54 protein-coding genes (2 of these 54 only partly in view) are annotated in these 57,671 nt (G+C 56.3%); 21 read left to right on the top strand and 33 right to left on the bottom strand.

Features of this window, described 5'->3' with window-relative positions; translation table 11 throughout:
- The 7 genes from CUJ86_RS03590 to CUJ86_RS03560 all read left to right on the top strand — a co-directional run.
- A protein-coding gene (locus tag CUJ86_RS03590; RefSeq protein WP_130646170.1) for a hypothetical protein crosses the window boundary here: on the top strand, positions 1-461 show its final stretch. The gene continues 703 nt to the left of window position 1, outside the view; 461 of the gene's 1,164 nt are visible here — the last part of the coding sequence; its start codon lies beyond the left edge, outside the window; its stop codon occupies positions 459-461.
- A gap of 259 nt (positions 462-720) precedes the next feature.
- Positions 721-2,874, top strand: coding sequence for a PKD domain-containing protein (locus tag CUJ86_RS12045; protein ID WP_207231377.1), 2,154 nt, complete (start codon positions 721-723; stop codon positions 2,872-2,874).
- A gap of 8 nt (positions 2,875-2,882) precedes the next feature.
- The gene (locus tag CUJ86_RS03580; RefSeq protein WP_130646169.1) at positions 2,883-3,647 is read left to right on the top strand and encodes a hypothetical protein; all 765 of its coding nucleotides are present in this window, start codon (positions 2,883-2,885) and stop codon (positions 3,645-3,647) included.
- A 154-nt stretch (positions 3,648-3,801) separates the two neighbouring features.
- The gene (locus CUJ86_RS03575; RefSeq protein WP_130646168.1) at positions 3,802-4,533 is read left to right on the top strand and encodes a hypothetical protein; all 732 of its coding nucleotides are present in this window, start codon (positions 3,802-3,804) and stop codon (positions 4,531-4,533) included.
- Between the two features lie 332 nt (positions 4,534-4,865).
- On the top strand, positions 4,866-5,192 hold the full coding sequence (locus tag CUJ86_RS12360; protein WP_130646167.1) for an NAD(P)/FAD-dependent oxidoreductase: 327 nt from the start codon (positions 4,866-4,868) through the stop codon (positions 5,190-5,192).
- A complete protein-coding gene (locus CUJ86_RS03565; protein ID WP_165394757.1) occupies positions 5,140-6,084 on the top strand; it encodes an NAD(P)/FAD-dependent oxidoreductase in 945 nt (314 codons plus the stop codon). Before CUJ86_RS12360 ends, CUJ86_RS03565 begins: the two co-directional genes overlap by 53 nt.
- Positions 6,065-7,129: a hypothetical protein gene (locus CUJ86_RS03560; RefSeq protein WP_130646165.1), complete on the top strand. Its 1,065-nt coding sequence runs from the start codon at positions 6,065-6,067 to the stop codon at positions 7,127-7,129. The genes CUJ86_RS03565 and CUJ86_RS03560 overlap by 20 nt, the downstream gene beginning before the upstream one ends.
- 201 nt (positions 7,130-7,330) lie before the next feature.
- Here the strand turns inward: CUJ86_RS03560 and CUJ86_RS03555 are convergent, their stop codons facing one another.
- The 6 genes from CUJ86_RS03555 to CUJ86_RS03530 all read right to left on the bottom strand — a co-directional run bounded on the left by CUJ86_RS03555 (position 7,331) and on the right by CUJ86_RS03530 (position 19,717).
- The gene (locus CUJ86_RS03555) at positions 7,331-10,606 is read right to left on the bottom strand and encodes a tubulin-like doman-containing protein (RefSeq protein ID WP_130646164.1); all 3,276 of its coding nucleotides are present in this window, start codon (positions 10,604-10,606) and stop codon (positions 7,331-7,333) included.
- Between the two features lie 234 nt (positions 10,607-10,840).
- Positions 10,841-12,292 carry a PEGA domain-containing protein gene (locus CUJ86_RS03550; RefSeq protein ID WP_165394755.1) on the bottom strand — a complete coding sequence of 484 codons (1,452 nt, stop codon included), beginning with the start codon at positions 12,290-12,292 and terminating at the stop codon, positions 10,841-10,843.
- A gap of 92 nt (positions 12,293-12,384) precedes the next feature.
- On the bottom strand, positions 12,385-14,091 hold the full coding sequence (locus CUJ86_RS03545; RefSeq protein ID WP_130646162.1) for a hypothetical protein: 1,707 nt from the start codon (positions 14,089-14,091) through the stop codon (positions 12,385-12,387).
- A gap of 28 nt (positions 14,092-14,119) precedes the next feature.
- Positions 14,120-15,664, bottom strand: a complete 1,545-nt coding sequence (locus CUJ86_RS03540; RefSeq protein WP_130646161.1) for a hypothetical protein — start codon at positions 15,662-15,664, stop codon at positions 14,120-14,122.
- Positions 15,664-18,921: a tubulin-like doman-containing protein gene (locus CUJ86_RS03535; protein WP_130646160.1), complete on the bottom strand. Its 3,258-nt coding sequence runs from the start codon at positions 18,919-18,921 to the stop codon at positions 15,664-15,666. The genes CUJ86_RS03540 and CUJ86_RS03535 overlap by 1 nt, the downstream gene beginning before the upstream one ends.
- 19 nt (positions 18,922-18,940) lie before the next feature.
- A complete protein-coding gene (locus CUJ86_RS03530; protein ID WP_130646159.1) occupies positions 18,941-19,717 on the bottom strand; it encodes a hypothetical protein in 777 nt (258 codons plus the stop codon).
- Positions 19,718-20,357: 640 nt separating this feature from the next.
- On the opposite strand from CUJ86_RS03530, the gene CUJ86_RS03525 reads away from it, so the two are divergent.
- Entirely contained in the window at positions 20,358-21,215 is an 858-nt protein-coding gene (locus tag CUJ86_RS03525; protein ID WP_130646158.1) for a tetratricopeptide repeat protein, read from the top strand.
- Between the two features lie 150 nt (positions 21,216-21,365).
- On the opposite strand, the gene CUJ86_RS03520 is transcribed toward CUJ86_RS03525, so the two are convergent.
- Genes CUJ86_RS03520 through CUJ86_RS03465 form a run of 13 tightly spaced genes read right to left on the bottom strand, consistent with a single transcriptional unit; the run spans position 21,366 to position 33,933 of the window.
- A complete protein-coding gene (locus CUJ86_RS03520; RefSeq protein WP_130646157.1) occupies positions 21,366-22,001 on the bottom strand; it encodes a V-type ATP synthase subunit D in 636 nt (211 codons plus the stop codon).
- Positions 22,002-22,007: 6 nt separating this feature from the next.
- A complete protein-coding gene (locus CUJ86_RS03515; protein WP_130646156.1) occupies positions 22,008-23,402 on the bottom strand; it encodes a V-type ATP synthase subunit B in 1,395 nt (464 codons plus the stop codon).
- A complete protein-coding gene (locus tag CUJ86_RS03510) occupies positions 23,399-25,171 on the bottom strand; it encodes an ATP synthase subunit A (RefSeq protein WP_235855565.1) in 1,773 nt (590 codons plus the stop codon). The genes CUJ86_RS03515 and CUJ86_RS03510 overlap by 4 nt, the downstream gene beginning before the upstream one ends.
- Positions 25,162-25,464: a V-type ATP synthase subunit F gene (locus CUJ86_RS03505; protein WP_130646229.1), complete on the bottom strand. Its 303-nt coding sequence runs from the start codon at positions 25,462-25,464 to the stop codon at positions 25,162-25,164. The genes CUJ86_RS03510 and CUJ86_RS03505 overlap by 10 nt, the downstream gene beginning before the upstream one ends.
- A gap of 3 nt (positions 25,465-25,467) precedes the next feature.
- Positions 25,468-26,523 (bottom strand): V-type ATP synthase subunit C, encoded by a 1,056-nt coding sequence (locus CUJ86_RS03500; RefSeq protein ID WP_130646155.1) that lies wholly within the window; start codon positions 26,521-26,523, stop codon positions 25,468-25,470.
- Between the two features lie 12 nt (positions 26,524-26,535).
- Positions 26,536-27,114 carry a V-type ATP synthase subunit E family protein gene (locus CUJ86_RS03495; protein ID WP_130646154.1) on the bottom strand — a complete coding sequence of 193 codons (579 nt, stop codon included), beginning with the start codon at positions 27,112-27,114 and terminating at the stop codon, positions 26,536-26,538.
- 14 nt (positions 27,115-27,128) lie between these two features.
- Positions 27,129-27,362 (bottom strand): ATPase, encoded by a 234-nt coding sequence (locus CUJ86_RS03490; RefSeq protein WP_048104217.1) that lies wholly within the window; start codon positions 27,360-27,362, stop codon positions 27,129-27,131.
- Positions 27,363-27,388: 26 nt separating this feature from the next.
- Positions 27,389-29,365: a V-type ATP synthase subunit I gene (locus CUJ86_RS03485; protein WP_130646153.1), complete on the bottom strand. Its 1,977-nt coding sequence runs from the start codon at positions 29,363-29,365 to the stop codon at positions 27,389-27,391.
- Positions 29,352-29,681 (bottom strand): ATP synthase archaeal subunit H, encoded by a 330-nt coding sequence (ahaH, locus tag CUJ86_RS03480; protein WP_130646152.1) that lies wholly within the window; start codon positions 29,679-29,681, stop codon positions 29,352-29,354. The genes CUJ86_RS03485 and ahaH overlap by 14 nt, the downstream gene beginning before the upstream one ends.
- Positions 29,682-29,737: 56 nt before the next feature.
- Entirely contained in the window at positions 29,738-30,214 is a 477-nt protein-coding gene (locus CUJ86_RS03475) for an alpha/beta hydrolase (protein WP_130646151.1), read from the bottom strand.
- Positions 30,211-30,372 (bottom strand): hypothetical protein, encoded by a 162-nt coding sequence (locus tag CUJ86_RS11780; RefSeq protein WP_165394754.1) that lies wholly within the window; start codon positions 30,370-30,372, stop codon positions 30,211-30,213. Before CUJ86_RS11780 ends, CUJ86_RS03475 begins: the two co-directional genes overlap by 4 nt.
- A 43-nt stretch (positions 30,373-30,415) precedes the next feature.
- A complete protein-coding gene (locus CUJ86_RS03470; protein WP_130646150.1) occupies positions 30,416-32,359 on the bottom strand; it encodes a type II secretion system F family protein in 1,944 nt (647 codons plus the stop codon).
- The gene (locus CUJ86_RS03465) at positions 32,356-33,933 is read right to left on the bottom strand and encodes a type II/IV secretion system ATPase subunit (RefSeq protein ID WP_130646149.1); all 1,578 of its coding nucleotides are present in this window, start codon (positions 33,931-33,933) and stop codon (positions 32,356-32,358) included. Before CUJ86_RS03465 ends, CUJ86_RS03470 begins: the two co-directional genes overlap by 4 nt.
- 203 nt (positions 33,934-34,136) lie before the next feature.
- On the opposite strand from CUJ86_RS03465, the gene CUJ86_RS03460 reads away from it, so the two are divergent.
- Positions 34,137-34,955, top strand: coding sequence for an RAD55 family ATPase (locus tag CUJ86_RS03460; RefSeq protein ID WP_130646148.1), 819 nt, complete (start codon positions 34,137-34,139; stop codon positions 34,953-34,955).
- The gene (locus tag CUJ86_RS03455) at positions 34,952-35,659 is read left to right on the top strand and encodes a KaiC domain-containing protein (protein WP_130646147.1); all 708 of its coding nucleotides are present in this window, start codon (positions 34,952-34,954) and stop codon (positions 35,657-35,659) included. The genes CUJ86_RS03460 and CUJ86_RS03455 overlap by 4 nt, the downstream gene beginning before the upstream one ends.
- A gap of 8 nt (positions 35,660-35,667) precedes the next feature.
- Here CUJ86_RS03455 and CUJ86_RS03450 read toward each other — a convergent pair whose 3' ends face one another.
- From CUJ86_RS03450 to lonB, 4 genes are read right to left on the bottom strand one after another with little or no spacing between them, the layout of a single operon-like run.
- Entirely contained in the window at positions 35,668-35,931 is a 264-nt protein-coding gene (locus tag CUJ86_RS03450; RefSeq protein ID WP_130646146.1) for a pro-sigmaK processing inhibitor BofA family protein, read from the bottom strand.
- 1 nt (position 35,932) lies between these two features.
- Complete coding sequence (locus CUJ86_RS03445) at positions 35,933-37,213, bottom strand: TldD/PmbA family protein (RefSeq protein WP_235855564.1); 1,281 nt, start codon at positions 37,211-37,213, stop codon at positions 35,933-35,935.
- Complete coding sequence (locus tag CUJ86_RS03440) at positions 37,200-38,525, bottom strand: TldD/PmbA family protein (protein ID WP_130646144.1); 1,326 nt, start codon at positions 38,523-38,525, stop codon at positions 37,200-37,202. The genes CUJ86_RS03445 and CUJ86_RS03440 overlap by 14 nt, the downstream gene beginning before the upstream one ends.
- Positions 38,526-38,528: 3 nt before the next feature.
- Positions 38,529-40,460, bottom strand: coding sequence for an ATP-dependent protease LonB (gene lonB, locus CUJ86_RS03435; protein ID WP_130646143.1), 1,932 nt, complete (start codon positions 40,458-40,460; stop codon positions 38,529-38,531).
- Positions 40,461-40,546: 86 nt separating this feature from the next.
- On the opposite strand from lonB, the gene CUJ86_RS03430 reads away from it, so the two are divergent.
- The 4 genes from CUJ86_RS03430 to CUJ86_RS03415 all read left to right on the top strand — a co-directional run bounded on the left by CUJ86_RS03430 (position 40,547) and on the right by CUJ86_RS03415 (position 43,642).
- Complete coding sequence (locus tag CUJ86_RS03430; protein ID WP_130646142.1) at positions 40,547-41,401, top strand: ribose-phosphate diphosphokinase; 855 nt, start codon at positions 40,547-40,549, stop codon at positions 41,399-41,401.
- Positions 41,344-42,357, top strand: coding sequence for an RNA 3'-terminal phosphate cyclase (rtcA, locus tag CUJ86_RS03425; protein WP_235855563.1), 1,014 nt, complete (start codon positions 41,344-41,346; stop codon positions 42,355-42,357). The genes CUJ86_RS03430 and rtcA overlap by 58 nt, the downstream gene beginning before the upstream one ends.
- Positions 42,354-42,809: an NOB1 family endonuclease gene (locus CUJ86_RS03420; RefSeq protein WP_130646140.1), complete on the top strand. Its 456-nt coding sequence runs from the start codon at positions 42,354-42,356 to the stop codon at positions 42,807-42,809. Before rtcA ends, CUJ86_RS03420 begins: the two co-directional genes overlap by 4 nt.
- A 212-nt stretch (positions 42,810-43,021) precedes the next feature.
- Positions 43,022-43,642: an orotate phosphoribosyltransferase-like protein gene (locus CUJ86_RS03415; RefSeq protein ID WP_130646139.1), complete on the top strand. Its 621-nt coding sequence runs from the start codon at positions 43,022-43,024 to the stop codon at positions 43,640-43,642.
- Between the two features lie 3 nt (positions 43,643-43,645).
- Here CUJ86_RS03415 and CUJ86_RS03410 read toward each other — a convergent pair whose 3' ends face one another.
- Together CUJ86_RS03410 and CUJ86_RS03405 are read right to left on the bottom strand one after the other, a co-directional pair.
- On the bottom strand, positions 43,646-44,278 hold the full coding sequence (locus tag CUJ86_RS03410; protein ID WP_130646138.1) for an NAD(P)-binding protein: 633 nt from the start codon (positions 44,276-44,278) through the stop codon (positions 43,646-43,648).
- Positions 44,275-44,841, bottom strand: a complete 567-nt coding sequence (locus CUJ86_RS03405; RefSeq protein ID WP_130646137.1) for a hypothetical protein — start codon at positions 44,839-44,841, stop codon at positions 44,275-44,277. The genes CUJ86_RS03410 and CUJ86_RS03405 overlap by 4 nt, the downstream gene beginning before the upstream one ends.
- Before the next feature lie 152 nt (positions 44,842-44,993).
- Between CUJ86_RS03405 and thsA the strand changes: the two genes are divergently transcribed.
- Complete coding sequence (thsA, locus tag CUJ86_RS03400) at positions 44,994-46,589, top strand: thermosome subunit alpha (RefSeq protein WP_130646136.1); 1,596 nt, start codon at positions 44,994-44,996, stop codon at positions 46,587-46,589.
- Between the two features lie 39 nt (positions 46,590-46,628).
- On the opposite strand, the gene CUJ86_RS03395 is transcribed toward thsA, so the two are convergent.
- On the bottom strand, positions 46,629-46,844 hold the full coding sequence (locus CUJ86_RS03395; RefSeq protein WP_130646135.1) for a thiamine S protein: 216 nt from the start codon (positions 46,842-46,844) through the stop codon (positions 46,629-46,631).
- Between the two features lie 43 nt (positions 46,845-46,887).
- Positions 46,888-47,940 (bottom strand): RMD1 family protein, encoded by a 1,053-nt coding sequence (locus CUJ86_RS03390; protein ID WP_130646134.1) that lies wholly within the window; start codon positions 47,938-47,940, stop codon positions 46,888-46,890.
- A gap of 183 nt (positions 47,941-48,123) precedes the next feature.
- On the opposite strand from CUJ86_RS03390, the gene CUJ86_RS03385 reads away from it, so the two are divergent.
- The 3 genes from CUJ86_RS03385 (at position 48,124) to CUJ86_RS03375 (ending at position 50,605) form a co-directional block, all read left to right on the top strand.
- Positions 48,124-49,149, top strand: coding sequence for an inorganic phosphate transporter (locus tag CUJ86_RS03385; RefSeq protein WP_130646133.1), 1,026 nt, complete (start codon positions 48,124-48,126; stop codon positions 49,147-49,149).
- A gap of 4 nt (positions 49,150-49,153) precedes the next feature.
- Positions 49,154-49,807, top strand: a complete 654-nt coding sequence (locus CUJ86_RS03380; protein WP_130646132.1) for a DUF47 domain-containing protein — start codon at positions 49,154-49,156, stop codon at positions 49,805-49,807.
- Between the two features lie 519 nt (positions 49,808-50,326).
- Positions 50,327-50,605, top strand: coding sequence for a peptidylprolyl isomerase (locus CUJ86_RS03375; protein ID WP_130646131.1), 279 nt, complete (start codon positions 50,327-50,329; stop codon positions 50,603-50,605).
- Between the two features lie 26 nt (positions 50,606-50,631).
- Here the strand turns inward: CUJ86_RS03375 and CUJ86_RS03370 are convergent, their stop codons facing one another.
- Entirely contained in the window at positions 50,632-51,351 is a 720-nt protein-coding gene (locus CUJ86_RS03370; RefSeq protein WP_235855562.1) for a DNA-methyltransferase, read from the bottom strand.
- Positions 51,352-51,778: 427 nt separating this feature from the next.
- Here CUJ86_RS03370 and CUJ86_RS03365 point away from each other — a divergent pair, with 427 nt between their 5' ends.
- A complete protein-coding gene (locus tag CUJ86_RS03365) occupies positions 51,779-51,964 on the top strand; it encodes a YegP family protein (RefSeq protein WP_130646129.1) in 186 nt (61 codons plus the stop codon).
- Positions 51,965-52,168: 204 nt separating this feature from the next.
- Entirely contained in the window at positions 52,169-52,675 is a 507-nt protein-coding gene (locus CUJ86_RS03360) for a HEAT repeat domain-containing protein (RefSeq protein ID WP_130646128.1), read from the top strand.
- Between the two features lie 62 nt (positions 52,676-52,737).
- Here the strand turns inward: CUJ86_RS03360 and CUJ86_RS03355 are convergent, their stop codons facing one another.
- On the bottom strand, positions 52,738-53,406 hold the full coding sequence (locus tag CUJ86_RS03355) for a mechanosensitive ion channel family protein (protein WP_130646127.1): 669 nt from the start codon (positions 53,404-53,406) through the stop codon (positions 52,738-52,740).
- A 137-nt stretch (positions 53,407-53,543) separates the two neighbouring features.
- Positions 53,544-53,975: a DUF61 family protein gene (locus CUJ86_RS03350; protein ID WP_130646126.1), complete on the bottom strand. Its 432-nt coding sequence runs from the start codon at positions 53,973-53,975 to the stop codon at positions 53,544-53,546.
- 457 nt (positions 53,976-54,432) lie between these two features.
- On the opposite strand from CUJ86_RS03350, the gene CUJ86_RS03345 reads away from it, so the two are divergent.
- Positions 54,433-55,029 (top strand): GNAT family N-acetyltransferase, encoded by a 597-nt coding sequence (locus CUJ86_RS03345; RefSeq protein WP_130646125.1) that lies wholly within the window; start codon positions 54,433-54,435, stop codon positions 55,027-55,029.
- A 19-nt stretch (positions 55,030-55,048) separates the two neighbouring features.
- On the opposite strand, the gene CUJ86_RS03340 is transcribed toward CUJ86_RS03345, so the two are convergent.
- The 3 genes in view from CUJ86_RS03340 to CUJ86_RS03330 are tightly spaced (at most 1 nt apart) and all read right to left on the bottom strand, a layout consistent with a single transcriptional unit that may run on beyond the window.
- Entirely contained in the window at positions 55,049-56,557 is a 1,509-nt protein-coding gene (locus CUJ86_RS03340; RefSeq protein WP_130646124.1) for a hypothetical protein, read from the bottom strand.
- Entirely contained in the window at positions 56,554-57,504 is a 951-nt protein-coding gene (locus tag CUJ86_RS03335) for a vWA domain-containing protein (protein ID WP_130646123.1), read from the bottom strand. The genes CUJ86_RS03340 and CUJ86_RS03335 overlap by 4 nt, the downstream gene beginning before the upstream one ends.
- A 1-nt stretch (position 57,505) precedes the next feature.
- Positions 57,506-57,671, bottom strand: partial view of a DUF58 domain-containing protein gene (locus CUJ86_RS03330; RefSeq protein ID WP_235855561.1) — the 3' portion only. It continues 722 nt past the right edge of the window; only the last 166 of its 888 coding nucleotides appear in the window; the start codon falls outside the window, past its right edge; its stop codon occupies positions 57,506-57,508.

The following is a 57,671-nucleotide window of genomic DNA, read 5'->3' as shown; positions in this document are numbered from 1 at the left end:
TCTCCACACCGAAATACCTCGCCGACGGATCCGACACCGCCGCCATCTTCTCAGGGGTTGACACCGACGGGCACTCAATCTATTCCTATGATCCTGCCGGAGGATTCGTCCCGCTTGAGGAAACCGATCTGATCAGACCTCTCGACGGCATCTGGGTGTACTCGAGTGATTCGGCAGAGGTGCCGCTGACCTACGATTCCGATCCCATGCAGGCACCGCCGGCCAAATTACTTTCTACGGGCTGGAACGCCATCGGATGCACCGGTTCAGAGGACATCAAGGCATCTGCCGGGCTGATCTCGATCCGGAACTGCTGGTCGCACCTCATCGGGTTCGACGCCGCCGGACAGACCTACGAGACGGCGATCTTCAACGACGAGGGTGACGGTACGATCCACCCGACCCGGGGTTACTGGGTGTTCATGACCGAGGACGGCACACTTGCCGCCACCAGCGCCTGAATCTAAGACTATTACCCACCGGAGAGCACCGACAGATCGGTGCTTTCCGGACACCCGGAGATGCTGGACGCCGGGATAGATCCCGGCGCCTGCTGGCGCACCGGAGGGCAGAAAGACGCCATCTCCGAACACGTATCGGTCCAGACAGAAGGAAATATAATCCCCGCCCGGTCGGATTTCGGGGAGGGATATTTGGGGGAAATATTACATGAGACCATCTCTACGACAATTTTTTTTTACCTGCATCATTTTCATCGCAGTGCTCTCGCATGCTGCCGCCTTCCCGGCAGAAGAGTCGGATACGGCACTCCTGCTGCAGGAAGAGGACCCTTCATGGGAGTGCGGAACACCCGAAATCCACTGGGTGTGGATGGAATATGCACGGCAACATAATATCACCAGTAAAGCGGACATCGCCAGGCTACAGGTCACAGATGGCCCTGCAAAGACCTATGCAGTCGGCGACATCGAGACCTTCTGGTGCTGTGATAATTGGTACGCTTCGGACGGTGTCGACAATGACAACGACGGCATCATTGATTGGCTGGATGTAGACGAGTTCATGTACCGGATCAATGCCACCTGCCAGGCGACAGGCCCAACCTCCGTCATCTTCCTTGAGGAGGGGCAGGACATCCCTCTCGAGGAGATCGAAGACCTCAAAAACGAGTTTGAAGAGACAATCTTCCCGAAGGACACCGGGACCTTCGGTGAACCCTCCGATGTAGACGGTGACGGCAAGATTCTGCTGCTGCTCCACGACATCAGGGACGAGAATTATTACGACCGGACAACTGGCGGATACATCGGGGGCTATTTCTGGGGTATGGACACGATACCTGCTTCGCAAGGCTGGGAGTTCGCCAACTACAAGGACATGATACACATCGATATCAACCCCGCCGCCCATAGTGGCCGAATAGGCACAACCGCCCACGAGTTCCAGCACCTGATCCACCGCTTCCAGGACCCGAATGAAAATACGTGGGTGGACGAAGGGTGTGCTGATTATGCCATGTTCCTCTGCTATGGAGGGGCAAGCCCCGCATCCCACATGCATGCTTTTCTTTTATTCCCCGACACCTGCCTCACCCCGACCGATTCGGAATGGGGGGCAAGTGAAGGATGGCGCACAATCGCCCATTACGGGGCGAGTTATCTCTGGACCCTCTACCTCTCCGAGCACTACGGTGACCTCTCCGGCGATCCGGCGCATGAACACTTCATCAAAGACCTCGTCGCATCCCCTGCAAACAGCACCGACGGCGTCAACGCAACCCTCGCAGCCCACGGCTACGAGGAACGCTTCGATGACATCTTCAGGACATGGGTGATCGCCAACTATCTCGACGATACCGGGAAGGACCCGCTCCATGGCTACAGCAGTATCAATCTCGTCACACCGGCGATATCAGGCAATTGTATGCTGAACAACGGGTCCCACACCTTCCCGGCGAAGTACCTGCCGCGCTGGTCTGCCGCCTACTACACCATCACCACCGGAAATCCCGACCTCCTCACCACGGGCACCGATCAGGGCTTCTGGAAAGAGCAGATGCCGTGTGAAACCACCGTGGGCGTCGTCGTTTCCCCGCTCGAGAAGAACGGCACCTTCTCACTCTCTGCAGAGATAGGCGGGGAACCATCCGCAGACTTCGAGGCGAACGTCACCACAGGCGCCCCTCCGCTGACTGTGGGTTTCACCGATCTGAGCACCGTCAAGGGCATCACCACATGGGCATGGGATTTCGGGGACGCAAAAACCTCAGATAACCAGAACCCAACCCATACCTACACCGATATCGGCACCTATACGGTCAGCCTGACCGTCACCGATGCGATGGGCGTAACCTGCAACCGGGTGAAACGCGGCTATATTTCCGTGATATCAGAAATGAATGCAACAATCACGCTTGCACCGGGATGGAACTTTGTTTCGGCCCCGAAGCGACTCTCGAATGGATCAGACACCGTGGGAGTTGTGTTCAGGAATGTCGACACTGCGGGCCACACCATCTTCACCTATGACCCCGACCTCGGGTTCGTCCCGATGGGGCCAGATGAACCGATCGACCCCCTTGACGCTGTATGGGTGTACGCCAACACGTCCACAACCCTCCCGCTCGTCTTCGAGAGCGATCCCCTCCGAACCCCGGCGTCAAAGGCACTTTCTGCAGGCTGGAACGCCATCGGTTCACCTGCCATCAGCCTGACGCCGGCAAACAGGGCACTCTACTCGATCCGCGAGGAATGGGCCGAGATTATAGGGTATAACGCCACAGTGCAGTCCTACGAGATGCCCATCATCAACGGCGGGAGAGAGACCTATGACGAGCATCGAGCGCTCGCTCCCGGCGGAGGTTACTGGATATTTGTGACCGAAAACTGCACGGTTGCAGTCATTGGCCAGTAGGTGAACACATGAAGCAAAGGGAGGCGATACAAACAGTGATCATCGCGGGAGGGGTCCTGTGCCTGATCCTGCTCTGCGGATGCATCGAAGAGGGGACGGGAAAACCCCCTGACCTCTCCGATATGCCGAAGGTTATGGCCGGGGACGTCCTCATCATCACCGGAGACGATTTTTCCGAGGTCGAGGCGACAGCGGTGGATGAACTCGCCGCCTATCTCAACGGGACCGGCGAGATCCACCTGGATATCGTCGCCGTCTCCGTCCTGAACAGAACAGACCTCCAGAGATACCACCTCATCGTCATCGGGACGCCCGGGACAAACCCGCTCGTCGGGGAGGTGGCGGGCGTGGTCGGCGGTGACGAAGGAGAGGGGCGCCTCATCCTGCTCGAAAATCCGTGGAACCCGGCCAACCTAACGCTCGTCGTGACAGGGAGCGATGCCTGGGGGGTGCGGGCGGCGGGTGAGATGCTCCAGGATCCGGGAAATCTGAGCGGGGCGGATATGACAATAGAATCGCGAATTATCTCAATGAAAGGGCGTATAAGCCAGATCTCATTTGGTTCGACGGCCGCATGGGTGGTATGGGGAGACGACGGAGAAATCTATCTCCTCCAGGGGGCGGGGGCAGAGGGGGCGATTGCCCTCGGCGAGGGGGTGCCAGTGGTGATCACCGGATACCCGACGACGACCACCCTGACCATCCCCGAAGGGGGGGAGATGAACAGGCACCGGATGAAGGCAATAGAGGTGATCAGAGCTGAAAATACCTGAACTCTGGCTCCAATGGTTGGTTGACACGGCCCAGAAAAAGCGGTATCGGCATCCATCGCCACCACCATTCAATGAAATCTCATAAATTGGCGGTATGGCCATAAAAGCACGGAAATTCCAGTGATACCGATATGGTCCACGGTGCGTCCGACGTATGAACAAACTATATACCTACCGGCATCGAGAGGAGCGAGAAGGGGGATGGAAAGACGTGTCATGGAAGCGAGGGATCAGCCTGATAGTAATTCTGCTGGTGCTCTGTGGTCCGCCGGCAGCGACAGCGATACCGGCGTTCCCGTCTGAGTTCTACGGGACGGTCCACATCGGGGGCGAACCGGCGCCAGCAGGAACGCTGATCACCGCCTTTATCGGGGGGGTCGAACGGGGGAGCGTGACGACAACATCAAGCGGCACCTATGGCGGGCCCGGGACCTTCGATCAACGACTGGTGGTCAGGGGGACGGAGGAAGAGAGCGGTCTTGTGATCACCTTCACGATCAACGGGGTGGAGACCGGGGAAACGGCGGTCTACCGCCCGGGCGAGACGATCGAACTCGACCTCACCGCCACCGGCAGTGCCCTCCCAACGACCACCACCACTGCCGCCCCGCCAACCACGGGGCCGGATGATACAATTCCCCCCACAACTGTACCTGCGACCGCAGGGGGTGTCGAATCACCCGCCACAACAGGTGTATCAACACCCGAACCGGGAGACACAAACCCACCAACAACTGTCGCAACGGGGGAGATGGCCACCCCCACCGCACCCGCGGTCCGGTTCACCGATTCCTCCTCCACCTTCTCCCCCCTCTATGGGGTGATCCTGGTGATGGGGGCGGTGATTGTGCTGCTGGTGGCATATATCATCAGGGGAAAAGAGTGAACCCCCAATCAATATTCAAATCATGGCGTTTCATTCGTTTGTGGAGCATTCTTTCCAGATGAGTAACTCCTGGGTACATATCACCCCTTATTTTCATAGATTGCTCTCAAGACATGAGACCGAATCGATAATCGATTATGAAATAGGGAATTCAGGATCTAAATACAGATGAGGAACGCCCGTGCTCGCCACCCAGATTCCATAAAATCCATAATATCAGCCAATACGACATAATAAGAGAAAATTAACGGTACAATTTATTTTTAACCGCCCTGATAAAATGAAAAAATAACAAGACACATATATCATAACCAATTATCTTCATCTTAGATATGCCGTTCAGTAAACCATATGATGCAGTCATCATTGGTGGAGGACCCGCGGGTGCATCGGCGGGATACCTCCTCGCCAGGAAAGGACACAGGGCACTCATAATTGATAAAAAAACCTTTCCACGCCAGAAGTTATGTGGGGGTTGTTTAAGCGATAAAACAATTCGATTTTTAGAGAAGACGTACGGAGAAACCGTGCAATCCCTGCTCGAAAAAAATATTCTGCGACATTCAGGCAGAACAATATACAATATATCTGAAGAACAAGTCAGTATTGCAGGGAAAACTGAAACCTCCATTTTTTTTCGTAAATCGACTTGTATATGACAAATATTTACTCGATAAAGCCAGAGATGTCGGCGTTGATGTTCTCGAGGGCGACGAGGTCATCGAGATTGATCAGATGCAGGGGCGTGTGAAAACCGCCTCTGGAAAGACCATCTCTTCGAAATATATTGTTGGAGCGGATGGGGCACATAGCATTGTGCGGAGAGGTCTCCCGGATTCGACCGAAAATAAAGAGCAATGGGATGAAAACCTTGCAATCGCCCTTGAACTAAAGATAAAATACGAAGAGTTGATGCACCATCTGGACGTGAACTCCATATCCGAGGTACAGAAAAAATTCTCACAGCCCATGCTGTTCCTTGGCGTTGCAGACTGGGGATATGGATGGATTTTTCCAAATCAAGACATGGCGGTTATAGGAATTTGCGGCCTCCAGAGTAAGAGTCATAAAAAAATCGTACAAAAATTCGAAAAATTTCTTGAAGAGGTCGGCATCCAGGATGTCATTGAGAAGACATCTGTTTCAGGTTACCCGTTGCCCTATGGAAATTTCATCGAGAAACCCGCCCATAACAATACACTCCTTGTGGGGGACGCCGGCGGTTTTGCAGAACCGATTCTTGGAGAAGGAATTTTTTATGCTCACAGAACCGCGGAACTCGCTGCACATGCAATCGATGTGAGTATACGAGAGGGCAATTGTGCTGAAGGGGTCTATCTTGACCTGATCCAGCGCTATATCGTCCCAGAAATGAAGCATGCAAAAGTGCTTCGCGATCTGATCTACTCCTGCCTTGATCATCATATAGATCAACCGATTTCATTTTTTATTTCCCTATTTGGAGAGAGACTCATCGAAATCGTACATGGAAGAAGGAGGTTCAACCCGTTTCAATCAGGAGAGGATTATTATGGAAGAATCAAAGGATAAATGTTCATTCATCAGCAGAGTGATCGAATCTGACGTCCCGATCAGAATTCATAACCCACTGCTCTCCAGCATCGTGAAATTCGGTCTGATCCCGGATATGCTATTCATCCTCTTCTGGGCGTTGCGGGCGGATCAGATCTCGAACGACTATCTAATTGGGTACATCCTAGCGATTGTGTGGATAAATATTGGGCCGTGGATTTTATGGTACTATGAGCGGAAACATCTGATACAATTTTTCAAGAACTGCGAACATATCGTAGCGGAGCACAATTTTATCAACGATCTGAAGGAAAGATCGATCAAACGGTATCAGAAGAATTTTTATTTGGTTTTCACTTTTTTTCTCATAGTTGATTATAGCATATATCTTACAGGTTCACTGTTCTGCACAGACCAATATCTGGTGGGAAGTGGCATAACCACTCTCTTCGATCCATTTTTCATCATATATACATGTGCAATCGGATGGATTGCCTACCTGATCTCCTCCGGTGTAACTGACGTAATAGAAACACAACAGATCGTATATGAAATATCGCATAAAGAAATCAACATCGACCCCCTCCACCCGGATGAAGTTGGGGGAATGTTCTGTATCGGCAAATTCGCCATAGGAACGACTATCTTGGCAGCGACAGCGGCACTCTTCTTCCCGTGGTTGTTTCAGATTGCAAAATCGATCCCGCCCATTGCACTCGCAATATACTGTTTCGTTTCAATCTATCCGATCCTGATTGCGATATCATTTATTTACCCCACTGCACAGGTGAACAGGACGGCCCATAGAATTCGATGGGAGAAGTTAGAGACACTGGGAAACCAGTTTAAGCAAAAATCAGCGGAGATAGGAGAGAATCACTCTGATCCCATTCAAAAACTCATATCCTTCAATGAGCTGTCAAAAATCAAGAACACCTACAATGAATATAGAAATTTGAGATTGTATCCATTTAAGATCGATATTGCAATGAAACTGATCATGTCGATATTGTTCCCTGTCACGCTCATCGTCCTCAAGATCTATCTGGGCAAAATGCTATAATAATCCGGATCTCCCATATTTCCGGACCGGTGCCTGCCAGAAGACCTGAATACACCACAATCATGGCAGAACAGAGGAGGGGGAGCATCAGGCACTGCTCAGGTCGCAAATAATGAAGTGTCGAGGGTTGCTCGAATCCCGGGACACATTTCCGAAACGCCCGAATAATCCTGTATCATCCACCCCAATTCGGTTTATACATTAATTGAGAACCTTTTCCGTGTAGAGATCAAGAACCGGATTTTTCCGATCATTATCCCCTGATTGTTCACCTGATCCACCGGAGTCCGCAATAGAGGCAGCAAGAGTGGGGTCCAGAACCCTATCCCTGACAATATATCGACCGGCGTGAAGGAATGCCGCATGATGCAGGATCATATCCTGGTTTTGCTGGTAGAATTTCCAGGGAGACCCCTCCCGATCAAACAATCTGAGATTATCAAGAAAACCGGATGCAGCATAGAAACAGATAGCAGTCTCCCATGGGTGTGACAGATTCTGCCCGACGACACATGCATCATGTATCCGTTCGAGAAGCAGCTTCATCGTCATATTTTTACTGAAATCACGACCCTTTTCACCGACATTGTTCAGGAGATAGGCAGAGGGAGACGAAACAACAAGAGTCGCACGGTCATAATGCCAGAGTCGGCGATCCATATGCCAGTTGTCGGTGAGGTTCATTGCGTATTTATATGAAAAACCATTGATGCCGAGAATTTTCTCGTCGATCAGGTCCGGATACTTCATGCTTACCGCATCAACGATACTCAACACTTCTTCCCTTCCTTCTTCCGTCAGATCAAATCCCCCGAGATCAGATCTTTCCGTCAGATCTGGAAGAACGGAGTGATTGTCCGCACCGCAACATGAATAATAGGGATCGACCTGAGTTGCAGATACATTCCTGTATGATTCATTATACCGTTCCGCACTCTCATCATAATGTGCTGTATCCGGTTTAGAAATTGGAAGAATATTACCGGTTAAATGGATCAGATCGGCGGCATCCCGATAAAATGCCAGTTGAGATCGCAGACCATCATAAATTTCAGTTTTTTCACGTATTTCACGTGTACATGAATCAATTTCCGACGCATACCCTTTTCTTTGTTCCATGATATCGTCGAGAAGTGCCCGGATTGAGACGAGAATGGCCATGCTGCTCCCCTGATTCAGGGTATCGTATACCTTTTCTCGCTCTTCATCATTGAGATGATACTCGAAAACAAGTGAATTCAAAATTTCCTGGCCGGCAGAGTCAAGTTCATGGTGCAATCGCTCCGTCACCAATTGAGGGGAGAGGACCAGCCCGAATGGATCCTCAGTTACCTGGAACACATCCTCTTCCACACTGACAATTGCACGAATCGTATTCAGGTTCTCATCACGTTCCCTGGACAGTACCTCCGGATGGGGAAGGTGCCCCAGCATCTTGCTGAAAATCCCTGCATTGCGGACAAAACGGACCCCATATTCATCATAATAATAATGAACGGCCATTTCAGCCACTTTTTCCAGATATTTCAGATCGGTTCCCGTCAAATTGGAGAGCGATTCAATTTCTGAATGGAGAGAGTCGATATCGGCGTCTTCGATCCATCGATCAATACCGATCCAGGGGGCATTCTTTTCTTCCGCACGATTACATCTGTTCTGTAGCCGTGCCATCAGTTCATTAAAACGCAGTGAAATGTCCTTCTCTTTCCTCGCAGCCTCCAGGAGGACCTCACGACGTGAAACATAGGCCTGTACACTCTCTTTCAATTCCCTGCAATGCAATTCAACATCTGAAAGATCATCGGAGCGTTGTTTTTCAAATTCAGCCTGTCTGGACGTATATTCCCGGATTGCTTTTTCATATTCTTCCAGCCGGGCCTGAAGGATGAAGATATTTTCCTTCAGAGAAGCAACTGATTCTTTCCCGCCTGTTACTCCACGTAGCCCATTCAGGAGAAGATTACGGACATCAGTATCTCGTATACGTAGAATTTTACCCTGAATGTCGGCCAATAATTTCAGGTGCGTGAATATATCCACAATGAGGTCCAGGATCTTTTTTTCACCAGGAGAAATTATCGTATCTTCATACGCGCTCAAGATTTCCTCTATTGATAATAAGGTATCAAGGAGCTTCTGATACCGATCAGACCCGTTCTCTTCATTGCCCTCGACGGAAATCATTTGTCTGAACGACAGAGAAATCGCGTCCAGTACGGTGTACCGGTGATGCCGAACACATTCACAATCAAGAAGATTGAAAACACCCTCCACCATATGGAGCACATATCTGGAGGCCCCCTCAGAATCTTCAGTGTTTTCTCCCTCCACAAAAAATTCACGGTACATCGTCTCCATGCGCTCCATATTCGAGGACAATGACGTGTAACATTCGTTGTTTGCTTCAAATTGGCGCGCATACTCCCGAAACAATGCTTCAAACGATTTCAGCAGTTCTTCCGCCCTCCTGTTCAATTCGAGGTATGACCCTATGGGATAGCGTAAAACATGCGCATCTGCAGAAATAATTGAAGAATATTCAGTCAGAGTATGGACACCAGGACCTATTACTTCTTCAGGAAGAGCAAGAGCATTGAGTAACAGATAACTGAATGATGCATCAAAATTCCGGATAATTCTATCACTCGGATCATATTCGTTTGCATATTTCGTAGGCGTAATATCGGCAAGGACAGTATGATCAAAGATCGGTTCACCGAGGACATTGGAATATTCAAGTTCGGTGAGGGCAACGATGGCATTGAACTGTTCTATCTCACCTTCTTCCTGAGAGGGGACGATGCCAAAGAACCAGATTTTTCGACCGGTTGCAGATCCAATCTCCCGCGCAATGTCGATGAACATCCCCGAACCCGTCCCCCCGCCGAGTGCTGCAACGATCGCAACCGGTCCGTACCCGGCGAAGATCGCCGTGGTGAAATCGGGATCAGATTCCAGAACACCGGAGAGGGTCAATTTTCCGATTGCCCTTTGTCTGGACACTCCGCCGGAAAAATCATATTTTCCTTCGCACACGTCATTAACGACTGAATGATAGGCGTTCACGGGATCCGGATCTGAAGGATTGTTCACTGAATGGTCATTGTCCCGGTCAATGCTCTCCGACAAATCGCTACTTCCATCAATGATAGTGGATTTCGTTCTGAAAACAGGATTATCAGGCAGACAGTAATAATGAACGGATATATCGCCACCATCTGACCCTTTTAGGGATTTCATTTTCGAAATTGAATCGATATATGAATTTAGTCTATTGAAATCACGCTGCTTTTCCTGAATATCGGTATCAATACCAATGAGCCGTAACGATCTCCCTTTTCCCAGAAAATGATCCAGCAACCACTCCTGCTCAGAAAGGGAAAATACAACATTTTTTCCAAATCCACCCAGTCCGACAATGGTCAGATTATCAGGAACCCTCGCCATCACCATGGACGGGTCATTATGGTCTGTCACACATACCACCGCCACTCAGACAGTTTCCGGGGACCTCCTTCTAAACAGGGAGTCAAAAACGTTCTGATAATCCTTTCTTCCAGCATATATCCACATATGATCATAACAATGATAGTATTATCGATCGATTAAAAAATGAAGAATTATAATTGCCCGGGCAGACAATCCATAGAGTTTCCTCAGGGAGAGATTGACCGGACACGGGGAGGGTGGAAAAAAGGAAGGTACTGGTGATTATGAGACCTCAACCTCAATCGACTTCGATACCTCCGAGCGCCCGTACCGATGCTGCTTGACGTCTACCACCGCACGGATACGATGGACGCCTGGCGGGATATGTCCGAGATTCACCTCCCGTTTGCCGGGAGCTACAATTCTCTCTTTTATGTCATCATCAAGGTAGACGGTGCAGAGCATGGTGAGATAATACCCACGGTTCACTGAAGGAGTCACATGAACAATCCAGGTACCGTCAGGTCCCATTTCATCGAGCCAGAGATCCACATCCGGTCTGATCCTGCATCGCCTCCAGTCAAATCCAACCATACCTCCAATCATGACAAACAATACAAAAGGTGCCGCATAGACGGCCTCATTTGTGATGGCCGTCCAGAAATCAAAACTATTGGGAACACCGTCCCCGTCGACATCCTCCGCCCATCTCGACGCATTCAGTGCGCTGAGATATGCCTCATGATATTTCTCCTCCAATAAGAGTCCTCTGGCGCTATCAAGTTCCATTTCAGCATTTTTCGGGTTGAAAACTCGGTTTACCTCAATTTTTTCTTCGGCCTCCACGATGGCGGCCGGCGCCAGGGGGTTCAGAGTGACGGGAACACTGATCGGGTCGTATGGTACCTGAATCCGATCCGCGTACTCCTCAAATCCCGGGGCCTTCACTTCCAGCAGGTGTTCACCCTGCGGGCATCCCCCTTCATATGGTCCGGATCCGAAAAAAACACCGTCAATAAAGATCTCTCCCCGAACCGGGAACGAGAATATGGCGACAGTGCCGTTCTTCGCCTCCATGGTATTGTTAAATTCTAAAATTTCCCCTGCTCTGATATCAAACGGGGAAGACCAGTTATAATATCCATATTTTTTTAATCTGATCTCATGGCTGCCGGGATCGAGATCGGAAATCGTTGTCCTGGAAACACCATAACAGACATCGTCAATATACACCCACGCCCCATCCGGCGTGCAGTTGACGACGACAGTGCCTGTTGTCGGCAGGGGTTCGAAGGTGTGCGACATATGGAGGGTGTCGCCGTCTTCCACCTGCAGCTGTTTTGAATATGATCTGTAGCCATCAAGTGAGAGCATGACCGTATGGGTTCCCTCCGGAATACTCGAAACAAGCGTATCCGATGTACCCTTACAGTAACCGTCAACATAGATCTTAGCTCCCTCGGGTTCTGTTGACACCGTCAGGGAACCGATCTTTCGTTTGAGTTCAAAATTGACAAAAACCCGCTCGCCGCCGATCACGTCCACTATCTTCTCATCATCGCGGTATCCTGGATAGGTCACCTGTACCGTATGCACTCCCGGCATCAGATCCATAATGCGGCGATTGGTCACATAACCCGTATCTTTACCGTCCACATAGATAGCCGCGCCTTCAGGGGTTGAAGAAACGGCAATCTCACCAAATTTCAACTGTTCGTCTTCTTCTGCAGACACAGAATACGCACAGGACAATACAAGAAGAAGACAGAGTGCACCCCTCAGAAAACGCCATTCAGAGCCCATACCATCGACCTCAAAAAATTGAGTTATACTCCCCCTGAAGGTGCATCAGTGACATTCTCGAGAAATAATGCATACATTCCTGATTCATGGATGGTCAGAGTGAGGTCCTGACCATCGATGGATGGGTCTTCACGGGTCCAGTTGAGGGCAGAACAAGACTTATGACCAATATAGATCTGATCGGGATTTCTATCATCAACGGTAAAGATCAACTCCGCTGGAGGATCAAACCGGACATCAGGTTCGATGGTGTAGTACGAATCGTCATAATTAAACCATTCACCATTTCCGATTTTCGGTACACCCTCTGTGTGAACAATTTTTAGCGGGCCGGCCCCGTTTATTGAGACAGAATCATTTGAGTATATCAGTCTGACCCTGCCGTCATCGGATGGGACCGTTATTGGCTCTTCAGGCCCTGCTTCCGACTTCAACCCCGGGACTGTGCCATCGGTCGGACCGTCACCACCAAAAATCCCGGGAGCGAACATTGTGACGGCAACTCCTATCGCAATAATCAGTCCGATGATACCGCCAATTAAAAGGATCTTTTTTAGATTGAACTCACCCGCAAAACCTCCCCTTCTATTGGATTTCTCATCCATGAGAGAGTCTTTATCCGGTTTCCGGGGAGCGATCTCGGGATCATGTTTCTCTTTCAACTGGTTTGCGACCGTCTGGAGTTGTCTGGCATGGTTCGAGAGATTGTTTGAGATTTTTTTCCCATCTGCAGTCTTCATTTTCAGCAATGTCTCTTTTGCCTTTGTAAAGAAATCCAGGAACTGCAGTGCAGGCAGTTCATAGACATACTTCTGAAAATCGCGTTGATTGAAATTACCGGAGAGATAGCGCTCCAGATAGGCTGTATTGTTCTTTTCAATCACAGCTGTTACTGCATCTTCAATCGTATTTGAGGAGGTTCTGGGGATATTCAATTCATCCAGTCGTGAATAATGATCAAGTCTCTTTGAAGGAGTTAATCCCCTTCTAATGGTATCTTCAATAGCATTGAGCAATTTTTGTTTTGTCCCGATCCGCTGTTCTTTTCCAAAAAGAGAAGATCTATTATCGATCAACACCTTCCCGAATCGTTGATAGGTCGATGCATCCGTATCATCGATCTGGCCGGAATCCAGATTGGCGGCATGCTGATTGTAGGGTTTCATCGGGAGGACCGAGAGATCAGGGGGATTCTCCCGGTCGATCGCATCCCTGCCGACGGCACACCGATACCCCAGAAAGAGAATCGGTTGCATCACTTCAAGGACCCCGGAAACCAGACTCATCGCCCGTTTAAAGTCCTTTGTGAAGGCGTACGAGGGTTTCTGGGCAACAATCTTGCCTGAAAGGTAGGATAGCACCGGTCCGGACTGACCGGAATATCCCAGAGTGAGGGTGTCGAGCGATGAAACAAACCTTTCATCTCCCCAGATATTGAGGACTTCATATCCGGCGTCCCGGAGAGATGCAACGGCATTCAGATAAAAATCACGGATAACACTCACCTGAAATGACTCAATCTGGCATTCCATGAAATAGATGTGTAAATCCTGCCGCTTGCCTTTTTTCTGGACATCGATTGCGGAACCGAGAATGATCCTGTCCCGATCCGACTCGAAATAAAAGCCGACCCTCCCTGCGGCCAGAAGTACGGCACGATCATGGTAGCGATTCAGTTCACCCGAATAATGCTTGCCGTCCGGTTCATATAATCCATATTTCACGGTCATTCAGATACCCCCATTCCTCACAGCACACTCAGGAGCCAAATCCAATCACCTCATTGAATCTCCACGGCACAATCTGACCGGGCGCCTGCTCTCCGTCGGATGCAATATTCGCTTCTGCAGTCGGGTCCACGCTCACCGCGATAAACGAGACAGAAATGTCGTTCATCATACTGACAAGACTCTTAAACGAGAGGTTTTTTTCCAGGATCTTGAAGATCGTATCTTCAATGAGTTCTGCTTCTGGAGATTGGTCAGGGATATCAGAGAGAGAGTAAAAATCACCGTTTTTGCTGATCAAAGCATGCAGTTCGGGGTGTTTCTGTACAAGCATGTCTGTTTTCGTCACCACAAGGGCATACTTTTTCTTGCCGCCAAATATTTTGAACCAGGCACTCCCCTCCAGGTCCATCAGGGTCTGGATATAGTCGCCAAATTCACGGGAAAGGTCCGCCATCCCCTCACGCGTGAGGAGTTTCTCACCGTCGATGAGAAATATCACCTTTCCGGAGCGTCCCAGATGACTGAACATCGTCGAAATATTCAGTGCCCGGGCAAGACCGGTCCCGTAGAGCTTATCCAGGTGGTGATCCACGATCTCTTTGAGAAATTCGAGGGTGCCCGACCTCTTTTCGAGTTCATCCACCGGCATCTCGAAGGCCTCGCTGAGGGCTTCGATCGAGTCCTGATAATTTCTCTCATTGACCTTGTCATAATATTCCCCCGCATAATCAACAATCGTCCAGACAACAGGGGAAATAAAGAATTTTTTCGAAAAGATCTCATACATGCTGAGTTTATAATATTCGGTCCTCCTCCACTCTCCTCTTCCACCATTGACCATTGCATAGAGATCGGTGAGCCTGAGATTTTTCCGGTCCTCTGGATCAGAAGAAATGATCACCTGCGAAGGGAAGGTTCGTGCCATATTCGCCATCTGACCCCAGAGACCAAGGAGGAAAAATGTCTTTCCGGCCCCCCTCGGACCGAATACAAACACGTTCGAGCCCTTAACACCCACAATGGAGTACATCAGGACGATGAAAAACACTGTCGCAACAAGAATGCCGCTCCCATAAAAAAAGGCGTTTTGAGCGGTGATTTTTCCGATTGCAACCGTCGCATCCGGCACCATGGTCGCTGATTTGGTACTGAAACTGGAGAGCAGATACCCAACAATCACCGCAAAGGCAATCGTCAGGAATACCTTCGCACTGGTTGCCAGGATATCAAACCGGTTCCTGAGAAGAACAAAAATCACCAGAACAATCCCGAGAAAAAAACCCATCCCGAGGGCCTCAGGCACGATACATCCATACGGGAAGAAATGCCAGATAACATAACCGAACAATATTCCAAATAACAAACCGTTAAAACGGGAATCAGAGGAAAATAGCATCCCGATAGAGACGGCGAGGAACAACCCGCAGAGTAGATCGATGGCAAGTTTCACCTCATAGGGTGCACCGATAAACCAGTAGATCTGGAACAGATTGATAAAAAGGAGGGCCACGATGACGGCAAGTATGATCGCCCCCACCATGACAAACAGCCTTTTCCGGTTGTTGATAATCATCAGCGAACCGCCTCACGGATATCTTTTTCCTCGTACAACTCCAGAATACGGCTTTTTGCTCCCCCTTTGCTCTGATCATCTTCATTTCTTTCCATATCGGCGATTTCAGCCGCGTCAGTCAGCCTCAACAGGTCCTTTCTGACGACATACTGCCCGTTCTGCAAAAACAGTACATGATGAAGAATATTGTTTCTGTTATCCGCATATTTCGTCCAGTAGCCGCCACCGGTCATCAGTGGAGAGATATTGTCGAAAAAGCTTGCAGCAGCAAAGAACGTGAGACCGATTTCCCAGGGTTTGCTGTAATTATGTGCCGCCACCTTTGCATAATGCATCTGCTGGAGAGAGAGGTCGCCTGAAATCGTCCTGCAGATGTCCTCGTTGATATTCGAGATGTTGTCGGTCATATACTGTGAAGGAGACGACAGCACAAGGGCAGCCCTCTCAAAATTCCATGAATCGGTATGCGAGGCGCCATAGCTGATATTAAAGTTCTTGACACCCAGCAACCCTTCATTCACAAGGTTCCGATAGGTTCCCTTGACCAGGCCAAGAACGCGATCGAGTTCCTCCCTTCCTTCATCCTTTGAGTCCAGCACCCCCATGGTCGAGTCATCGGCAATCAACGACAACACGGCGGGATTGATACCGCCATACCGGGTGTGGTACTTATCCCGGATCGTTGTATCGCCGGTCTGCCGCTTTTTATCGATGGTTTCGAAGCTGGTCTCCAGACCCGAATCATGGAGATTGTACAATCTGCGCTCTTTCAGGGTGTCTTCAATGATATTCTCAATTAAAGAGAATGTTGCCAGAGTGTTCTGAAGGGCGTTGATAGTGGATTCGGCTGCATCGATTTCCCGGGAGGTCTGATTAATTTCCTCTCCAAACCGCTCCTTCTCATTTATCAGATCCAGTAATCTCCCTTTCAGGAAATCAATAATTTCCTGCGTACCTTCACACTCAAATGCATCGCGGAGAGCAGAATAATCTCCGGAACCAAGGTTGAGATCAGAGAGGATTGTCTCAATAATCCTTTTTCTTTCAGACTCGAGATCATCTGTCATCTCGTCCGATACGAACCTGTCCAGAATCTCAAAATCAAGGGGTTCTCTCAGACGTAATTTATCGTTTTCCTGATCGGCGATCGCCTTCATTTTATTCAATTTTGAAGTCATGTTGGCTTCAATCATCGCCATATCAGGCTTCTTCCCAAGTATCTTATCGAACAGCCCGATATTTTCAGCAGATTCCTTCCTGTACTCATAGTAGTAGTAAAGGACCAGTGCTTCAGCAAATTCCTTCAGATAATCAAGTTTTCCCGGTTGCCCGATTTCCTGGGAGAAAGAATCGATCAATGCCTGTATCTTTACATAATCGGCCTTGACACACCATGCTTTTTTATTGATCCCGGCCTGTTTTTTCGAGAGCAGATCGGTGACCTGTTCCTGCAGGTTCAGGTGCATCTTCTCAAATTCATTGGCCAGTTCTTCTTCCCTGCTCCGGGTCGATCGAATTTTATCGCATTGGCCCTCATATTCATCAATCTGCCGCCCTGCATCATTACAGGCGGATTTGATCCTCTCCCTGATACCTGCCTCTTTTTGCTGCAATCGTTCGCGTTTTTCTATTGCGGAAGATTTTTTGCTTTCATTTGTAAGGGCATCATTCTTCAGGGATTCGAACTTTGATGTAACCTGGCTCATGACATGGGTCAGATCTTCTTCACCCCAGAGAATTTTCTTCAGGACAACACGCAGTTCATGCTCTTTGATGCGAAGAATTCTCTTTTGCAGCAATGCCAGTTGTTCGATCTGGGCCAGATACTCGGTAATACTTGAATAAAGAATCTTATCATCTTCGTTTTCAAGAGGTTTGCTGCCCGTATCCATCGACTTTTTCAATCGTGCAACAAACTCGATCAATTTATCGTACGTTTTGATTTCATCGAGATTCCTGATATCTTCAGGCAGATTGTTGTTCAGATAATAATCAATCTCCACAGATGTCTGATAATTCAATAATTTCGGGATATCATTGCTCCAGACTTTCTCGAGTTTTTCTATCTCCCCTTTCACAAACGTCAGGTCCTCACCGGTTGTAACGATTTCAACCTCATCGATGAGTTGATCAGGGTATTTGTGCTCTATCTGATTCAGGATCTCCAGCACTTTCTCATTGATCTGTTTCCTGTTTTTCCCAAGTTCAGTAATTTCCCGGACCACATTCTCAAATTCGGCCTTCAAATTCCTTAGTTCTTCAACAGGATACTCGATGACGTGAGAATCTGCAAAAATAAAGCCCGAGTAATCCTTTCGTGCATCGATTATATCATATATGTCAGCAGTCGGCAGATAGAATGCATTCATCAAAAGATAGGGGAAGGCATGGTCGTAGTCCAGGACCTCCTTTTTCCGGTCTGCACCATCCCTGTATCCCGTCGGTCCAAGAGAAGAGAGGATGCAATAATGAAAGAGTTTCTCTCCTTTCAAATTGAGATATTCAATCTCAGAAAGTGCAATCCCCGCATTCAACTGTTCTTTTTCCCCTTCAACAATCGCCGGCATCACACCGAACAGCCAGATCTTCCGGGTGGGTCCGGAGAGCCCCTTGATGTATCTGGCCAGATCGATGAACATTCCCGACCCGGTGCCGCCGCCCAGACCGACGACCAGTGCGATATCGCCCTGACCAGGGAACGAGGGGAAATTCGTATCCCCACTCTGAGAGATCGCCTTATAAAAAACTGCCTTGGAAATCGCACGTCTCCGATGGACACCGCCGCCAAAATCATCAATAATATTACTATCGATGGATTTGAGATCCGAAAACTCGAATCCCCTCTCAGGATCATTCATCCACCAGACATCTGCATGGGGTTCCCCTTTCCAGCTCTTCACCTGCTCGATGACGGATTTTCCGGTAAGACCGGATATTCGTCCGACATTTGCCAGATCAGGGAGATAATAATACTCCATATTAATGTTGCCACCCATCCCCCCCATCTGGCGCATCATTTCTTCAGTGGTCTTGTTGACATGATCTGCACGTTCAATGTCATTTTTTCTCTGATTTGAATCAGTATCAAGGACACAAATCCTCAATGTCCGGTTTTCACTCAGATAATCTCTCAGAAACCACTCATGTTCACAAAGGTGATACACGAGTTTCTTTCCACACCCTCCGACCGCAATGATCGAAAGATCCTTTGGCATCTGAAACTCTTTTTTTTCGGAATTAAATGCCTGTGAAACCATTATTTACCTCCGTCAAAATTCAATCATTATCATTGATGCTGGCATTGTATCCGCGAGCATACCCGATCCTGTATCCAGCAAACAGCGCAATTCCACCGATAACAACGAGGATCACGATAACCAGGGGCAATGAAACACCCAGTGGTTTCTTATCCGAATAATCCAGCAGCGTATTGGCCTCATATTTCAACCCCTTGTCATGCAGATCGATGACAAGATTGCGCAGCATGGGATCCTGAACAGAACTCAAACGATCGAAAAAGTCCGTTTCATCCGGAATTTCGATATCAAATACTTCAGTGAAAGCATTTCCGACGACAAATCCGTCTTCATCAAAAAATTGAACCCTGTAATGGGTATACCCGGTCGTCTGCGCATCGGTTTTTGTTATAACAAGTCCCTCGGACTGAACAATTTCGGTAATCTGTGGCACCTGACCCGTGACGTGAATCAGAGCAGGAGTGTTGACGCTCTTATTCACCTCAAATTGGATCGATTGGTCCTGAAATTGATGTTGACCATCCTGAAGTTCCAGAAATCCAGGATCGGTAACGTTCCATAAAAATGATTGACCATACGGTCGTAGATCCGTTTCAAGTTCTATCACTGAAACCTGCGGTTGAACTCCACTGATCTTGAGCGTATACTCAACTATGTCACCTTCTGGATGGATTTCATCAATCGTGCTGTCAAGAACAACAACATCCATCGCAGCTGCGTTTCCAACCAGAATCAGAACAAGAAAGGAAAATAATATACCAAACGCCCTCAGTCCACGTATATCTCCCTTAATCATGAGAGATCATACGCACATGGAAATATAAGCATTATTATTTGCCTTCGGTGAAATCGAACACTATAATGTCGATATAAAAAATATTCAAGAATACTATCTTGTTTTTTTTATCGAAAATAATTTACATAATCACCAGACCCCGGATGATCTCTGTCTCCGGCACTGATCCATCGTACTTCCTCTCATCGCATGCGTTGCTCTCCTTTTCTGCTCAGGAAAAGATGGCGTATTAGGGAAAATTTTTATTTTTTCTCCTCTGAAAAACCCCCTTTCAGGATGGGATTCGCATCACCACTCTCGATCCATGGCTGATACGGAAAGAATCAGGTTAAATTTATGCAGTGAACATTTATCGAATCCTGACCATCTAAATCTCCCCGGAACAATCCATCAAACGACCGGGCGGTCCGGCATTCCACCACATCGTTCACCTCATCAAGAGGGCGCGACATAAAAGGCGACTTCGAGAAAAAAGAGGAGAAGAATCAGGCATCAGGCGACTTCAAATGAATAGGACTATAATAACCGAACGGCAATACGAGAATATCGGATTTTCATGCAGCGATAGGCGCAATGGAGGTTTCGGTTGACGTAACCGCTGTTCATCGTAGCGGATACATGAAAGGGAGAGAATGTATTCATGCCAGGAAAAAATGAAGGGAAAACCGCTGTAGACTGGTATAATGAGGGTGTCGTGTTTAATAAAATGGGCCGCTTCGACGATGCGGTCGTCTGCTTTGACCGGGCACTCCAGATCGACCCGAATGATGCAATTGTGTGGGGAAAAAAGGGCATCTTGCTCGCCAGACTCGGCCGCTACGACGAGGCGATACAATGTTGTGACCGGGGGATCGCGATCGATCCGCAGATTCCACTGTGGAGTATGAAAGGCCTTTCGTTCATCAAGTTAGGTCGCCATGACGATGCGCTCGCCTGCTTCGACCGGGCACTCCAGATCGACCCGAATGATGCAGAAGCAAAAGAAGGCAGAGACCAGGTATTGCAATGGATCGCAAAACAAAATGAGAAGAAGCGAACATTAAATGCTGTACAATGTCTTGAAGAAGCTCTCGGTTGCATACCGGATCACCCCCATAAAGCGATCGAACTCGCCGAACGAGCATTTGAAATTGACCCGAATATGGAATACGCATGGGGGATCAAAGGTCTCGCGTTTAAAATTCTCGGCCGCTACGACGAGGCAATCGTATGCTGTGACAGAGCGCTCGAGATCAACCCGAACGATCATACCGCATGGAGCACTAAAGGTAGTTCGCTTGGAGACCTCGGCCGCCACAACGAGGCGATCACCTGCTGTGACAGAGCGCTCGAGATCAACCCGAACAATAATGCCGCATGGAACATAAAAGGTGTCGCGCTTGGAAACCTCGGCCGCCACGACGAGGCGCTCGTGTGCTTCAACCGGGCACTCCAGATCGACCCGAATGATGCCGATGCAAGGAAAAACAAAGAGATTGCATTGAGAAAGATCAGTTGAGGAGATGCTCAGAACGCATCAACACTGCCGCAATACAAAGGACTCAGACCTTCATCCAGGCATCCATCACCATCGAACACACCGTCGACGATCCCCTCACCCGGAGGGGTCACAACAGTCAGGCAAAATACACAAAAAAGAGGAGAAGAATCAGGCCTCAGCCGCGTTCTTCGCCTTGATCCTCTTGAGACGGGAGAGCTCGTCGCGCTCCATCTCGTCGAGGCGCATCTTGATGAAGGCGGCCGCCGCCTTCAGTTCCGGGATCACCTTGAACTCAAGGGCGTTCACACGCCGCTTTGTCCGGTCAATCTCGTCGAGCAGACGCTTCATCGTCGTCTCGATCTCGGCACTCTCGATGATCGCCTCGACGAGCTCCTCATAGGCCTCGGCCGTCTCGTCGATGACGGACTTCGAGCCGAGAACACCATATCCACGCTCGACCAGGCTCTTTTTCACCTTTGACGCCTCGATCTCGGGAACGACAACGCCCATGATGTTCTTGGACTTGAGGGTGATCTCCGGGTTCTCCTGGACGGAGAACGCCGCAGCCTTCACCCCGATCGTTCCTTCGACCGTGTTCGCAAGGGCGATCATCTCCTGGGCGTGCTCGTACTTCATGAGCATGCCACCCCGGGTGTCCTTCGCCTCCTTCAGCACCTTGAAGAACTCAAGGATCAGCCCGTCGCGCTTCATCTTGAGGATGTTGTAGCCACGCTCCGAGAGCTTGATCTTCTTTTTGATGTTGATCAGTTCGGACCGGGTCGGCTTGACATCACTGAGCGCCATGGGAGGTTACACCTCTGCCTTCTTTGCGCCCTTGCGGTAGAGCGGGTGGAACTTCTGGATCAGGTCGCGGTCGATACGCACGAGCTGCTCGACCGGCAGGCTCGAGAGGAGCTGCCATCCGACCTCGAGGGTGTCCTCGATCGTCCGGTTCTCGTCGATCCCCTGGGTAACGAACCGCCCCTCAAAGAGGTCTGCGAACTCCAGGAAGCCGCGGTCACGCTCGGAAAGGGCATCCTTACCGACGATGGCCACAAGGCCGCGGAGATCGTTGCCCTCCGCATAGCCCGCATAGAGCTGGTCGGAGACCTTCTTGTGGTCCTCGCGGGTGCGCCCCTCGCCGATACCCAGGTTCATCAACCGGGACAGCGACGGAAGAACGTTGATCGGCGGGTAGATACCCTTCCGGTGCAGTTCACGGGAAACCACGATCTGGCCCTCGGTGATGTAGCCGGTCAGGTCAGGGATCGGGTGGGTGATATCGTCACCCGGCATCGTCAGGATCGGGATCTGCGTCACCGAGCCGCGCTGGCCCTTGACGATACCCGCACGCTCATAGATGCAGGCAAGGTCGGTGTACATGTAACCCGGATACCCACGACGGCCCGGCACTTCCTCACGGGCAGCGCCGATCTGACGGAGGGCCTCACAGTAGTTGGTCATATCCGTCAGGATGACAAGCACGTGGTAGCCGAGTTCGTACGCAAGGTACTCAGCCGTCGTCAGGGCCAGACGCGGGGTGATGATCCGCTCGACCGCCGGGTCGTCTGCCAGGTTCAGGAAGACGACAGCGCTCTCGAGCGCACCGGTGCGCTCGAAATCGGCCATGAACTGGTTCGCTTCCTCCTTCGTGATACCCATGGCGGCAAAGACCACAGCGAACTCCTCGGTGGAGCCCGGCACCTTTGCCTGACGGGCGATCTGCAGGGCGATATCGTTGTGCGGCAGACCGGATGCCGAGAAGATCGGCAGCTTCTGTCCACGCACAAGGGTGTTCGTGCCGTCAATGGTCGAGATACCGGTCTGGATGAAATCGGCCGGCGAGGCGCGTGCATAGGGATTGATTGCAGCGCCCATGATGTCCAGCCTCTTGTCCGGAACGATCTCGGGGCCGCCGTCGATCGGAGCACCGCCACCGGAGAGAATCCGGCCGAGCATCTCCTTTGACACCGGCATCTTGATCGTCTCGCCCAGGAAGCGGATCCCCGAGTCACGCCCGATACCGGCCGTGGTCTCGAAGCACTGCACGACCACCAGGTCATCGCTCGTGTCGAGCACCTGACCGCGCTTGATCGTGCCGTCTGCAAGGGCGATGTTCACGAGCTCGTTGTAGCCGACCGGCTCGGTCTTCTCGACAAATACGAGCGGGCCCGCAATCTGCTTGACAGTTCGGTATTCCTTCATGCTGCACCCGCCTTCAGTCCGGCAAATTCGCTCTTCATCTGGTCAAGCACCTTCTCGAGGTCGGGCTTGTAGTCCTTGATGAACTTGATCTGCGGCAGATCGTTCTTCGCCTTCACGGCAAGGATCTGGGACGGCAGCACACCGCCGGCATGCGCCTGTTTCGCAAGGTCAGAGTAGGCGCGGATTGCCTTCATGATATCGAACTGCTTCTCCAGCGAACAGTAGGTGTCCACCGGGTCGAAGGCGTTCTGCTGCAGGAAGACCTCACGGAGCATCCGTGCGACCTCGATGGTGATCTGCTCCTCCTCGGGCAGGGCATCGGAACCGACGAGCTGCACGATCTCCTGGAGTTCGGCCTCCTTCTGGAGAACGGCCATCGCCCAGTTGCGGAGCACGTTCCACTCCGGGGAGATGTTTTTGTCGTACCACTCGTTCAGCACACCCAGGTAGAGGGAGTAGGAGTTCAGCCAGTTGATCGCCGGGAAGTGACGGCGCTGCGAGAGCTTTGCGTCCAGTGCCCAGAAGACCTTCACGATACGGAGGGTGTTCTGGGTAACGGGCTCTGAGAAGTCGCCGCCCGGCGGGGAAACCGCACCGATAACGGTGACCGAGCCGAGATCGCCGCAGAGAGCGGAGACACGACCCGCACGCTCGTAGAACTCAGACAGACGCGCCGAAAGATATGCCGGATAACCTTCCTCACCGGGCATCTCCTCAAGACGGGAGGAGATCTCACGCATCGCCTCTGCCCACCGGGAGGTGGAGTCGGCCATCAGGGAGACGTCATAGCCCTGGTCACGGAAGTACTCGGCGATCGTGATACCGGTGTACACCGATGCCTCACGGGCCGCCACAGGCATGTTCGAGGTGTTCGCAATGAGCACCGTCCGCTCCATCAGCGGCCTGCCGGTCTTGGGGTCCTCGAGTTCGGGGAACTCGGTCAGCACCTCGGTCATCTCGTTGCCGCGCTCGCCGCAGCCGATATAGACCACGATCTGTGCATCAGACCACTTTGCCAGCGCCTGCTGCGTGACCGTCTTGCCGGAGCCGAACGGCCCCGGAATAGCAGCGGTGCCGCCCTTTGCAACCGGGAAGAGCCCGTCCAGAATCCGCTGGCCCGTGACCAGCGGGATGTCCGGGTTCATCTTCTCCTTCACCGGGCGGGGCACCCGCACCGGCCACTTCTGCATCAGCGAGAGTTCAGTCCCGTCCTCGAGGACACAGACCGTATCCTCGACGGTGAACGAACCGCCCTTGATGCTCTTGACCACGCCGCCCTTCTGGTTGGGCGGGACCATGATCTTGTGCAGGATCGAATCGGTCTCCTGCACCGTACCGATGATCGTACCGGGCTCGACATTGTCGCCCGTCTTGACAACCGGCACAAATTCCCACTTCGTCGAGCGGTCAAGGCCCGGAGCCGTGACACCGCGCTCGATGAAGCTGCCCATCTTCTCCACAAGCACCTCGAGCGGACGCTGAATACCGTCGTAGATGCTCTTCAGCAGACCGGGGCCGAGCTCCACCGCCAGCGACATGCCGGTGTTCACCACCGGTTCGCCGGGGCGGATGCCGTCGGTGGCCTCATAGACCTGGATGATGACGTTCTCACCATCGATCTTGATGACCTCACCCATCAGCTCCTCATCGCCCACCTTGACCACATCGTACATGTGGGCGTTGAGGTTGACGGCCGTGACCACCGGACCTGCAATCCTCTTCAGCACTCCGTTTGAAGTGCCTTCTATCGATTCTCCTTTTACTTCCACAGATCAACACCGACCGATCTCTTAATTCTCTCCCGCATGGAGAGTCCTCCCTCCTCCTCGCCAACCGCGATCACCGTCGGCCGAACGGACTCCTCGAGCCGGGTCCGCAGCCGAAGGGGGAGCGTGTTCATATCGCTGCTGCTGAGCACCAGAATGCCGACCGAGGTGTCCTCAAGGACCTTGTGGACAGCCTCTCTGAGGTTGTCCTCGCCCTCAACGGCAATCGTCTTCTGGATACCGGCAAGGCGAAACCCGATGACGAAATCGCCGCTTCCGATAACTGCAATCTCCACCATCTACATCACCAGGTATCCCTGAATGCGTTCATTCGGCAGGCCGTACTCCTTGCCCCGTGCAAGGGCGCGGAGGTTTGCCACCTCGTACTTCTTCAGCTCGAGGTAGGTGATGATCGGGAAGACCGAGAAGACATGGAGTTTGGAAAGCCTTTCCATCTGCTTCAACTGGTACTTTGTCACCAGCACCTCGACCTCATGAACCGGGCGTTTCTGACCGAGCTCCTCAAAGAGGGCGTTCAATTCGGGGTCACGCGTCTTCTTCCTGGCAGCATCGATGAACTCGTCGAGACTCTCGAGTGCACTCATCCGCTGGAGTTCGTCGACCGTGAAGGCCTTGCCACCCGGAATGAGCTGGTCCCTGATATCCTCGCCGGCCTTCTGTGCACGGAAGCGGAAGAGGGTGATGAGGTTCTTCAGGTCTATCGCCATCTGGATGTAACCAAGGAATTCGTAGCCTCCCTTGATCCCTTCCTTGGCTTCGGCGATCATCCTGGCATAGAGCTGCTTGTAGAGCTCGTTCTCAAGGTTTGCGAACGAACCGGTTTCCAGAGACTCATTGATCCCTGCGGCAAGCACTGCCCCGATCGACCGGTCCTTGAGCGATTCGACGATACGCTCAGGGGAATCCTCGACCAAGAGACGGTCAAGAATGTTTTTATCGAGTTCGCCCGCCGGGATGAGCACTTCCTTGATCTTTTCGGGCTTCATGCCCTGCACCTTCCCGCGGAGGATGGTGAGGACGTTCTGGATGTCCCAGTGACGCAGATAAATCTGCACAAAGCGCATCAGCCCAGCAGGGGTGATCTTCAGGATCTCCTGATACTCCTTTGCAAGGTTCCAGGAAATGGCGACCTCGATGAGGTTGATCCCGGTGAACGAGGAGGCGAGTTCGTCGATCTCCTTTTTGTATTCGGTCTCGCCGATGATGCGGGTGATCTCAGGCAGGCTCATGTTGAGCATCCGCAGGTATTCCTCCCGCGGGATCAACTTTGCTTTGCGCACACGCATGCGCGTGGAGACGTAAATGTATGGGGCCGGGCCCCCTACGTCAGCCATGCCTATTCCTCCTCAGGGAAACAGGATATCAGACGCATCTTTGAGCCCTGACTCCCATACCGTCTCCAGGAACGTACGGTAACTCTGGTCGATCTTCATCCTGCCGTCGGCACTCTCGACAACGGCGCCGCCATCGATATCGATGGGGGCACCGATCGAGAATTCTGTCAGATCCTTGTTCTCTGCAAGGATCTCCTTTACGGTGGGGATATCACGGGCGTTGCAGTACACGACGCCGCCTTTTATGGCTGCAGCCGCCTCCGGAAGGAGGGTGCGAAGAGCCTGTGCATGGATTTCGGCGGGGAGACCGGCAATTGCGGCGAGGGTGTCGTCATGCACTCTGGACAGTGTGTCCTTCTCGGCATTGAGCATCTCGCGCCTGACCGCAAGGTTGGCGGCAGAGACTTCCTGGTTGACAATCCTCTGGACGTCCCGTTCCGCTTCCTCATTGGCCTTCTGCTTGATCTCCGCTGCTTGCTCCTGCGCCTCTTCGAGGATGCGCTTCACTCCGGCCTGGGTTTCTGCCTGGATTGCGGCGACCTCTTTTCGCCCCTTCTCCTTGATATCTCCAACGACAGCTTCCAGTCCCATCGTCCACTCCGTGCTTAGAAGAGCGCCAGCAGAGCGACCACAAGACCGAAGATGACGATTGTTTCTGGAATAACGGTGAAGAGCAGTGCAAGACCGAACATGTCCTTGTTCTCTGCGGTCGCACCCACTGCGGCGGCGCCGATACCCATCTCGGCAATACCACTGCCTATGCCGGTAAGCCCGACAGCCAGACCTGCGCCAACTGCCTTAAGTCCGAACTGCGATGCCTGAACCATTTCAAGAGTCATTTCTGCAACTACTGGATCTGCCATAATTAATCCTCTGTAAATTTCCTTTTCATACCAAATGGATTGTACTTCTTTCCTCCACCATTGTAGAACTTGGTGAAGAACTCAACATAGTGTAACCTGATCGAGTGCAGGCCGCCACCCAGGATGCCAAGCGCCGTGTTCATCACATGGCCGATCACGAGAACGACAATGCCCATCAGGACGATGACGACGCCGACAATGGAGGGCGACGCCAGCTGTGGGGCGATGATCAGGTCCAGAGCGATGAAGTTCGTAACCATCGCAATGGCGACCGACGATAGACCGACGGCAACAAGACGGGTGTACGAGAGCACGTGACTGATAATTGTCGGAATTTCGACCAGTTCAAGCGGTGATTCCCGACCTATCAGCACGATGCCGAGCACCAGAAGGACGGCACCGACGGCACCGGCCACGTTCAGACCCATCGCCACCGGCGGGAACCCGGTAAGGTCCAGCATTAGGGGGATGGGGAACATAGACCAGATAACGATGACGATACCCCACATCGTGGAGAGCCAGCCAAGCTGGGCGAAGATCTCCTTGGTGGCGTGGTGACTCTTGTGCATTGCTCGGCTGATGTTTCTCACATGGAGCAGGCGCCCCAGCGTGATGTGCAACAGACCGATCCAGACCGAGACAATCAGGAGTTCGGCCACCATCGGGTGGTGGACCGCATGTCCGCCGATGTTCAGGTGTCTGGTGTAGAAGATCGGTTCCCACGGGAGTTTCATCCCGAATAACTCGGAATATAACACGCCAAAGACGATGCTCATCAGCGATGCGTTCCGCAGGGTGTCAAGGAGCTGGTTCCCGGCATCTCCAGACAGGAAACGTCTCAAACCAAATGACAGCACAAGCAGAACGAGACCGTAACCGACATCGCCGAGGATCATACCGAAAAAGATCGGGAAAACGATCGAGACGAGCAGCGTCGGGTCGAATTCATCGTAGCGCGGGCGCGAGTAGATGTCCATAAAGAGTTCGGTCGGGCGCGAGAAGTCCGGGTTGTTATATTCAACCGGAACGTCCGTTGCATCCTCTCCGATCTCCAGTTCGGTGACATAGACCTTGCCCCCCGTCACATGGGTGAGGGCACCGATGACCTTCTCCACCTGGTCGGACGGAAGCCAGCCTTCTGCCACAAATGCGTCCTCTGTGGTTGCAAACCGGAGTGGGGCCTCAGCCCGCTCCACGACGGTCGTGAAGTACTCGTCGTAGGCAACCAGGAGTTCGCCGTATTCGTTCTTCTTTTCTTCAAGGCTCCTGTTGGCCCTCTCGATCTCTTCGTTAAGCTGGCCAATCTGGCCGTTGACGTCATAGATCAGATCCCTGACAGGACCGTTCCCCTGAGGGACGGGGACCGACTGGAACCGTGCTTCGAGCAGGGCGCGCTCGGCGTCCTCTGCATCGGGTGCAGGTACAAAGACCACAATGAAATTCTGTCTGCCCTTGCCCCCCGGCATATAGTGCTTCTCATGGGGGACCGGGATTTCGACGTCGCTCTCGACATAGCCTGCAAAAACGGCGATTCCTTCATAGCCGTGATAAAGGTCCATATCAAGGGGGACGTTGGCAAAGGGACCGAGGGCGGTTGCCCGGGTCTCGAGTGCCTTCACCTGTGCCTCGAGTTTTGACCGTTTTGCAGTGATTTCCTCGACGTCTTTAACGAGAGCGGAAAGTTTCCGGTCGACATCGGCCTTCAGCTCAGGAGCCGATCTCTTTCCTGACGGAGAGACTGTGTCGGGCGAAATCCCGAACATCGACTCCATCGAACGGATCTTGATCAGCTCTGAGGACGCCTCACTCGCACCTGCAAGCGGCATCCCGATCCTGAAGCCTTCGTAGGCCTCGTCTTCCTTCTCGACAAAATCTTCGATGTGGAATGCGTTCTGGTGATACAGCTCGCGAATGATCGTATCCATCTGGTCCTTAGACCCTGCGATCAGGATACGGCTCATCCGCTCAGGCTGAAACATGCAGCTGCTCCTTGAAACGCCTGACGAGCAGGTCGACTGCCCTGTCAAGATTTGCAAGGCTGTTCGATCTCAGGGTTGCCGCCCGCTGCTCGCCTTCTTTCAAGATGTCGGCACGCTTTTTCGCAGCCTCGGATGCGGCATCTGCCAGTCGCTGCTGTTTATAGGCCTCTGCATCGGCGGTTGCCTTCTCGATGATCCGTTCGGCTTCCACCCTTGCATCCGCAATTTTCTGCTTTTTTTCGGCAGTTGCGGTGCTGACCATGGATTTATACTCCTCTTCTGCCTGCTTGATGCTCTTTAAAACCTCACTCTTCATCCAACCCTCCTCTCACGGCTTACAATATTTGATGAAAATTACCTTTATATTTGTTGTTATTCTCCGGTGAGCGCCCGGTCAATACATATATAGGAGATTGTGCACTCCGCAGGAAGCCCATCACAGATCACGCCATCTCCGCCACCGCGGAGCATGACGCCCGAAAATTCTGCGGATGAACAGATGAGGTGCTGGTCAGGGTGGGTGCCCCGCCGTATCTCGCAGGAGAGGGTGAGCGCCGGGGCCGTGGACAGGACCATCGGTGTCCATGCCGAACCGGGATGGTCCTTTGGCAGGGCAAACACCGGATAATGATGATCCCGGACGAGCAGGAGGAGCATCGCCGCCGCCCGCACCGAACCCCCCTCCGGCGCCGAAACGCAGACGAGATCGCCGGGCCTGACCGGTTCAAAATAGACGTTGTCCGAGGCATTGACGGGCAGGGCAAAGCGTTCCTGCACAATTCCGACAAGAAGAAAAGAGGAAGAGCCCTGGATGAGAAGGAGGTCCTCTTCACCGGGCGTTGCGATCATACCTGATCGATCTCTTCGGACTGGCAGGACGGGCAGATCGGGTGCCGGCTCATGGAGGAGAAGCGGTATCCGCATTCACTGCATCGGTAGGCCCGCCCTTCGCCTTCCTTCACCTTTTCCTCGATCTCAACGTCCGGTCCGCCGCCTGTGGAACACATACGCGACAATGGTCGGGGATGGGATAAAAGGGTTATGCACCCCTCAGATCAGGGTGTTGAATGCCACAAGCGCCACGATCAGCAGGATGGCCGCGTGTTTCGCACCGGCCCGGACCGACCCCTCGCCCATCTTCCCGGCAACAAATCCTGAAAGCAGGCCCTGGATCACGCAGGTGTGATAGAGGAGACGGGTGAAGCTAAGCAGCGAAGTCGCCCCGATATCACCGAACGACCCCGAAATATCCCCCGAGGTCGTCCCCACCTCCTGGAGCACCGGCAGGAACTGAGAGGTGATGACGACGACGACAAAGATGAACACGAAGTAGGCGAGGTATATCACCACCAGATAGAGCGCCATCGCCGAATTCCGTTCCTGCCGCAGTATTTGTGACATATCGGCATCTTTTGCGGCGATCGTCAGGATCTCGGAGATGTTGCCGCTCATCCGGGTGGCGGTGGTGATCAGGGTGACCGAACGGGAGACGGTCGGCGTGCGCACGCGGTGCTCAAACCGGATCAGGGCGTCCTGCACATTGGCACCCCAGCTGATGTCCCGGCTGACGCGCTTGATCTCATAGGAGAGCACACCCAGGTTCGTCTTGACCAGGATACCGATCGCCTGGGCGATGGTGAGGCCGACCTGGTTGATTCCGGCCATCCTGGAGAGAAACTCCGGGATCACCTCCTCCATGTTGCGGACCTTCCGCCGCCAGACCTCAAAAAAGACGGCGTATGGGATGAGGATGATGAGGGCGGCGATGATCACATGGTCGTCCACGGTGGCGATCGTCGTCTCCACCGATGTGTAATAGGGCACGTTCAGGGAGACCATCAGCAGGTAGAGCAGGGCCACCGGCACCGTGATGAAGAAGGTGCGGCGTGCGTCGATGATGAATGCCCGGAGGGGGTTCCTGATAAAGGCCCGCGTCCCCCGGATCCGGTCATAGTGGGCGAGCTGCTTGAAGAGGGCGTCCTCACCCTCCCGCCGGAGGAGCGGCACCTCCTGGAAGGTCTCGAGCACCTTTGTGCGGGTATAGCGCTCGGCACCCTCCTCCTTGATCGAGATGAGGTCGATGAACAGGATCATGATCATCGATCCGATCGGGATCAGGGCATAGGCGAGCACCGAGAGCTGGAATACCGCCCCGGTGCCCAGGAGGCCCATCACCACCATCACGATGACCAGAAAGAGCGGTCCGGCGACAAAAACCGTCACATAGGCCTCACCGACAAACTCCAGCGTGCTGATGAACTGTTTCTGTTCAAACCTCGCCTCGTCCTGGAAGAGTCTGACGCGGTTTGCCAGAAACTCGGACATGTTCCCACCGCTCTCGATGATCGAAAGCAGGTCTTCAAGGAACTCCTTCAGCTTTGCCGAGGGCGTGGTCTCGGAAAGGTGTTTGATGGCAGAGATCACATCGTAGCCGAAATAATCGGCGTCCCGCACCACCTGCCGGAATTCAAGGGCCGATTCCCCATATATCCCGGCATTGTCTGAGAGTGACCGGAAGATCTCGATGACCTCCGCCCCACCCCGTCGCATCGCATAGATGTAGGAGACGGCATTGTGGATGGAGAGGTTGATCTTCGTCGCCCGGTTGCCCTTCTCGATCGCCGGATACTTCAGGGTCAGGGCGTAGGAGATGAGACCGGCGAGCAGCGCCGGAATCATAAAGGAGAGAAGGCGGACGGCGTACCAGAGGGGAGTGCCCCCTTCGGGAACGGGAATCGTCACCGGGAGCAGGTTGACGATATGGATGCTGCCGGGTTCGATCCGGATCAATCCCGAGATGAGGTACCCCAGGACGCCGAAGAAAAGGGCAAATAAAACCGATATCAGAACGGCCCTGGCCACATAGGCCTCGGCCGTCATGCCAAGGCGCGCCGAGATGAGGTCCTGACGGAGGTTGCTGTACTGGATGGGATCGCGGCCGACGATCCACTCCACAAAACGCCTGTATGCCCCTTTCTTCCCGCGCTCGATCATAGAAACAGTCCTGAGAGACTCTCAAGGGCGTCCATCACGGAGTCGCGGTTGATTGCATAGGCATGGAAGATCCGCGATACATCCCGGTAATCGGTGATCCCCTGCGCCTTCATCGCCTCAAGGATCCGTATCCGTTCCTGGATCTCGTCGGCAAGCTGTGCCGCCGTCCATCCCCGCAACTCCATGATCCGTCCATAGACGAGGGAGCGTCCCGAATATCGCATCTCGTCGCTGACCGGGTCATAGCTGAAGACGGTGTTGACCTGAAGGTTGCCGGTGCCGGGGTCGACCCCGACGATCTCGACAATCTCCTGGCAGCGGCGGACCCGTTCGGTGCCGCGGTAGGTGAGGGCCTGAATGCTGACGATATCGAGGGCCTGCACCATGTTTCTCGGCACATTCAGGGGTTCGTTCTCAAGACGGTGAATAGCGGCATCGACACTGCCGGCGTGCATCGTCGAAAAGGTGGTATGGCCCGTATTCATTGCCTGGAACAGGGTCTGGGCCTCCTCTCCCCTCACCTCACCCACAAGGATGAACTCGGGCCGCTGACGCATCGCCGCCTTCAGGAGGTCGAACATCGATATCGAGGTGCTCGTCTCGCCGGCAACCGTATCACGGGTCACCGAGGCCACCCAGTTCTCATGGAAGAGGGTAATCTCTCTGGTGTCCTCGATGGAGACGACCTTGGCCAGGGGCGGGATGAAGAGCGAGACGGCATTGAGCGAGGTGGTCTTTCCGCTTGCCGTCCCCCCGATGAAGAGGAGGCTCTTGTTGTTCTCGATCGCCATCCAGAAATAGGCGAGTTCCTCTGAAGAAAAGGTGCCCAGGTCCAGCAGCTCCACAGGCGTGAAGGGTTCGGCGCGGAACTTCCGGATGGTAAAAGAGGTGCCGCGTGTCGAGACCTCCTTGCCGAAGGTCAGCTGCAGGCGCGAACCGTCCGGGAGAGTGGCATCCACGACCGGCGTCCCGATCGAGACATGTTTTCCCGAGCGCTGGGCGAGGGAGATGCCGAGGGAGTTCAGCTCCTCCTCTGAAAAGCGGATGTTCGTCCGGATATTTTTGTGATACCGGTGATACAGAAAAATGGGGATATCACTCCCATCACAGGAGATATCCTCGATATTGGTGTCTTTCATCAGCCCATGCAGACGGGACCAGCCGAGGAAGTTGCGGAGGATGTAGTATTCGACCTTTCGGCGGGCCATGGTATCGAGCACGATGCCGTATTCCCGGATCTGTGCGTCCATCCGGTCGAGCAGGACCGATCGCCTCTGCTGCTTCATCTCGTCATCTGAGAGGATCAGGGTATCCCTGAGGTCCTCGTACATCCGTTCCAGGAGTTCGTACTCAAAGGCCGAGAGGGCGGGTTCGATCAGGTGATATTCGTTCTGACCGGTCCGCCGGTCACGGAGAATACGCACCAGTGAACGCCCCTGTTCCACCCAGTACTCATCGATCAGATCAAAATCATCAGGAATCTCGGCATCGACGAGAGAGGGCTCGGTTTCGGGATTATACTCCTCGAAAACCCTGTGTTGCTCTGTTTTCTTCCCGGGAAAAGGCAGGTTCATGGGGGGAGATCTCCTGATCAAGGATGGATCTGGTATGGTCTTTAATGATTATGTTCCTGTGCAGTGGAAGAGGAGCAGGCATGATCCACGCCATCTGCCGCCCTTACCCAGAAATATCGTCCATTCTCCGGTTTATCCCCATACAGGCACAACCCCGATCTGCTACCCTTTTATAGAAGGGTAACGATCTATCAGGTTACAGCATGGAGGACACACCAGACAGAAGAATACCGACCGGCATCGCCTCCCTTGACCCGGTGCTGGACGGCGGCGTCCCCCCGGGATCGGTGATTCTTCTACTCGGCGATATCGGGGCCGGAAACACCGATTTCGTCCGGAGTTCAGCAATATTCGCGGCAAAAAAGAAGAGAGAGAGCGAAACAGAGCAGGAAGGTGAGATCCTCTATATCACCATCACCAGGATCCGGGACGACATCCTGGATGAGGCGGCAAAATCGGTGAGCGCCGATCTCTACACCGCCATGGAGACCGGCGTGCGGTTCGAGGACCTCTCCGAACTCTACTTCGATGCAAGCGTGGTCCCGGTGGAATGGTATTCGACCACCGACATTCTGTCCAGGATGCAGAACAGCGCCCGCAGGGAGGACCTCCTGGGAGAGTTCGCTGCCCTCCTCTCCAGAACGACGCCGGCAAGCATCATATATGTCGATTCTCTCACCGATCTGGCAGCTCAGGCCAACACACCGGAGGAATGGCGGGAACTCACCGCCCTGCTCCGCGGCATCCAGCGCGTCTCCAAGGTCTGGGGCTCGGTGGTCTACCTCCCCCTCACCCGCGGTGTCCTCCCTCCGAACCGTGAACTCGAGATCCAGGACATTACCGATGCCGTGGTGCTCTTCCGGTGGGAGGAAACACAGGGGATGCGCCGTCAGCGGACGATGTACTTCCAGAAGTTCAGGGGAGTGATGCCCAACCTTGAAGAGCGCGATCTCGTGAAGTTTGCCGTGAAGATCACGTCCGGAGGCGGATTTGAGGTCTCCAATATCAGGGTGGTCATATGACAGGTGATCTGGATGAACGGGTGCAGTTCGGGATCGAAGGACTCGACGCCATGCTGGGCGGCGGTCTGCTGCACCGGAGCATATGCGCCATTGTGGGCACATACGGCACCGGCAAGACGACGTTTGCCCTCCAGTTTGTCTATGAGGGACTTGCCCGGGGAGAGAAGGCGATCTTCATCTCCCTCGACGAACGGGCGGAGATGATCCACGACGATATCAGGCGGAAGGGATGGGATCTCGACGGGTATCTGGGCACCTCCCTCTATGTGGTCAAACTCGACCCCACCGACTTTACCGTCGCCATCAACCAGATCAGGGACGAACTCCCCAGACTGATCCGGAATGTCGGTGCAACGCGGGTGGTGATCGATCCGATCTCCCTCTTTGAGGGGATCTTCACCGACGATGCAAAACGCCGGCAGGAACTCTACAGGTTCGTTGAGATGATGCGAGACGAGTCATGCACCCTCCTTCTCACCTCTGAAACCCTCCAGAACAACCCCTATGCAAGCAAATATTCGCTGGTCGAGTATATGGTCGATACCGTCATCCTCCTCCGCTATATCCGCCCTTCCGACCTTTCCGAGGTCCATCCGGCGGCAGAAGTGGTGAAAATGCGAGGATCGAATCATTCCCGGGAGATCAAGCCCTACGAGATCCTCAAGGACCGGGTGCAGGTCTATTCGGAGGCGAACGTCTTTTAAAAAAAGTATCAGAGGACGATGCCGGCGAGGTCCAGCAGCACCAGCAGCACAACCCCGATGACACCGCCAAGGGCGCAGATAATCACCGTCGAGAGCGAGATCGGGAGATCGGTCCCGCCTATGGCGCTCATCACACCGAAATGGTTGATGAGGAAGAGCAGGACCAGTCCGACGACGGCATTGATAATCAGGGTCGTGGCCTGTTTGAGGAAATAATAGAGGACCCCGATCGCGGCAATCACGATTGCAATGGTAATTATGGTCTCTATCATCCTATTTACCAATGATATGCTGGCTATTTAATCTTACGCGGGGCAGCACGGCGGTTCCGACGATCCGCTCATCCCGGTCGATCGCCGCCACGCTGGAGAGGAGATCGAAGACATTGCCGGCGAACATCGCGCTCCGGACCGGCGTCTCGAACTCGCCGTCGGCGACCCAGGAGGCGTTGGAGAGTTCCACCGAGAAATCACCGGTGATCGGGTTCGCCGTATGCGCCCCGATGAGGTCGTGGACATAGACGGCGGGGTCGTCGTCCACCGTGTCGCGCCGCCCGTCGATGACGAGGGTGTGGATCCCGATCGAGGGTGCGCCGCCCGGACCGCCCCGCACCGCCGAACCGCTGCTCTCCTGACCGTAGCGGTATGCCGTCCGCAGGTCGTAGGCATATGCCTCCAGCACGCCGCCGTCGAAGAAGGTGATCCGGCGGGCCGGGACGCCTTCGGCGTCGAAGCGGGTGCTTCCCGGCGCTTTTCTGGAAGGATCGTCCATGATCGAGAGGTTCTCGCCGATGCACTCCTCGCCGAGTTTTCCTGCAAGCCACGAGCGTCCGGCATGGACGTTCCTGCCCGAGAGTGCGGGCTCGAGGACGTGACTCAGGAGCTGGGTGAGGGCGACAGGGGAGAGCACGAGGTCATAGTTGCCGCTCTCGATCTCCTCTCCGACCGCCCCGTGTTCGGCGAAGAAGGCGGCACGTTCGCCGGTGCGCCTGGGGTCGATCTCGAGATAGGGGGAGGCATCGAACTCATACCCGGTGGAGCGTTCGTTGATGCACTCGATCGAACACCCGACGCTCGTGCGTTCCTGTTCATAGAGCACACCCGAGGTATTGGCGATGCGGATGCGGCTCTGTGAGGCCGAGGCCGAACCACCGGTAACGGCGGCGTCATGCTCCCCTGCCCCCTCGAGCATCTCTTCGAGCACATTTCTGGCCCAGGCGGGATCAAGGGCGACGCGGGGATCCCGGATGGGTGGAACCGGCGGGAGGGCGGCGGGAGAGGGCAGACCCCCCCATTCCTGGGGGTGGGCAAGACGGGCGCTGGCGCACGCCGCATCCAGGCAGGCCCGCCAGTCCCGGGGGCTGCCGGTGCTGGAGACGCCGATCCGCCCTCCGGCGATCACCCTGATGCCGATACCAAAGCCCTTCGATCCGCTCGCCGTTTCAACATGGGTGCGTTTCAGGTCTGCAGAGACCGACTCGGCCTCCGAGATATAGACCTCCACCTCGTCGGCCTGTTTCTCCCCCGCACGGAGGATCTCCTCAATCAGATCCATTGCCACCCACCATCGCATCTTCGAGGAAGATATGGGGCGAACCGTCGCTCACCGGGACGCTCTGTCCCCCCTTACCGCAGTATCCCTCATGCATTCTCCGGTCGTCGCCGACCAGGGTGATCGCATGGAGGGTGCTCAGGATATCGCCGGAGAGCGATACATCCCGCACCATCTGTCCGATCTCTCCATCCTCAATGATATATCCGTATTCGGCATTGAACTGGAAGACCCCGCGGCCGGGATCGACCTGTCCTCCCCTGGAGCCCTTCAGCAGGATGCCGCTCCGGCATTCGGCCAGTATCTCATCGTACGAGGAGTCACCCTCCTCGATGTAGGTGTTGGACATCCGCACCAGGGGCTGATCTCCGGCGGACGCCCGTGCATGCCCGGCGGCGCCGTTCCCGACGGCCGCAAGCGTCTGACGGGTGTGCATGAAGGCATTGACCCGTCCGGCACGGATCAGTTCGGTCCGGCTGACGGCGACGCCCTCGGCGTCCACCGGTTCGAACCCGAACTCGGGGAGGGAGGGATCGTCGACAATCGTCAGCACCTGACTGCCGATCGCCTCGCCGGTCCGACCGGCGAGCACCGAGTTCCCCTCCCGGATCAGGTCCCCCTCGCTCGCATGCCCGACCGCCTCATGGGCGAACACGCCGGCGAGTTCGGGGTCGAGGACCGCCCGCATCCGCCCCCCTTTCGCTGCACGGGCGTCGAGCAGGGCGATGGCGGTCTGTGCCGCCCGCTCCCCGAGGTCCTGGCGGTGGCGGAGGTTGAGCCCCCGGATGGTGTAATGGCTCTCCCGCCCCATCTGCATCTCGCCGTTCCGTGCGGCAACGGCGAGCACCGAGAAGCCGCATCGCGGGATCGCATAGGTATACTCGATCCCCGACGAGTCGCAGAACCGCACCTCTTCGATCGATTCCGCATACCGGGCGCGGGTGTTCACAATCTCCGGCAGATGGGCCGCCTCCTCGATTCCCGCAAGCAGGGCCGTCTTCTCCTCGAGAGAGACGTCCAGGGGATCTTCACCGACACCGGGCAGCGGCAGGATGCCCCGCGGCGCATCGGCAAGGTCCACCGGGTCGTCGGTGATCAGGGCAAGGGAGAGGGCCTCACGCACCAGCGGTTCTGGGAGTGCGGCAGGGTCGAGGTTCTCCATCGTGAGAATGCCCCACCCCTTCGGGCCAAGCACGCGGACGACCGCGTGGTCATAAAACGAGGTGCCCGCCGACTCGACGACACCGTTGTCGATATCGACATGGGTCGCCGAGCCTCGGACATGACGTATATCATAGTAGCGCACGGTGTCCATGCTCTACGCCGCCATATGGGTGCCGCCGCCGATGCCCGATGACGGATCGAGCGCCTTCACCGGTTCAGCGGCAAGTTTCTTCAGTTTGTCCAGGAAGACCTCGCGGTTCTGCGGCACCAGCGCCACCTCGAGCACCTCCTCTATGTGTCCGACCGGGACGATCTCCACCATCGACTGGTAGCGGTCCTCGATCAGCACGTCACCGGCGTTCGCCTTCGGGATGATCACCGTCTTGATCCCGGCCTTTGCGGCCGCCTCGATCTTGTAGGTGACACCCCCGATGGGCAGCACATCGCCGCGGACCGAGAGCGAACCGGTCATGGCCACGTCCTGCTTTACCGGGATCCCCTCGATCGCCGAGATGACGGCGGTCGCCACCGAGATGGAGGCCGAGTCCCCCTCCACCCCGCTGTAGGTGCCGATGAACTGGACGTGGACGTCCATGTTCCTGATGTCCTTGCCGGTGAACTTCTTCAGGATCGCCGAGACGTTCTGGATCGATTCCTTGGCGATCTCCTTCAGGAGACCGGTGGCGATCACCGAACCATTCGCCGCCTGTGAAGGGGTGACCTCGGCGACGATCGGAAGGATCGAACCGGAGTCCGAACCCATCACCGCAAGCCCGTTCACCCGACCGACCTGTGTTCCGGTCACGACGGAGAGGTCGTAGTCGCGTATCCGCCCGATATATTCGTCAGAGATCTGCTGCTCGATCGAACGTGCCGAGGTCTTCGCCTTCAGGACGTGCTCGGCCGTGGTCATCTCGGCGCCCTCCTGCCGGGCGATGTCGCCGGCCACACGGATCAGCCCGCCCATGTCACGGAGCTTCAGGGTGAGGTGGCCCTTGCGGTTGGAGCGGCGCTGCCCTTCACGGATCACCTCTTCTATCGCCGTCCGGTCGAAGTGCGGGATCTTCCCGTCGTTCTTGATCTCCTGGGCGATGAACCGCACAAACTTCTTGCGGTTCTCCGGCGTGTCCGGCATGGTGTCCTGCATGTAGACCTCATACCCGTATCCCCGGATACGCGACCGCAGGGCCGGGTGCATCCCCTGCATCGCATCCATGTTCCCGGCCGCCACCATGATAAAGCGGCAGGGGACGTCCTCGGTCCGGACCATGGCACCGCTCGAGCGCTCGGACTGCCCGGTGATCGGGAACTCGCCCTCCTGCAGGGCGGTCAGCAGGTTCTGCTGCGAGTGGGGGGTGAGGGTGTTGATCTCGTCGATGAAGAGCACACCGCCGTTTGAACGGTGGATCGCACCCGCCTCCACGCGGTCGTGGGCGGGGGTCTCCAGTCCGCCGGACTGGAAGGGGTCGTGCCTGACATCGCCGAGGAGCGCCCCGGCATGCGAACCCGTGCCGTCGATGAAGGGTGCGACGGCGTCGGGTTCATTGGAGACGAGCAACTTCGGGATCATCGCCTCCTCCCGCGGCCGGGCGTACTGCAGGGCCATGAAGATGAAGGCGGCGGCGATGATGCCCATCAGCCACTGCCCGGTGATGAGGGCGTAGCCGATGATGCCGAAGACGAGCAGCAGCATCAGCGTGTTTCTCATCTGTTTGCGCTTGGCCGCCTCGGCCTTGTGAGCGGCCACAATCTGCTTGCCCCTGCCTGCGGCCACCGTCCTGATTATCGGATTGTTCGAGTCCTCGAGATTGGGATAGACGAGGATGTCCTTGAGTTCCTCTTTCGGGAGAAGCTCGGCCATCGCCTTTGCCAGCATCGACTTCCCGGTGCCCGGGTTGCCGATCATCATCACGTGCCGGCGCTGGGTGGCGGCCTTCCTGATCACCTCCACGGCGTTTTCCTGACCGATCACCTGATCGATCAGTTTGGGGGGGACGGTGATCTCGGACGAACTCGAGATCTCGTATCCCTGGAGGACATCTTCCTCGGATTTTTTCTCAAGGATGTTGGATACAGTTTCTGCCATTATCGGTGCAACCTCGTTTGGGCAATGATACTTAAATACTATTTTCATGATAGTTTAAGTAGTTTCAGCTGGAGGAAACAACGAAAATGAAGGTCGTATGCACGGAAAAATCCCAGATACTCGGCGTTCGGATCGCCGACGAACTCGGGGTGCCGGTGGCCGACACCCGCTTTTCACAATTCCCTGACGGAGAACTCTACCTGCAGGTGACCGGATCGCTCGACGACGAGACGATCATCGTCGGAAGCGTCACCGACAACAATGCCCTGATCCAGCTGATGCTCCTCATCGATGCCTGCGAAACGACCACGAACACCCTGGTCATCCCCTATCTCGGCTATGCCCGGCAGGACAAGAAGTTCAGGGAGGGCGAACCCCTGAGTGCCCGCGTGGCGGCCAGGGCACTGTCCAGAGGCGTTTCAGACATCATCACCGTGAACATCCACGAACCGGAGATCGCCCGCTATTTCGACGCCCCGGCACACGATCTTTCGCTTGCGGCAGAGGTCGGCACCTATATCGGGGAGCAGGGGCTGTCCGATCCCCTGATCCTCGCCCCGGACGCCGGAGCAGCGGAGTTTGCCGGAGAGATCGCCGCTGTCGGGGGATGGCATGCCGATTACCTGAAAAAGACGCGGCTCTCCGGTGAGGAGGTCAGGATGGAGCCCAAGAGTTTTGAGGTGAGGGGACGGGAGGTGGTGATCGTCGACGACATCATCTCCACCGGCGGGACACTTGCCACGGCGACGGGAATGCTCTATGAACAGGGGGCGGCGGCAGTCCATGCCGCCTGCGTCCACGGTGTCTTCACCGGCGGCGCCTATGTCCGCCTCAGGGCGGCGGGCGTGAAGAGCCTCGTCTGCTCGGACACGATCGAGCGGGCGTGCTCATCGATCTCGGCGGCACGGACGATCGCCGCCGCACTCAGGAAATGCTCGTAATCGACGGCTCTTACGGGGAAGGAGGCGGCCAGGTGGTCAGGACGGCCGTTGCCATCGCTGCCCTGACCGGTACACCCATAGAGATCGAGCGGATCCGTGCCGGGCGGGACCGTCCCGGGCTTGCGGCCCAGCACTGCACGGCGGTGCGGGCGGTGGCCCTTGCCTGCGGTGCGGAGATGATGGGATGCTCCACCGGCAGCGGCACCCTCACCTTCCGGCCCGGCGAGATCGGGCGGACGGAGATCGTGCTGGATATCGGGACGGCCGGGAGCATCCCGCTCGTGCTGCAGGCATGGCTGCCGGTGGCACTGGTGCAGGGGGGCAGGATCACCCTCACCGGCGGGACCGAGGTGCAGCGGAGCCCGACGATCGACTACATCATCCATGTGCTGCTGCCGGTGCTCACAGGTCATGGCGCCGCCATCGATATCGAGGTGCGGGGCCGCGGCTACTACCCTCAGGGAGGGGGCGAGGTGCAGGTGACGGCGGAGGCGTCGACGATCGCACCCCTGGACCTCTCCGGTCTGCCCGACACTCGCGGCATCCTCTCCTGCTCGCAGAACCTGCCCGAACATGTGGCCGAACGGCAGGCCCGGGCGGCGGCGGCATGCCTGCCCGGCTATGAGGCGACGATCGAGCGGCGGGAGGGGAGGAGCACCGGCACATCGGTGACGGTCTGGAACCGGGCGAAGGGGGCGTGTGCCCTCGGGCGAAGGGGGCTTCCCGCCGAGCAGGTCGGCCGTATGGCGGCAGAAGAACTGCGGGCCGCCCTGAACACTCCGGGAGAGACCGACATCCACCTCGCCGATCAGCTCCTGGTCTACCTCGCCCTCTCGGGCGGGCGCTACTCTGCACCGGCCGCCTCAAGCCACGCCCTGACGGCCTGCCACCTCCTGGAACGGTTCGGGCTTTCCGTCCGGATCGAGAAGGGCACGCCGGCGGTGTTCTCGGCATGAAGGCGGTGCTGGACGCAACGGCCTTTTTTGTGGAGCGCCCCCTGAAGGGCGACCTTTTTACGACCCCTGAGGTCGTGTCCGAACTCGTCGACCTGCGTGCAAAGTGCCGTTTCGAGGCCCTCCTCGCCACAGGGCTGATCGTGAGCGAACCCTCCCCCGAGGCCCTCTCGGAGGCCAGGGTGGCGGCCGACGAGAGCGGGGATATCGGGGTGCTCTCAGAGACCGACCTCTCGGTGATCGCCCTGGCACACGAGATCGGGGCGGTCATCTACACCGACGACTTCGCCCTCCAGAACGCCGCCCTCCGCCTTGGGATCAGGATCGAACCGATCCAGCAGAGGCGGGCCAGAAAGGTGCGCTGGAAATTCCGCTGCACCGGATGCGGCCGCTATCTCGATCACGACGGCGAGTGCCCGGTCTGCGGGGCGGCGGTCCGGCGGACGAGGCGTTAGAATAATGGGCGTTGTTCCAATCGCGAATGATCTCAGTGGAGGGGGTCCGGGAGGGGTGCTCCCCTCCCGGTCAAGGGCATCGTCCCTCACGATCCGTTTTCATGGTACCGGCGTATGATCCCGGCAGTAGTCTTTCAACAGCAATCGAACGAGAAACAGAGGCACCCGCAATCGCCAAACCCTTATATACAGCGTCGGGCAGACCACTCTCTATGACGTCCCTCGACGACCTCATCGGCAAGGCGCGGATGCTCCTCTCTGACGGTCACAGTCCGGAGCAGATATCAGACGAACTCTCCCTCTCCATGGAGACGGTGACCTGGCTCCTCACCCAGCATGGAGGGGCCGAGGCGCCCAAGGATGTGCATATCGACTGGACGGCCGTGAGCAGCGATGCCGGGATGCTCGATCTGACCGCATCGATGATGATCCGGCGCTACGAGATCGCCGTCACGGACGGGCAGGGTCTCCTGAACCCCGAAGAGGCAGGGTTCGAAACCGTCGTCGGGATATCCTTCTCCGGGGTGCCGATGGCGACCATGATCGCCCAGGGGACGGACTCACGCCTTGCAATCTACCACCCGGCAAAACACAACCCGGCCAAGAACAAGGTAGGCTCGATATCCGGGAGTTTTGCACCGGTCACCGGGCGCCAGTGCGTCATCGTGGACGACGTGATCACCACCGGCAAGACGCTCCACGAGGTCGTCGATTACCTGCGCTCGCACGGGGCGCGGCCCGTCGCAATCTGGGTGCTCTTCGACAAACGCGGCATCCGATCGGTCGAGGGTGTGCCGGTCTTCTCACTCTATAATATATCCAGGATCGACTGATCCTCACTTCCCTTTTTTCTGTCCGATCGCCGTCACCACACCATGGCAGCGGCAGGCCGTGCCAACGACCATCTGCTCCTCTCTGCCGGACCGGGCCAGCAGGTCGATAACGTCCCGGCCCCTGAGTGCGCCGATGCCGGGGGCACACTGGACGCTCTCCAGGACCACAGCGCCGGGGACCGACTCCCTGAGCACCTGGAAGAGGGGTTCGTGACGGCGTCCGCTCACCGGGCAGACGGGCGGGACCGCACAGGAGGGGAGGCACCGCCCCTCCCTGTTGTACGAAACAACCGCGCTTCCCTCCCCGAAGGAGACGACAAGGTCAGGCGGGATCCCTGCCTGCAGGCGATCCACACCATCGGCCTCCACCGCCATCCCACCCCATTCCATGGCCAGTGCCGCACACACATGGATGGGTGCGGTCGGGAAGATATGGAGCGGACCTCCGGAGAGGATCACCTCCAGGGCCTCACCGATCCCCCCTTCGATCACCTCCACCCCGCCGCCGATCCTTCCAGCCGGGCAGTCGGGGTCAGGATCGATGACCAGACAGCGGTGACCGTTTTCCCGCGCATACCGGGCGCATCTCACCCCATAGGCGCCGCCCCCGATGACAAGAGAGAGGGGAGGGGTCATTCGAGCACCGTCACCCCGCTCACCACGGACGGCACGACCCTCTTCACTGTCTCCGGGTGTCCACCGGGCGGGGTAACGGTGATCTCAAAGGTCTCCCCGGGGGCGACTGGACGGGGGAAGACCGCCAGGATCTCAAACGCCTCGCCAGATTCGAGGGCATCGTCCTCGTCAGCGCTCTGGAACGGCGGACGGTCCAGGCGGCCGGTGATCGCCCAGTACGGGGGAGCGTCGCCCTCCGTGCCCCGCGGCAGATCCACCGCCCCCTCGCGGTCAGAGAACACGAACCCTGTCCGGTCCAGATCCACCCCTCCCATATCCCCGAGTAAGAGACGGATTGTGAACGAGACCGACCCCAGGGCGGTCGGGTCGTCAGGGGCCGGATACCCCTCCACCGTACCATCGATCTCGATCAGGGCGCCGGTCTCCTCCATTGCCGAATAGACCATCCCCGAGGGTTCACCGCCCCCGCCCCCCAGGATATGCCCGGCCAGCGTGAAGAGCAGTCCGGCGATCAGGATCAGGATCCCCCATTCAAGGGCGGTGAAACCAAGAACACGCCTCATCGATCTCCTGTGAGCACCCGGCGCAAAAAGCCCTTCCGAATTGAGCATCAGAACCCCCAGAACACCGGGGCGACGGCGATGGAGCGGGCGCCACCGAATCGCATATATAGAAGTTCTAATCCATATTAATGAGATATCGGAGGATTATTTACATGCTTGGTGGACAGCCAGTCGTAGTTTTACGGGATAATGTGGAGCGTACAAAGGGGCATGAGGCCCAGCAGTCCAATATTCTTGCAGCGAAGGCGATCGCCTCCGCTGTCCGGACAACCCTCGGGCCCCGCGGCATGGACAAGATGCTCGTCACTGGCAGCGGCGACGTCACGATAACCAACGACGGAGCGACCATCCTGCGGGAACTCTCGGTCCAGCACCCCGGCGCCAAGATGATGGTCGAGGTCGCCGAGACCCAGGACGACGAGGTCGGCGACGGCACCACCACCGCCTGCATCCTGGGCGGTGCCATGATGGAGCAGGCCGGAACGATGCTCACAAAGGAGATCCACCCGACCATCATCGCCGAGGGATACCGGATGGGCATGGAGAAGGCCCTGGAGATCCTCACGGACCTCACCATCACCGTCACCCCCGCGGACCGTGACATCCTGGTCCAGATCGCCTCCACCTCGATGACCGGCAAGTCGATCGAGTCCGTAAAGGAGAAGGTCGCCGGGATCATCGTCGATGCGGTCAGCGGCATCGCCGAGGAGAAGAAGGGTCAGCTCATCATCAACGAGGACGATGTGATGGTCACCAAGGAGGTCGGCGAGACGATGGACGACGCCGAACTCGTCAAGGGTGTCGTGATCAACAAAAAGCGCGTCGCCGACGGCATGCCCCGCCGGGTGGAGAACGCCAGGATCGCACTCATCGCCCAGCCCCTCGAGATCACCAAGACCCAGGTGAAGTCGAAGATCAAGATCTCGGAGAGCGAGCAGCTCACCGCCTTCGGCGAACAGGAGCGCGAGAGCCTGAAGAAACTTGCCGAGACGATCCGCGACGCCGGCGCCAACGTGGTGCTCTGCCAGAAGGGCATCGCCGACGCCGTCCAGTATTACCTGGCCAAGTTCGGCATTTTCGCCGTCGAGGACGTCAAGGAGAATGACCTGAAGTTCACGGCCAAGGCCGTCGGCAGCGTGATCGTGAACAAGGTCCAGGAACTCTCCCCCGAGATGATCGGCACCGCCGGTTACGTGGAACAGATCGAGGACACAGAGCTCGTCAAGATCGCCGAGTGCCCGAACCCGAAGGCGGTCACCATCCTCCTCCGCGGCTCCACGCAGCACCTCATCGACGAACTGGAGCGCGCTGTCGAGGATGCACGCCGGGTGGTGCAGGACGCCCTCGAGGACGGCACCTTTGTGGTCGGCGGCGGATCAGTCGAGACCGAGATCCTCCTCAAGGTGCGTGACTATGCATCGACCGTCGGCGGACGGACGCAGATCGCCCTCGAGGCCTTCTCAAACGTCTTCGAGGAGATCCCCAAGACGCTGGCAGAGAACTCCGGCTTCGACCCGATCGACAAGATCGTCGCCCTCAAGCAGGCCCATGCAAACGGCGAGAAGTTCGCCGGGCTGAACGTCTACACCGGCGAGATCATCGACATGAAGGCCGAGCGCGTCTTTGAACCCGCCCGGGTGAAGAAGCAGGCGATCATGTCGGCCGCCGAGATGGCAAGCATGCTCATCCGCGTCGACGATATGTTCGTCACCGTCAAGAGAGAAGGTGGAGCAGGTCCGGTCGCCTGAACCGGACTTTACTCACCCACCAGCTATTTTTTCAAACCCTCAGCCGCGAGAGCAGGTCGAGATGACCTCGGCCTCATCGGTGCGGATCGGATCGTCCTGCGCCACGGGGTTTCCCCCGACAAAGACGATCATCGTGTCCGGGTTCATGCCGAGCGAGAGGAGGGCGGTCTCCCAGGTGTCGCCGTCCCGCCCGTGATAGGTGAGCACGATCCCCTCCCGCGGAAAACGGAGCGTGCATTCAAATGATGGTCCCATATTCCTCAGATACACTCCGCCCCCCATCCGCATAACCGCTTCCCTACGCCCGCAGGAACTGCCAGATGGCAAAGGCGAACTCGAGGGCGATCAGGATGATGATGATCCATTCCAGAAAATAGGAGTGCTGGATCCGCACCTCGTCAGAGAGCATCGAGTAGTTGTCCCTGAGCACATTGATCCGCCGGGTCACGCTCTCGCTCCACTCGCGGCTCCGGAGCTCCCGGAGGGCGGTGGCATACACCTTTGCGTAATAGACGTCCTCGGTCACCTTGATCAGGTTGTTCACCTCCTCGATCACCTCCGAGAGTCCGGCATACGTCTCCATGATCTCGGTCATGATCACGTGGTAGCGGCGCATCCTGAGAAATCGGGGCAGGCGATCGGCCTGATCGATGTCGTCGTACATCTTCTCCACCCTCCGGACCAGCTCCCGGTCATAATACCGGAGTTCGAAGATCTGAACGATCGCATACTCGATCAGGTCCAGGATATCGGTCTGCGGTTCAGGGCTTGCGACGAGGGCGCTCCCCCAGGAGATGATCACCCGGTCATCGACGGCATAGCTGAGGGTGTTTCGGGTGATCTCCTCGTGCATCTTCGATGAAAGGGGGGTGCGGTCACCGATGAGCAGGGGAGCGGGATCGATTGGTTCGTCCATGCGGTCTGAGACATAGATGGTATAATCCTCAAAAAATCCGGAATCGATCTCGATATCAGGAAGATGCGGCCTGAAGATCTCTTTTGTCCTGCTGACATACTCCTCAAAATGCGGATCAAGCCCTTCCTGCTCGGAAAAAAGAAGGGCAACTTCTTGCAGTTCGGATTCGATTTCCAGGCCGAAACAGAGACTGATCGCACCCACATCAAACACCCTGACCGTCACCGAGAAGTCATAGGAACGTCCGTCCTTGTGAATCGAGAACGGGTCCATCCTGACCTGGATCGGCGGGTCCTCCATCATGATCGACTTCGGTTTGACCCGGAGAAACCGGGGGCGAGACGTGGGATAGGTGGCGGCAAGGCGCCTCTCAAGAAGATCAAGAGAAATTTCTCTGCCGACATCGTAGATGCGATAGAACCTGATGGCGAACATGATTGTGCTCCTCCCCCTCTCCGGGGAATTGGTGTTCTCAAAACGAAGAAGGGCGTTTTAGGAGATAAGTACGATCTCCCTGCCACCCCCACCGCAGAACGATTCTAAAACGGGATACTCATTTAAATGCACGAAGAGAATAAAGCCTGATTACGCCCCGATACAGGAGGGAAAAGGCCAATCATGATCGGTATTGCTGCCGTCACCGTGCTGCTGGCATTTGCGTTCACCTTTACCAACGGCTTTCAGGATGCGAGTTCGGTGGCCGCAACCCTCATCGCCTCCCGTTCAGCGACACCGAAGCAGGGGATCATCATGGTGGCCTCGATGGCATTTCTCGGCGCCGTCATGGGGGGGAGCGCCGTCGCCTTCACCCTCTCCGGCCTGATCACCATCGATTCGGGCGTCCAGACGGTTTTCGTGCTGCTGGCGGCGATCACCGGCGCCACCGCCTGGAACCTGCTGACCTGGCGCTACGGCCTCCCCTCGTCGTCGACGCACGCCCTGATCGGCGGACTGATCGGCGCCGCCATCGCCGCTGCAGGGATAGACAGCGTCTTCTGGGGGGTTACCGAACTCACGGAGATGCATGAGATGGCAGGGGTTGTCAAGATCCTCTTCTTCTTCGTGGCATCGGTGGGGATCGGGTTTGCCGGGAGCTACCTGATGCACCGCACGACGTCCCTGCTCCTCCGGAACGCCGATCGTTCTGCCAACAGGACGATTGTGCGCCTGAACTGGGCCGCCGCCTCGATCATGGCCTTTTCCAACGGTGCAAACGACTCGCAGAAGCAGCTTGGCATCATCGCACTCGTGCTCTTCGCCGCCGGTCAGTCGGCCACCCTGGATGTACCACTCTGGGCGCGGCTGGGGTGTGCAGTGCTGCTTGCCGCCGGCACCCTGGGCGGCGGGTGGCGGATCATGAAGACCCTCGGCAGGAGAATTTTTGAGATCGAACCCATCCACTCCTTTGACTCACAGGTCTTTTCAGGGGCCTCCATCGCCCTCTCCACCCTCGCCGGAGCACCGGTCTCCTCGACCCATGTCATCACCACATCGGTGATCGGGGTGGGGGCGGCGGAGAACCCGAAGAAGGTGCACTGGCCGGTGGGACGGGAGATCATCGCCGCCATGGTGGTGACGATACCGGTGACGATGGCAATCGGTGCGGCGGTATATCTCGGCATTTCGCCGTTTACAGGGATGTGATCCGATGGACAGGAGAGAGGGAACAGAGGAGAGAAAAAAGCGGCAGGGGATCTTTGCATCGATCTTCCCGCGTGAACATGATTTCGAGCGAATGCTCGCGGATCAGGCGGAACGAACGCTTGAAGGGGTGCAGACGCTGGCGAACTGGCTGGAAACAGAACCCCTACAGGACCCGACCATTCTCGAGGAGATCGAGGACGATGTGGACCGTCTCCGCCACGAGATGGAGGACAAACTGATCACCTCCTTCTCAACACCCTTCGACCGGCAGGACATCTACAGCCTCTCGCGGCAGATGGACTACATCCTGAACTATGCAAAGGAGACGGCGAGTGAGGCATATGCCTTCGGTGTCGAACCTGACACCCCGATCAGGGAGATGGCCGCCGCCCTTCTCCGGGGCACGGGGTGCGTCGTCAGAGGGGTGAGGGTGATGAACCACAACAACGCTGAACTCGAGGAGCAGATCAGGGAGGCACGGGTTGCATTGCACACCCTCGAGCAGGTGTATATCATGGCGATGGCCGACCTCCTGCACAGCGACGATGCAATGGCCGCACTGCGAAAACGAGAGATCTATCACCATCTCCGTGACGGCGGGAGGGCGCTGCGCAATACGGTGGACATCCTCCACCGCACGGTGGTGGGGATCGCATAGGGGACCGTCTTTCTCTCACTGCTCCCAGCAATGAAACAGGGCAGGGATGGACGAAAACCGTGCAGGTGAGGCGACAGGGCGGAGCAATTTAGCTCAACCCTCCCCTTCAACTGAGAGCACCCCTGAATCATATCCCGGCCCCTATCGTAGTGACCGGGGGAGCGGGGGGTGAAACCCCCCATCCGGTGTTTTGCAGGAAGAGCGATCCGCCCCTGACCGGGAGGGGAGACCCCTCCCGGACCCACCCCATCAATGAGATAGGGGCGGGACCGAGAAAATCGTGCAGGTGAGGGGATAGGGCGGAGCAATTCAGCTCAACCCTCCCCTTCAACTGAGAGCACCCCTGAATCATATCCCGGCCCCTATCGTAGTGACCGGGGGGAACGGGGGGTGGAACCCCCCATCCAGTGTTTTGCAGGAAGAGCGATCCGCCCCTGACCGGGAGGGGAGAACCCAATCGAACGGTGCGGGCCACACCGGATGCGTCCATTGATATCGTCCGGGCGCCCACCCTCCTGTATGGCACAGTGCAATGCATCCCATATCCTGGTGGGTTCCCAGACCGAAGCGCAGGAGATCATCGAGCGGGTCCGCTCTGGTGAGAACTTCGAGGCGCTCGCCCGTAAACACTCGAAGTGTCCGTCAGGGAAGGACGGCGGCAGCCTCGGGTGGTTCGGACGCGGTCAGATGGTCGCACCCTTCGAGAAGGCCTGCTTTGCCGGGAAAGAGGGTGATGTCGTCGGTCCGGTGAAGACCCAGTTCGGCTGGCACGTGATCCGGATCAACGGCAAAAAATAATCTTTTTTTCAGGTCGGGGAAAGGGATCAACCCTCCTGAACGCCCCGCTCCGCCGCAATACGCGCCCGCGCCCGCTCCGCGTATCCCTCATCGGAATCGATGCAGACAAAGTGACGTCCGGCCCTGAGGGCGGCGACGCCGGTGGTCCCGGAACCGGCGAAGGGGTCCAGGACGACATCGCCCCGGTAGGTGTAGAGCTGGATGCAGCGGTACGGGAGTTCGACCGGGAAGGGGGCCGGATGACCCACCTTTCGTGCCGATTCGGTGGGGAATGTCCAGACACTCTTCGTCCATTCCAGGAATTCGTCCCTCTTGATGGTGTCCTCACGCCCCTGTTTCGGCCGTTTATAGGTGCCCCTGGAGAAGACCAGGATATATTCATGGACGTCCCGAAGGGTGGGGTTCGAGGCGGAGCACCAGCTCCCCCATGCAGTCGATACGCCGGCGCCCGAGGCCTTGTTCCAGATGATCTCCCCGCGCATCAGGAATCCGATCTCCTCCATCAGCCCGATGATATGACTGTGGTACGGGATGTAGGGTTTTCGGCCCACATTAGCCACATTGATGCAGACCCGTCCGCCTGGCACGAGCACCCGCCAGGTTTCGGCAAGCACGGTGCGCAGGAGATCGCGGTACTCCCCCAGGTCGAGGTCGTCGTCATAAGACTTGCCAACATTGTAGGGCGGCGATGTGACCATCAGGTGCACGCTCCGGTCGGGGAGGGATTCCATCCGCCTGCTGTCCATGCAGAGGATCTGATCCCGAAGGGCAGGGGGAAGTTCATTCTCCCCTTCTTCCCCCCCTGCTCTCTCCAGCCGGTCAGAATAGATTTTTCTGCGGTAAAAGGCGCTTGAATCGTGACATTCGCGCTTTGAAACGCCAAACGAACTCGTCTGTGAACGCATTGCGCGCGGACCGACCCTTTTTTTGCAGACCGGGCAGGTCGGTCGGATTGCGGTCCCCGAATACTCCCATCCATGACCGCATGAGGGGCAGATGAGGTGCATTGATCCATCTATGCGCCCTGCCGTAATAGGAATACCGAAACAACAGGGCAGTCTGATACCGGGGGAGTGGATGAAATCGGGCGCTGAGACAACCGTCCCATTACAACCCCGAGGAATAATAAAAACATTTAAATATTGAGCGTTCCACCTTAGGTTCGGTGCAACAATGCCGAAAGGAAAATTCGAGGTTTATCACGACAAGGGTGGGGAGTTCAGGTTCAGGCTGAAGGCATCCAACGGCCAGATCATTGCCGTGAGCCAGGGCTACAAATCCCGGGAATCCTGCCTGAAGGGGATTGAGAGTGTGAAAAACAACGCTCCGAATGCCGAGGTCTTTGAAGTCGAGATTTAACCCATTTTTCCGACAATCCGACTCTGAAACCCAGACATTTCATCCCATTCCCGCCAGGGACGAGCGGGATAGAGGAGTCGGAGCGCCCGGATCCACGCGCCTCCTCTCCCATTTCCTCCTCAGCGTCTGACCGTTTGAGCCCCTCTTCTCAGATACTTTGATTTATCAGCAGATCTATCTGGCAGCGGCAGAAGGGGGGAGAAGATGGCAAAACTTGAATTGGTACAGAAACGGCCTGATCTCGAAGAAATGAAGGCGATGCATGATGTCGACGGCCTCATGGAGGTCCTGAGGACACACGAGGAGGAGGGGAACCGTGCAGCCCTGACACTCGCGCGACTGGGGACAGAGGCGCTGGATCCGTTGATCGATGCCCTGAAAAGTAAAAACGAGGCGGTCCAGTGGAAAGCGGCCATGGCCATCGGAGAGATGGGGAGTCCTGCGGTCGAAACCCTGATCAGCACGATCAGAAGCAGTGAGAGGCGGGTACAGCTCCCGGCACTCTGGGCACTGGAGCAGATCGGCGATGAGTTGGCCGTCGATTTCTTCATCGGCATCCTGGACCATAAAAGCGACTACTGCAGGCAGCTGGCGGCCGCATCTCTCCTGAAGATCGGCAATGAACGGGGGGAGATGGCAGCCAGAAAACGCCTTTCACAGGAGAGCGAGAGTTTCAGAGGGATCGTTGCCGAGATGATCGAGGGCAGCTGATCCTCGTACCAGGAGCACGAACAGGGATGGGAGGGATCGTCCCCTCCATCCCGGAATGATGCCTATTTTTTCACCTCTGAGAAGAGACGGTCGAGGATCTCCGGGGCACGGTCCCTGAGACCGAAGCCGACGATGATCGCAATCGCCGCACCGATGCCGATGCCGACGCCCCAGGCGATCGGTTCGATGAAGACATAGATGATGGTCAGGTCAATCGCAAGCTGGGTCAGGGCCAAGATGATCACGACAAAGTAGAGGAAGATCCGGAGCATCAGGACGAGCGGGGCAATGAGAGCGACCCCGGCACCGGAACCCAGTTTCTCCACAAAGTCCGCAAACAGGTCCACCAGGATGATCCCGACGACGAGGATGATGATGAAGGCGGCGATATTGGGAATGTAGGCGACGATATTTGCCATCATTGTCGAGAGCATCTCGATCTGGAGAACATTGGTTGCTGCCATGATGGCAATCAGATAGATGAACCAGCGTATCAGAAGATCGAAGAGGTGCACAATATTTGTGCCTGATTTTTCAATCGAGTCTCCCATCGAGGTCTTCCGGAGGGCGTCATCCACACCGATCCGGTCCAGGAACATGGAGACATATTTCCCGAGCAGTCGTCCGATGATCCACCCCAGGATCAGGATGATCACTGCGGCAATCAGGTTCGGCAGAAAGGCGATGACCCCCCCGGCCGTGTCGGTTACATAATCCACGACATTCGCCATAACGCATCGGCCGAGGATTATATTGATACAGTATATAATTTTCGGAGGGCGGAATGGCGGAAAAAACCCGCTCAAACCAATGAAAACCTAAAAATATCCCCTTAATTCATCCAATATCGAAGGCAAACCTGACCGGTTCACCCCATCCCGATCTGGATCGCCGTCGGATAGGCCCGGACCATCGCAAACACGATCGCATTCGAGACCCAGAGACGACCGTCCCGCATCTTTCTCTGTTCGCTCAGTTCTCCGAGCGACTGCAGGGCGCGGACCGCCACGGCGTCGGTGAGATAATAACTGTCCCGGACGTCCGGTGAGAAGCGGAAGATGATCGGCAGCAGGAGGCGTTCGTGCAGGTCCGCGGGCAAACGCTCGCCGATATCCCGGATGACGGCGGGGTCGAAACGGTAGTCTGATCCGTCCTTTGCCGTGGCAGACGGGCGCTCCTCACCGAGCAGTCTGGCAAGACTCTTTCGTTCGGTCACCAGTCCGGCATTGATCCGCCCGATCTCCAGGATCATCCACCGGCGCAGCACGGATTCCTCGGTGATCTCCGGCCGATATGACATGAACCCCCCTGTGGAGACCGCGGATATGAACCTTCGCACAGGGGGCAGAGGGGGCGGGCAGGTCTTCCCTCCTGCCTCTCTCCATTCTGCCCGGATCTCCCCTCTCGCCCGAATGAGGGGACCTGGATTTGCGGCGACATCCATCGCTTTTCCTGCCCCACACGGCCCCGATTCTATCCCCCTCCCCCCGACAGGATGTCTGCACGCCGGCAGGGGGTTCACAGCACCAATATGGAGGGATATATCCTCTTCATACTCAGATCCAACAACAGAATGTCGTTTTTACCGGATCTCAACGCATGTGTCGATTTCGATCGCTCAGAATCGGAAATACCGGACAATATGACGGATTCAGGACGGGGGCTTCAGATCCTCCCGACTGCCGGTCGATCATCCGGCCCGCCCCTCCCCGCACCGGACCGGATCAGGGAAATATCCGGGGAGACAAACGCCCTCCATGCAGCAGATATGGACCGGCGGAGACCTGACGTTCTCCTACTGCACAGTGCAGGACCTGCCAGAGATATCCCGGATGCTCGCAAAGGAATCGGTCTGCAGGTGGATGTTCTTCGGACCGAACACCGCGGAGGTCACCAGGTCCTATTTTCTCCCCCTGATCGAGGGGATGGAGGCGGCGTTCAGGGAGGGGAGGACGCCGGACTGCCATGTGTTCACGGCGAGAATCCGGCATTCAGGAGAGTTTGTGGGGCAGTGCGCCCTCCTGCCGGTCGATTTCAGTCCGGGTTCATACCTGATCGGCTACCAGCTCGACGACCCGCATTGGCGAAAGGGCTACGGCACCCTGTGCTGCCGTTTTCTGGTCTATTTTGCCTTCGTCGTCCTCGATGGCCACCGCCTGAACGGTGATACCGTCGCCGATCATGCGGCGTCGCGACGGGTGATGGAGAAATGCGGGTTCGTGCCGGAGGGGTGCCAGAGGGGCTACTGGCATGCACGGGGCGGGGATCATGATCGTGTGCTCTATGGTCTGCTGAAGAGCGACCTCAGCACAGAAGACCTCTCTGCCATTGCAGGAGCGTTCACGGCATCCTGAGGAGGGGGGGCGGGCCCGCTCATCCCTCATCCCGGGCAGGTATCCGCTCCCTGACAGAGGCGACGATCCCCATGAACTCCTCCCCGTCACCCGCCGCCCCGCCAAAGCCCACTGCACCCGAGCGCCCGAGGGTGCGGGCGAGGTCCCCTTCGGAGTGTCCGCAACGCTCCAGCAGGGCACGCGCCTCCTCGTCGGTGACCTCGGTGCCGTCACCCTCCTGCCAGGAGACCAGGATCCGCAAGGCCCGCGTCGCCATCCGGTAGGCCGCCGGGACATCTCCATCCGCATAGGCCGCCTCAGCCACATCGAGAAGACGCAGGCACTCCTCGACCGGATCTTTTAAAGGAACGGCTGTGGGCGGATCAGGATCATCGCTCGTTTCCGGCGTTTCATCCCGCATCCGCATGAGGAGGAGATAGATGGCGGCGATCATGGCAAGAAAGATGAATGCCGCTGCCAGCGGCACGAGCGGCAGGGGCGCCTGCCGCTCCATCTCCACCGCCGTCACCGTGCCGTTCTCTACCACAGCGGTGATCGAGGCCGTTTCGTTCTCCGGTCCGGTAAAGGAGATCGCCACATCCGTCCGCTCGGGCGTGGTGTTGACCACCGAACCCGACGGCAGAAAACCCTCAGATTCAAGCCCCTCCAGATAGGAGCCGTAGGTGGCGTTCGATGCGAGCGCCGCGGGCATCACTCCCATGCCGGGCGACGCCTGACGCAGATACTCCACCGCCCCGTCCTCCATCGCCCCCTCCAGGTCGACCGCATCGGCGCCGTCCATGGCATGGGTCTCAGAGAAGGTGCCGGAGGTGTTCGATGAGGGGTCGAGGGCGGAAGCGGTGCGGGTATATCCGGCCTCCTCCAGCGCCTCCGTCACCGAGCGGTAGGTCGGATCGGCACGAAGCGCCTGGCCGAACGCCTCCTTCTCGGCCTCAAGCCGTCTGCTCTCCTCCTGCAGGTGCTCCCTGAGGGCATCGGCGTCCTGCGCCATCTGGCCCTCCTGCAGGGCATCCCGCGGTGCCTGCCCGGCGGTGGCGGACGAAGACTGACCGGCAGAGGTGGACGAAGACTGCTGTTCGGTGCCGGCGAGCGGTCCCTGCGACGCCTGCTGGCTCGAGGGCTCCCCACCGTATTGCACCGTAATCGGGCCCAGGTTCACCTCCCGATCGGTTCCCGAACGGCTGTAATCAAATGAGATGCTCAGGACGACGGTGCCCGCCTCATCGCGGGCAGGCAACCCGATCACGAACTCCTCCATATCCGAACGGACGGAGAAGGACTCGGCCCGCATCGAAGTCCGCACACTCGATATGCCGCCGCTCTCCGCCGTCACGCTCGTGCGGTAGGTGATCATGCCCGGGATGTCGGCACCCCAGGAGTTCTGCACAGAGACCGGGATCTCCACCTCCTCCCCCAGGGGCACGACATACTCAGATTGTGCGGTGGAGAAAGTGACCTCTCCGGCCATCGCCGCACCGCCAAGGGAGCAGAGCAGCAGGAAGAGCAGAAGGGCGGGGGTGCGCCTCACTGGATGATCCTCCCCGGGCCGTATCGGAGATAGAGCTCGACCAGCAGCACGACAACGGCGGCGGCAAAGAAGAGGTCCCTGATGGACCGCTCTTCGGGTTCTCGCCTGATCTCGCCGTTCAGGTCGGCATAGATCGCAGAGAGCGTCTGTTCATCGACCGAACGGTAGTAGGCACCCTGTGTCGCCTGCGCAATCCCCTGCAGGGTCGCCTCATCCACCTCGGCATACTGCGGGTTCCCGAACCAGTCATACCCCATCACCGTCGGCGTGTCGGAGCCCAGTCCGACGGTAAAGACCTGGACATTGCGCTCCTGCGCAAAGGCCCCGGCCTCGGAGGGGGAGATCACGCCGGCATTGCTGACGCCGTCAGAGAGGAGGATGACCACTTTTTTTCGGTTCGGTATCGAATCGGCCATATCGATGCCGAGGGCGAGGCCGTCACCAAGCGCCGTCTGCCCCTCCCTGGGCCTGACGGCCGCCAGTTTCTCTTTCACCCGTCCATGGTCGGGGCTCAGGTAGGCGGCGGTCGTCGCCCCGGACTCAAAGAGCACCACGCCCGCATAATCGTTGGCGCCGAGGTGGTCGAGGAGAATGGACGCCGCCGACTTCGCCGCCTCAAGCCGCGTCGGCGAGTAGTCGGTCGCCTGCATGCTCCCGGAGACGTCCATCACCAGCACCACGTTCACCCCCTCCTCCGTGCCCTCCAGCGGGATGTGCGGATCGGCAAGACCGACCAGGATGAGGCCGATGGCAAGCAGGGAGAGGAGGAAGAGGTTCCGCACCCGCCTGGAGCCCTGCCTGTCGGCGAGCACGCTCTTCAGAAAGGAAACCCCGGAAAACTCCATCGCCGCCGCCTTCTTCCGGGCGGTCACCACATGCCGGAGATACCAGAGGATGGGGAGGATGAGAAGGCCGAGGAGCCATGCCGGATGGTAAAAACCAGGCATATCAGCACACCCCCACCTTTCTCGGGGCGAACAGGCGCCTGAGCGCCGTCTCGCACCCCTCCTCCGTCGTCAGGCAGACGGAGGGCACCCGCGCCCGCCGGAACACAGCGGCAAGGTCCCCCTCCCAGGCGGCGACGGCATCCGCATAGGCACTGCGCAGCACCTCG

Origin of the sequence: Methanofollis fontis (genome assembly GCF_004297185.1) — an archaeon.
In the GTDB taxonomy this organism is placed as follows: domain Archaea; phylum Halobacteriota; class Methanomicrobia; order Methanomicrobiales; family Methanofollaceae; genus Methanofollis; species Methanofollis fontis.
This window is presented reverse-complemented; position numbering and strand designations above follow the sequence as displayed.

Coding starts and splice junctions, on each gene's coding strand:
- CUJ86_RS03580 (WP_130646169.1), top strand. CDS start 2,883: ATGAAGCAAAGGGAGGCGATACAAACAGTGATCATCGCGGGAGGGGTC.
- CUJ86_RS03575 (WP_130646168.1), top strand. CDS start 3,802: ATGAACAAACTATATACCTACCGGCATCGAGAGGAGCGAGAAGGGGGA.
- CUJ86_RS12360 (WP_130646167.1), top strand. CDS start 4,866: ATGCCGTTCAGTAAACCATATGATGCAGTCATCATTGGTGGAGGACCC.
- CUJ86_RS03560 (WP_130646165.1), top strand. CDS start 6,065: ATGGAAGAATCAAAGGATAAATGTTCATTCATCAGCAGAGTGATCGAA.
- CUJ86_RS03545 (WP_130646162.1), bottom strand. CDS start 14,091: ATGACCGTGAAATATGGATTATATGAACCGGACGGCAAGCATTATTCG.
- CUJ86_RS03540 (WP_130646161.1), bottom strand. CDS start 15,664: ATGATTATCAACAACCGGAAAAGGCTGTTTGTCATGGTGGGGGCGATC.
- CUJ86_RS03535 (WP_130646160.1), bottom strand. CDS start 18,921: ATGGTTTCACAGGCATTTAATTCCGAAAAAAAAGAGTTTCAGATGCCA.
- CUJ86_RS03530 (WP_130646159.1), bottom strand. CDS start 19,717: ATGATTAAGGGAGATATACGTGGACTGAGGGCGTTTGGTATATTATTT.
- CUJ86_RS03525 (WP_130646158.1), top strand. CDS start 20,358: ATGCCAGGAAAAAATGAAGGGAAAACCGCTGTAGACTGGTATAATGAG.
- CUJ86_RS03520 (WP_130646157.1), bottom strand. CDS start 22,001: ATGGCGCTCAGTGATGTCAAGCCGACCCGGTCCGAACTGATCAACATC.
- CUJ86_RS03515 (WP_130646156.1), bottom strand. CDS start 23,402: ATGAAGGAATACCGAACTGTCAAGCAGATTGCGGGCCCGCTCGTATTT.
- CUJ86_RS03500 (WP_130646155.1), bottom strand. CDS start 26,523: ATGGCTGACGTAGGGGGCCCGGCCCCATACATTTACGTCTCCACGCGC.
- CUJ86_RS03495 (WP_130646154.1), bottom strand. CDS start 27,114: ATGGGACTGGAAGCTGTCGTTGGAGATATCAAGGAGAAGGGGCGAAAA.
- CUJ86_RS03490 (WP_048104217.1), bottom strand. CDS start 27,362: ATGACTCTTGAAATGGTTCAGGCATCGCAGTTCGGACTTAAGGCAGTT.
- CUJ86_RS03485 (WP_130646153.1), bottom strand. CDS start 29,365: ATGTTTCAGCCTGAGCGGATGAGCCGTATCCTGATCGCAGGGTCTAAG.
- ahaH (WP_130646152.1), bottom strand. CDS start 29,681: ATGAAGAGTGAGGTTTTAAAGAGCATCAAGCAGGCAGAAGAGGAGTAT.
- CUJ86_RS03475 (WP_130646151.1), bottom strand. CDS start 30,214: ATGATCGCAACGCCCGGTGAAGAGGACCTCCTTCTCATCCAGGGCTCT.
- CUJ86_RS11780 (WP_165394754.1), bottom strand. CDS start 30,372: ATGTGTTCCACAGGCGGCGGACCGGACGTTGAGATCGAGGAAAAGGTG.
- CUJ86_RS03470 (WP_130646150.1), bottom strand. CDS start 32,359: ATGATCGAGCGCGGGAAGAAAGGGGCATACAGGCGTTTTGTGGAGTGG.
- CUJ86_RS03465 (WP_130646149.1), bottom strand. CDS start 33,933: ATGAACCTGCCTTTTCCCGGGAAGAAAACAGAGCAACACAGGGTTTTC.
- CUJ86_RS03460 (WP_130646148.1), top strand. CDS start 34,137: ATGGAGGACACACCAGACAGAAGAATACCGACCGGCATCGCCTCCCTT.
- CUJ86_RS03455 (WP_130646147.1), top strand. CDS start 34,952: ATGACAGGTGATCTGGATGAACGGGTGCAGTTCGGGATCGAAGGACTC.
- CUJ86_RS03450 (WP_130646146.1), bottom strand. CDS start 35,931: ATGATAGAGACCATAATTACCATTGCAATCGTGATTGCCGCGATCGGG.
- CUJ86_RS03445 (WP_235855564.1), bottom strand. CDS start 37,213: ATGGATCTGATTGAGGAGATCCTCCGTGCGGGGGAGAAACAGGCCGAC.
- CUJ86_RS03440 (WP_130646144.1), bottom strand. CDS start 38,525: ATGGACACCGTGCGCTACTATGATATACGTCATGTCCGAGGCTCGGCG.
- lonB (WP_130646143.1), bottom strand. CDS start 40,460: ATGGCAGAAACTGTATCCAACATCCTTGAGAAAAAATCCGAGGAAGAT.
- CUJ86_RS03430 (WP_130646142.1), top strand. CDS start 40,547: ATGAAGGTCGTATGCACGGAAAAATCCCAGATACTCGGCGTTCGGATC.
- CUJ86_RS03420 (WP_130646140.1), top strand. CDS start 42,354: ATGAAGGCGGTGCTGGACGCAACGGCCTTTTTTGTGGAGCGCCCCCTG.
- CUJ86_RS03415 (WP_130646139.1), top strand. CDS start 43,022: ATGACGTCCCTCGACGACCTCATCGGCAAGGCGCGGATGCTCCTCTCT.
- CUJ86_RS03410 (WP_130646138.1), bottom strand. CDS start 44,278: ATGACCCCTCCCCTCTCTCTTGTCATCGGGGGCGGCGCCTATGGGGTG.
- CUJ86_RS03405 (WP_130646137.1), bottom strand. CDS start 44,841: ATGAGGCGTGTTCTTGGTTTCACCGCCCTTGAATGGGGGATCCTGATC.
- thsA (WP_130646136.1), top strand. CDS start 44,994: ATGCTTGGTGGACAGCCAGTCGTAGTTTTACGGGATAATGTGGAGCGT.
- CUJ86_RS03395 (WP_130646135.1), bottom strand. CDS start 46,844: ATGGGACCATCATTTGAATGCACGCTCCGTTTTCCGCGGGAGGGGATC.
- CUJ86_RS03390 (WP_130646134.1), bottom strand. CDS start 47,940: ATGTTCGCCATCAGGTTCTATCGCATCTACGATGTCGGCAGAGAAATT.
- CUJ86_RS03385 (WP_130646133.1), top strand. CDS start 48,124: ATGATCGGTATTGCTGCCGTCACCGTGCTGCTGGCATTTGCGTTCACC.
- CUJ86_RS03380 (WP_130646132.1), top strand. CDS start 49,154: ATGGACAGGAGAGAGGGAACAGAGGAGAGAAAAAAGCGGCAGGGGATC.
- CUJ86_RS03375 (WP_130646131.1), top strand. CDS start 50,327: ATGGCACAGTGCAATGCATCCCATATCCTGGTGGGTTCCCAGACCGAA.
- CUJ86_RS03370 (WP_235855562.1), bottom strand. CDS start 51,351: ATGGACAGCAGGCGGATGGAATCCCTCCCCGACCGGAGCGTGCACCTG.
- CUJ86_RS03365 (WP_130646129.1), top strand. CDS start 51,779: ATGCCGAAAGGAAAATTCGAGGTTTATCACGACAAGGGTGGGGAGTTC.
- CUJ86_RS03360 (WP_130646128.1), top strand. CDS start 52,169: ATGGCAAAACTTGAATTGGTACAGAAACGGCCTGATCTCGAAGAAATG.
- CUJ86_RS03355 (WP_130646127.1), bottom strand. CDS start 53,406: ATGGCGAATGTCGTGGATTATGTAACCGACACGGCCGGGGGGGTCATC.
- CUJ86_RS03350 (WP_130646126.1), bottom strand. CDS start 53,975: ATGTCATATCGGCCGGAGATCACCGAGGAATCCGTGCTGCGCCGGTGG.
- CUJ86_RS03345 (WP_130646125.1), top strand. CDS start 54,433: ATGCAGCAGATATGGACCGGCGGAGACCTGACGTTCTCCTACTGCACA.
- CUJ86_RS03335 (WP_130646123.1), bottom strand. CDS start 57,504: ATGCCTGGTTTTTACCATCCGGCATGGCTCCTCGGCCTTCTCATCCTC.